Genomic DNA, 57,671 nt, shown 5'->3' with positions numbered 1-57,671 from the left:
TCATCAAGTCCAAAGCGATGATTTTGGCCGCCACCCATGACGACCGCTGCCTTATCAAATTGCCGGAGTCCAGGCAGCGTTTTCCGGGTATCCAGAATGGCGATCCGCGGATCATTCAGCGTCTCGATGGCCGCGTGCGTGGCGGTCGCAATCCCGCTCATCCGTTGCATCAGATTCAACATGACCCGTTCACCCGCCAGCAACGTAACAATGTTAGTCGTCATCCGACCAACCACCGTTCCCGCCGTGACCCACTCGCCGTCGGCCACACAGCGTTCATACGTTGCCTGGGCCTCTAACGTTTGGTAGATCACGGGTGGCAGATCCTGCCCCGCCAAGATACCGGCTTGCTTCGCCATAATTTCGGCCGTCACGACCCGGTCCGGCAACGTTAAGGTACTAAGATCTCCACGACCAATGTCTTCGGCGAGAAAGCGTTCGATATCGGCTTGCAGGAACCTAGGAGTGTGCTTCATGGGTGGCACCTTCCTGCGGCTGATCAGCAACGTCTTGTATCCCCCACAGCAGGATCCCAATCCCACACAACAAGAGCGCAACGAAGATGCCAAAGATACCGGTTAAGGGCACCTTCATTTGCAACAAGAGGCCAACCAAATACGGTCCGATGGTCGCACCAATCCGGCCAATGGATTGCGCGGTGCCCATCCCCGTTCCCCGAATGGCTTGTGGAAATTGGCTGGGCGTCAACGCGATTAACGTGCCCCACGCCCCCAAATCAAAGAACGACAGCCAAGCCCCACTCACGAGGATGGCCAGGTTACTGCCAGCCAGGCTGAAGGCTAACGCACTGACAATCGTCCCGCTCAGATAAATCGTCAGGACAGATTTACGACTGATTTTGCCCATCAAGTAGGCGGCCAGGTAGTAGCCGGGCAACTGTGCCAGGCTCATCATTAGCGTGTAGCTAAAGCTATGCACGATGGCGAACCCGCGCATCACCAATAAACTCGGCAACCACAGGAACATACCGTAGTACGTGAGCATGACAATGAACCACAAGACGCCTAACAGTAAGGTCTTTCGCCGTAAGACCGGTGACCGCCACAGCGTCTTATACGATGACCGTGGCTGTGGTTTGACCGGCGTGTCTGGTAAATGACGCCGCAACAGTAACGTGTACAAAATGGTTCCGGCCGTGATTAACACGGTCATCCGCCAACCAATTAAGGGCATCACCCAAAAGGCCAGGACGGAAGCAACAATCCAACCGATGGCCCAAAAACTATCAGCGAGGACCAACATCTTCGACCGTTCCGTGCCGGCGTAACTATCAGCAACCAACGTAGCCGCGACTGGAAGTTCGCCACCCAGGCCGATTCCCGTTAGAAAACGCACCGCAATAAACGCCGTGACGTTGGGCGTCATGATCAGTAACAGATTGCCCACGGAAAAAATGACGAGCGTCAAGATCAACACCTGTTTGCGCCCGATCCGATCGGCTAAAGCCCCGCAGACCAGTGCGCCCAAAACCATTCCTAGCGAGGTTGCGGCCCCGACCAGTCCCAATTGTGCCGGCGCAAGCTGCCATTCCGTCTTGATCAACGGCATGATAAAGGACAACATCGCCACGTCCATGGCATCAAATAACCAGGCTGTTCCCACGATGGCCAACAGCCAATACTTCTTCAATAAGTGCATCCAATTCCCCCAAATATAATAAAAGTAATATTTACTTTTATTGCAATAAAAATAAAAGTTGACTCAGCTTTTATTCTCTTGTCATTCAAGATACTGGACTTTCCCGGCAATGTCAATCACAAATAATTCAGTCGATAGACCTTCGCCGGTCGGCCTGGGTGTTGGGCACTACTGGTTCCCACTTCCATCAGTAAATGTTGATGGGTCTTTTGAAAGTTTGAATTATCTAAATCGGTCAGTCGTTGCTGTAAGAAAGTGGCAAAAACTAGTCGCGCTTCTTTTAGCGTGAAGGACTCCCCCAAAATCAGGAGAATATTTGGCTGATAATCTAGCTTGTTCCGGATACGTGTTACCGCCACTTGCACCAGCCAATCATGGTCAAAGGCCAGGGCCATTTCTGGCCGAGGCAGTTGGTAATAGGCTTGTGCTGTAGCAACGTTGGGTAACGTGAAATTCAGGTCACCATCCGTTAACGTTAATCCCACTGGGAGGTCGTTGAGCGCGAACCATTTGGCAGCGACCGCCCCATAGCTCGGCGTTAGCACCGGTCTGGTCGGCAAAAAGGTCAAATAGGCCAGGGAGACTTCACGTGCGGCTGGCGTACGCTGTGGCTGGGTGAACGTTGCCAGCTGCTCGGTATGAAACCGGGCCAGATCCAACCCAATCTTTTCGCGAACCAACCTGAGAGCGGCGTCATCGGCACTTTCAGTCGCCCGCATGACCGTCTCGGGTAACGCCCAGTCATTTTGAAAAGGCGCCTCAGCACGCTTGATCAGCAACAAATTAACCTGCTGGGTAGTCCGGTCAAAGCTCCAAATTAAATTGGTTATGGTAATTGCTGGGGTGTCCATCTTTGCGTCATCCTTTTCCGATTTTTACTTGTTGCCCTTAGTTTACGGCAAAGGCCCTCACTTTGCGACCGGAAAAATTCTGTGCCAATCGTCATAAATTAATTTCGGCCTGATTATTTAAGTCGGATGAGTGCCTGCTTCCTAAAAATAATCCGAGTCCACTCACGCCACAAGTTCCCGTCCAGCATCGTTTTCGGCCGACCATCACCCCACCATTTTCCCGAAATGATTGTGGCGGTACAATAACTAACCCGCTTAGATTAGGCAAAATATTTACCATTCTGCTGAAAAAGGACTACCATGAAAATTGAAGCCGGTGATACCCATGCCAATCACAGATACACTGACCCCAAATTTTTTTTGGAGGTAATGGTTATGGCTGTTGTAGAAAAGACTGCTTTATTGGATGAAAAAATGAGTGAAGTATTCGACTGGTCCGATCAAAAGTTACCTGTTCGTGACGCACTCTGGGATCACTTCATGGAATCCAATGGTCACAACACCGATGAATCTGAAGCTTCGATGAAGGAAATCGATGCTAAGAGCGACGCAGATGTTCGTTCTTACGTGGAAGATAACCTTAAGAAGTAACCGGCTGTTTCAACCTAAAAATAACCTCGCCTTAGTTGGCGGGGTTATTTTTCATTGTCAGTTATTAGACGTTATTGAGAATTGATTTATCTCTTAATTTTTAAACTGATTCCAAAACCGGTCATCAGCTTCGACTACCTCATCATCGGCAAGTACGCCGCACTTAATTAATTGGTCTCTAGCCACAGCATATTCCAAGGAATCTTTCTTAGCTTGAACAGCCGCTTCTAACCAACTCATCTTTTGCTGCGACACAATCACAACCGCTCGACGACCAGGCCTAGCAACATGAATCGTTTTATCATCATCAGTCACGCAGTCCAAATATTTTTGAACGTGCTCGCAAAAATCGCTCTGTTGAATCACCAATGTCATGGCTATCGCCTCCACTATGCCTGAACCGTCTTTCACCCATAAATCGGACTAGCTAAACTGCGCCGTCACGCCATACGACCGCAAATAACGCCGGCCAGTCTCTGGATCAATCACCATTCGGGTCACACTGGTGTTTCCGGGTTCTGGCAACGCCGTGGTTGGTGCCGCGTTCAACATCATTAACGCTGTGGCTTTGATCGTCAATCCGTGACTAACCACCAGAATATGGTCATCCGGGTGGTCGACGACTTCCTCAGCCAGCCATTGCCCGACGCGTCGCTGAATTGCGGTGTAGCTCTCGCCGCCCGCCGCTACCAAGACATCTGGCAAGGCCTCCCCCGTCACCGGATCAAAGTCGCCCGGTTGGTGTTCCTGGAGCACCCGAAAATCCTCGCCGGTCCAGCGACCATAGTCGGCCTCCATTAACCGGTCATCGAACTGCGGTAACACGTCTAGCTTCGTCGTTAAGGCCGCCGTCGTTTGTCGGGTCCGATGTAAGGGACTACTAACCAGCTGGTCGTAGTGGCCACCCTGAAGCCACTGAGCCAGTCGTTCGGCCTGCTGTAACCCATTGACGGTCAAATGCGTCGCCGCCGTATCCAATTGTCCTTGCATAATGTGGTCAACGTTTGCTTGCGTTTGACCATGACGCACCCAATCAAAGGTCGTCATTCTCTCACTCCCTAATTTTCACGTTCAAACTGTGTCTCAATCTTCCGCCGTCCCTGTTGCAGCAAGTAAATGGCCACAATCACTAACACGGAGCCAATCACTTCCGCAATCGTAATTTTTAAACTCAGGAAAATAATGGATAAAATAAATGTCACCACTGGCTGCGTGGCGTCAACGATGCTAATCACATCGGACGGCGCAAAGTGGGTGCTGTATAGAATCAGTGAGAACGGTAAAATGGTCCCCACGATAATCACCGTCGCCATGGACCCAATCAATGTCCCAGTCATCGGTGGCATGTTTAAGAAAACGGGATGGTACAGGTTGAAGACAATCCCTGCAATAAACGTTCCCCAGCCTAACACAGTAATCGGCGCATGACCATAGTCACGGACCAGTGGCCGCGGCAAAACGACATAACAGGCCGCCGTGATCCCGGAACCAATCCCCCACAAGAGGGAATCCACCGGGATGGCCAGTTGCGTGATATCGCCCCGCGTAATTGCGAGAAACACCCCGATTAAGGCAACACCAAACGCAATCAAGTCACTCCGGAGTGGCCGTTCATGCTTGAAGAGCAAGCTACCCAGCACGATAAATAAGGGGCTTAAGTATTGTAAGATAGTTGCCGCGGCAGCGTTTCCGGACTGCACCGCAATGTAAAAGGTTAAAAGATTTGCGCCCAATCCAATCAACGCGTAAGCCACAATCCAGGCAATCTCTCGCCAACTCTTAAAGATCGTAAACGTCTTCTTACCATATAAGATAACACTGATTAACAATAAAATAACCCCAGCGCCCATCGTTCTGGCGGACAGAAACCAGCTGGTCGGAATGGATTGGCCCTGCGAAATAAATTGTAAGACCGTTCCCGAGACCCCAAACATGGCCGAAGCCACGGTCGCCCAGAAGATCCCCTTCATGACGTTTTCAGTTGGTGCACCTACATTTTTCAAAACTAGCAAAAATCCTTTCTCTCTCACACCACAAAAGTATGCATCTTCGTTTGGATCAGCCTGGCGTAAACGCAGTCATGCGACTGACCGACATTTACCCCGCCACCCCAAATCGTTCCACCTTTTCGCTTGGTCGCTTTCCACTGAAGCGGCCACTTCGAAATCAGTTCTCGGCAGTTGTAATTTTTATATTTTACCGAAACTCTATTAGAATTTGGCGGCAAAAACGGGGTAAATTCCCTGTCGCTGAAAATTTATTTTGTTATATAAAATAGCTTATGAATCCCCGCCACCCGGGCTTGCGAGCGTCCCCGCTCTCACCACCCTTCCCGACCATTCTCGCGCACACGGCCGACTGCTAAGTGCCAAACCCATTCAACCAGCGAACAATCCGGACACACAAAATAGACAAAACCAATCCATTCAAAACAGGATTGATTTTGTCTATATTTAGTCATACGTTTAATCTGGTTGTGCTAGGCCGTGTGGTCCACTTTACGCGCCCAGAGGTCACCAATTAGTTGAATAGCAAACACAATCACCAGAATGATCAACATTGCCAGGAAGGTAACGTCGCTTTCAAAGCGGCTGTAACCCACGTTGATGGCCAGGTTCCCTAAGCCACCACCACCGATGGCACCGGCCATGGCAGTCAGGTCAATCAGACTGATCAGCGTGAGGACGGACGAACGGATAATGTCCGGCAAGCCTTCACGCAGGTAGACCCGAAAGATGATGGCAATTGGACCAGAACCCACGGATTCAGCGGCTTCAATCACCCCGCGGTCGACCTCTGACAAGGCATTTTGAATCTGCCGCGCGTAAAATGGCGCAGAGCCAATCACCAATGGCACGATGGCCGCGGTGGTCCCGATGGCCGTTCCGACAATCAGCCGCGTCAGTGGTGCGATTACGGCCAGTAAGATAACGAACGGAATCGACCGACACAGGTTAACCAGTTTATCGAGAATGTTATAAACAACCCGATTTTCGAGAATCCCACCCGGCTGGGTCACAATCAACCCAATCCCAATGGCCATCCCGATAATCCCAGCGACCACGGCGGTGAAGAACGTCATGTAGAGCGTTTCGCCAGTGGCCTGCAGAAAGTCGCTTTTCATGGTAACAGCGTTGGGGAAATATTTTGCAAATAAATTCATTTAGGCCACCTCCGGATCAGTTGGTTTTAAATGCGTAATGGTGATACCCGCGTCTTGACAGTATTGCCAAGCGGCCTGTAGCTTATCGGGATCCCCGGTCATGACGACAATCAGATTACCCAATGGCGTATCCTGCAAGATTTCCACGTTCCCATAAAGAATGTTGGAAACCACACCATAGCGCTTGTACAGGTCGGTAATCAGTGGTGCATCGGTGCTGGCACCGACATACTGCAGCTGAACCAACTGTTGGTGGTCGTCCAGGCCCAAAGTCCGCGCCTGTTTGTAAATCTTTTCCAGTGCTTGATTGATCTGCGTGGCAGTATTAATGAAGTCCTGCGTCAGTGGCTGTTCCGGACGGCTGAAGATGGTGACCAAGTCGCCGCGTTCAATGATTTCGCCATCGTCCATGACGGCAACCTTGTTACAGATTTCCTTCACGGCTTCCATTTCATGGGTAATCAGTACCACGGTCAGGCCCAGTTCGCGGTTCAACCGCTTCAACAATTCCAAAATGGATGAGGTCGTCTTGGGGTCCAAGGCACTCGTGGCTTCATCACTGATCAAGATTTCGGGATCATTCGCCAGGGCCCGCGCAATGGCAACCCGCTGCTTCTGACCACCGGAAAGTTGGGCGGGATAATCCGCAGCCTTTTCCGTCAACCCAACCAGGTCTAACAGGTGGGCAACCTTCTGTTGGCGTTCTTCGCGAGATAAGTCGCCGCCCTTTAAGGGGTAGCCCACGTTATCGGCAATCGTGCGGGAGGCCATCAAATTAAAGTGTTGGAAGATCATCCCAATTTTCGTCCGGGCGACCCGCAAGTCTTTTGCCTTCAGGTCCAAAATGTTCTGACCACTAACTTCGACAGTGCCGGCAGTTGGCCGTTGAAGACGGTTGATGACCCGCACCAACGTACTCTTCCCGGCGCCGGAATACCCCACGACCCCGTAGATGTCCCCGCGGTTGACCGTCAAGGAAACATTTTTGACGGCGGTCACGGTTTGACCCTTATTGTGGAAGGTCACGTCGATATCTTTTAATTCAATAATCGCTTCTTTAGTCACAGACTTCATTCTCCTTATCCGCCAATGCCGGCAGTTTCTTCATTAATTCTGTTTCAAATGGATGCGGTGCAACGCCTTCCGGGCGGTCAGAAATGGGACCGGGCCGCTGTAGGCGGACGTCTGAAGCCAAAGAGCGGTCTTCAGACTTAGCTTTGAGCCTCACAGACCGAGTCTCAAAGCTACCAATTTTCTAAGCGGAAAACCGCTAAGAAAATTCCTACGGCTAAGCCCATTTCTGACCGCCCTCCAGGCTCACATGGATTGAACCAACTACTGGGCTGGTCGCTTCCTTTGTGCGTGTGTTTCTATCATTAGTGTTACATCGTTACTTTCATTCATTGTTGCAGCGTTTCTATCATTAGACTGATTCATTTGAAAACGTCGCATGAACTTTAGTCTTCTCGTGGCCACCACAGTCATTTCCACTAGGCAGATACCCAACCGGTCAAACCATTTCAAGTCCAGTACGTCACAGTCAATGCTTCACACCCTCCCGGAGGCACTGATAACAACTAGTTTACCGCAATACTGTCAAACCAATCAAGAAACGGTGCGGTTGGTTTAACACCACGTGAGCCGCAAGGATGGTGAAATGGACTCAGCCGTGGGAATTCCCTTAGTAGCGTTCTGTGCTGCTTAGGGAATTGGTACCTTTGAGACTCGATCTTCGAGGCTCAAAGTAAACGTGGAGACCGCATTTTGGCTCCGCGTGGCCGCCCACAGCGTTCCGGTCCATTTTCACCATCCCGGAGGCGTCATTCGTAGCGCTAATCCTACCAAGCTGGGATGGTGAGACCGTGGTAGTACTTCTTCAACAACTTCTTCGTTTCGGCCGTCTGGTAAGCTTCAACGACCTTCTTGTAAGTCTTGTTGTTCTTATCAGCCTTGTTGGTTGCGATGATGTTGATGTAAGGAATGGAAGCCTTGTTGATCTTTTCCTTGTAAATGGTTTCGCTGTTTGGCAACTTGGCTTCGGAAGCGAATTCGTTGTTGATCACCGCAGCAGTCGCATCAGTCAGTGAACGTGGCGTTTGGGCGGCGTCGACTGGCGTAATCTTCAAGTTCAACTTGTTTTGCGTGATGTTCTTAGGCGTTGGCAAAGCAACCTTGTTGTTTACCTTGATTAGGCCTGCAGATTGCAGTAAGTGTAAGGCCCGGCCTTCGTTGGTGGAGTCATTTGGAATGGTGATTTGGTCACCCTTCTTGATGGCAGACACGCTCTTAACCTTCTTGGAGTACAACCGTAGTGGTGCGCGGACGGTCTTCCCGATGGAAACGATGTTGGTCTTGTGCGCCTTGTTCCATTGGTCCATGAAGTAAGTGTGTTGGAACGAGTTCAAATCAATTTCATGGTTGGTCAACGCAGCGTTAGGCTGGTTGTAGTCGGTAAAGGTCACTAATTTCAGCGTGATGCCTTCCTTTTTCAACTTCCTTTGGATGGGTTGCCAAATTTTTTCGTCGGAACCCATGATCCCAATTTTCACGGTTTTACTGCTACTACTGCTGCTAGACTTGCCACAGCCAGAAACAATCAATAATGGAATCAATAATAATAAGAGCCAACTAAAATGCTTAAATGATTTCTTCATACCCAATAATCCCCTTTATTTTCTAAAATATATCCTCAATAAGATAAACGCCACGATTGAAAAATGCGACCAAAAGAAAAAGTCCGCTCCTAAATTAATAGAAACGAACTTTGTCGTGGTACCATTCTAATTCAAGTTAGGTAAAAATTACCCAGCTCCTCATTAACACTCGCCAGCTTGCGCCTTAAAGTGCGTGCACGATAATGAGTGCCGGACATTACCACCTCATCGCAAGGACTCAGTGATACCAATTCATTTCAGGCCATCTTCACCCCGCCGTGGGTTACCCGCTTTCAGCAAATCGCGAGCTCTCTTGGAACCATTGACGGTGGTTACTCTCCTGATCACATTGTTTTTTTCAATCGCTTAATTTATCTGTAAGTCTAATGCAACTTTAATTCGGTGTCAAGACAAATCGAATATAAATTTATTCATAACGAACCGCATAATACCGGCATTCCCTCAAACATGTCCCTGGGAAACCGTTCGCGGCTCAAATAAATTTCTCACCCAAATTTCACTTAATCATCGATAACCTGTTCCCGTAACAGCCCCGCTGCCAGTAGAAACATATGCGTCACCACGGGACCCACAAAGCTGAAGCCCCGGCGTTTCAAATCCTTGGCAACCGCCGTGCCGATGGCTGATTGATTGGTCAACTCGTCGCGGGTGACGGCGGGCAACAGGAAGGGCGTGCCGTTCACGAATTCCCAGAGGTAATCATTGAAACTGCCAAATTCCTGTTGCACCGTCACAATCGCCCGCGCGTTATGAATAGTCGCCCGAATTTTCCGGCCATTGCTGATCATCGCCGAATCATTGGCAATCCGTTCACCATCGAGTTCATCTTCAAACCCTGCGACCAGCTGCGGATCCATCCCCGCAAAGAGTCGCCGATAAACGGGCAGCTTACTGGCGGCCGCTTGCCAACTCAAGCCAACTTGAAACACGCCCACCGTCAGCAGCTCATACAACACGTGGTCGTCATGCGTGGGTGTACCAAAATAGTTGTGATACTCCTGCGTCCCGTTGCTATCCCAGACGCGTCCGTCGTCGGGCCCAATCGCCATGTTCACCATCCCTCTCTATACTCTCCATCATACCAGACTAGCCATCGCCGACAAGTGACTGAAGTATGCCGGCTTGCCAGTCGCCTACGTGGATAGAATCACAACCACCTCAGTTACGTGCGATAAGTTGAATCAGCATGTTGATTAAGCTTATTTTCAATCCTGAGCCGACCAACAGAAAAAGTCCGCCAACGTTAGCGTTTGGTCTAACGAAGTCGGACTTCAAATCACAACCGTTCAAAGACAACAGTGTCAACCGCTCACTGGCATTAGCCCACCTAAGCCAGCATCGAGAGGAATAGCACGGGAGTCTCTTCCAAATATCAGTGGAATTAACAGTCGCTTATTACTAAATTAATGTTGGAGCGCACTAGTTTTTTCGCCCGATAAGGCGTACTCAAACCGGCTTCAGTCAAGAAAGTTTGAACTTTTCCAACTGACTAAATTCAACGCCGTTCAAAGAATCATCAACCCCGACAGAAGCCAATCAAACAACTGACTGCAGGTATTAAATCCACGTAAGCCGCAGGGGTGGTGAAAATAGGCTAAGCCGTGGGAATTCCCTTAGTAGCTGACTTTTAGCTGCTTAGGGAATTGATACCTTTGAGACGCGTCTTAGGCGGCTCAAAGTAAGCACGGAGACCGCCCTATGGCTCCGGGCGTTCGCCCACAGCGTTCCGGCCTATTTTCACAAGTAACCACCTCACCAATCGTCATCAAGTAACGGGTTAAACCGATCTCAGCCGTGAGGTCAGTCATCGTTATTAAACATTCAATAGCCACGCTGACCACAAAGCCAATCAAACAACTCACTGCAGGTATTAAATCCACGTAAGCCGCAGGGGTGGTGAAAATAGGCTAAGCCGTGGGAATTCCCTTAGTAGCTGACTTTTAGCTGCTTAGGGAATTGATACCTTTGAGACGCGTCTTAGGCGGCTCAAAGTAGGCACGGAGACCGCTCTTCGGCTCCGGGCGTTCGCCCACAGCGTTCCGGCCTATTTTCACAAGTAACCACCTCACCAATCGTCATCAAGTAACAGGTTGAACCGATCTCAGCCGTGAGGTCAGTCAAAATAGGTTCAGCCAGGGGATTTTCTAAGTGTTCTACTTAGAAAATGGTGACTTTGAGACGCGCCCTTGGCGGCTCAAAGCAAGTTCCGAGACCGCTCTTTGGCTCGGGACGTCCTCCCCCTAGCGTTCCAACCTATTTTGACTGACCGGTAAGGCGCAGTCAGGTACAACCGAAACGTTACTTGATGTAAGCGTATTTGTAGCTCCACTGGGTGCCCGCCGTGTTGTGAATAATCCCCTTAACATCAGTCCGTTGCAGGTAAGCGTAGTTTGCCTGGTACAGCGGCGTGAAGCTCTGGGTCTTGTTCAACAACTTTGCAGCCTGGACCATGTCCTGCCACCGCGCCTCATCGTTACCGGCATCCTTGTTCTCGGCCTTGTCGATCAGCGCGTCGTATTGCTTGTTGGACCACTTCCCGTAGTTCAGGGAGTTAGAGCTGACCGGAATCTGCAGGAAGGAAATTGGATCGTTGAAATCCGCACCCCAGTGAGACAGGTACATGTCGAAGTCGCCACTGGTTGACCGTGATTGGGCAACGGACGCTGGGACGTTTTGAATTTTCAAATTAAAGCCCTTCAAGTTGGCTTCGAGCGCGCCCTTCAGGTACTGGGTCACCGTGCTGGCAGCGACGTCATCGTTACCGGCCATGATGCTCAAATCAACCTTCTTGATACCCAGTTGCTTCAACCCGGCCGCCCACTTTTGCTTGGCAAGCTTGGGATTGTAGGTCGTAGTGTTCTTCACCGCTTGTTGCTTGGCAAAATCCTCACCCGTCTTGGGATCAGTTGCTAAACCGCTGGCCACGAAGCCGGTTGGCGTAACGGAACCATCTCCCAAAACCTTCTTGGTTAACTGGCTACGGTTGATGGACAATGCAATCGCTTGGCGAATATTTTGATTGCTCATGATCCGGCGCTTGGCCTTGTCAGCGTCTTGGAAGTTGTATTTCAAATGAATCACGATGGAGTAAGGATACTCCTGAAACTGTTTGTCGTTCTTGTAATTCTTGACCTGTTCATTTGATAATTGCGCGAAGTCCAGTTTCTTATTCTGGTATAGGCTCAAACCGGTCTGGGGATTGGTGATAACTTGATAATTAATTTTGTGGAGCTTGACGACCTTCTTGTCCCAGTACTGGTTGTTCTTGACGAAGGACCACGTGTTGCCAGTCCCGTTCCAACCGGTAATCTTAAACGGCCCACTGTAGACCATGTACTCGGACTTCGTGGCGTATTTCTTGCCATAATGGTCGATGACCTTTTTGTTTTGGGGGGCAAACAGCGGATAGGCCATTAAGATTTTAAAGTAAGCGATTGGCTTGTCCAACTTGATGACGACCGTCTGCTGGTTCTTGGCGTGAATCCCAATGGTGCTGGGCTTGGCCTTGCCCGCGATGATCTTGTCGCCGTTCTTAATGCCGGAGAACATGGTCATGTAGGACGACTTGGTCGAAGGGGTCAACGTCCGCCGCCAGGAATAAACGAAGTCCTGCGCGGTAATTTTATCCCCGTTGCTCCACTTGGCGTTGTCGCGGATGTGGAAAGTCCACGTCTTCTTGTCCTTAGAAACCTTGGCAGAGTCGGCCAGTCCTGGTGCGACCTTCCCGTTCTTGCCTAAGCGATAGAAACTTTCAAATACGTTCCCCGTCTGGCCATACCCCGTGGCCTTGGCGAGATCGATGGTGTCGAGCGCTGCCGTTGCTGGCAACCGTAAGACTTGTGCTGGTTTTGTCGATGCAGCCGTTTGGCCACAAGCAGCTAACCCCATGCCTAGTGCGATTACTGCGGCGACTAACCCAATCCCAGTCCATTTTTTCATAAGATAACTGCTCCTTTTTTCCTCAAATTTTGTGGTGTGCAATCCGCAAAATTAACCGTTTGACAGTGACAACCTGAGTTGTCGTTATGTACTGCTACGGTTTAGCCGGAAAATCACGAATGGAAGTAGCGCAAAAAGACACGTTACATTCGCAACATGCGGCAAGCAGTGTATTAACTTGAATGGCGTTCTTCATCATCGTGATTTTCCTCCTTTTTGCTTATTTTTAGTTATCGATTGGATTGCACAAGGTTAAAGTTAACCCATTCTTCCCAGTTTGTCAAAGAATAAATTTCAACTCGCACAAATTTCACAGACGGTGGGTAACATATCGTGGTTGAAAACGGTATACTGGAAATAAGTTTAACTAGTAGAAAGGATTTGAACGTATGGACATCGAACGCATGCTTGCTGAACTAACGTTGCCTGAAAAGGCTGCGCTGGTCTCAGGGAAAAATAGTTGGTACACGGCCGCCATCGACCGGCTGGGGATTCCAGCTCTGATGATGACGGATGGTCCCTCCGGTTTACGGAAACAGACTGCAGATTCAGGAACCACGAACATTAACGACTCAGTGCAGGCCATCACCTACCCGGCCGCCGCGCTGAGTGCTAGCTCCTGGAATACGAACCTGCTGCACCAATTAGGTGAACACCTGGGTGAAGAAGCCCGCGCAGAACAAGTTAGTCTCCTGCTAGGCCCCGGTGTCAATTTGAAGCGTTCACCCCTGGGCGGTCGGAACTTCGAATACCTGTCCGAAGATCCGTTAGTTGCCGGCGAGTTGGGCAGTGCCTACGTTCAGGGGGTCCAATCCAAACACGTCGGCGTGGCCGTCAAACATTTCGCCGCCAACAACCGGGAAAACCAACGTTTCACGGCTTCCAGTGACATGTCACAACGGACCTTGCGCGAACTCTATTTACGAACATTCGAACGAATTGTGAAAACGGCTTATCCGGCCACCATCATGACGTCCTATAACAAAACCAATGGGACGCTGAACTCACAGAACCGGCGCTTACTACGGAGTATTCTCCGCGACGAATGGGGCTTCCATGGTGCCGTCATGTCCGACTGGGGGGCCGTTGCCAACAACGTGCAAGCCCTGCGTGCCGGCCTCGATTTGGAAATGCCAGGTAAGGGGCAAGCCTCAATCGACAGCATTATCCGCGCAGTAGAAACTGGCGAGCTCGACGAAGGTACCCTGAATAAAGCGGTGCGGCACCTGTTGCACATCGTCGACAACTGGCTGCCCGCCGACAAACCGGGCACGTACGACCACGAAGCCCATCACCAATTTGCCCGCAAACTGGCCGATGACGGCATCGTGCTCTTAAAGAACCACCACGGTGAACTGCCACTCAACCCGCAGCAGGCTGGTAAAGTAGTCGTGGTCGGTGAGCTGGCTGATCAACCGCGCTACCAAGGTTCCGGCAGTTCTCACGTCAATCCGACCCACCTAACCACGCCACTGACCGCCTTGCAGGACAGTGCCCTAGAAGCGAACTATTACCCCGGCTACCGCTTGGATCAAAGCGAAACCGATGACAGTCTGATGGAGGCCGCACTGACCGCTGCCAAGGACGCGGATCACGTCATTATTTTCGCTGGCTACCCAGAAAATACCGAATCAGAAGGCTTTGACAAGACGTCCCTGATGCTCCCCGAAAACCAGAGTGAGTTGATTGGCCGCCTCTCCAAGATCAACGACCACGTAACCATCGTGCTCCAGAATGGGTCGGCCGTAGAAATGCCGTGGATTCACAGTGTTGACGCCGTCGTCGAGACCTACCTGGCCGGCGAAGCAGTCGGTGAAGCCACCTGGGATATCATCACCGGCGTTGTCAATCCATCCGGCCACTTGGCTGAAACCTTCCCCCGCCGCCTGACGGATACGCCAATGGCACCAACGTTTGGTCAAGACCCGAATCACGAATATTACTCAGAAGGTGTCTTCATGGGCTACCGGTATTACGATACGCATGAAATGCATGTGCTCTTCCCGTTTGGCCACGGCCTCAGCTACACCACTTTTGAATATACCAACATGGCCGTTGACGAAAACGCCCACGGGGCAACGGTGCGCTTCGACCTCACCAACACGGGCGACCGAGCGGGCCAAGCGGTTCCCCAACTCTACGTGGCGAACCACGCCTCGCACGTGCCAATGCCAACCAAGGAACTGCGCGCCTTCACCAAGGTTGCGGTTGAACCAGGTGAGACCAAGGCCGTCACGTTAAAATTAAACCGCCGCGATCTCAGCTGGTGGTGTGAAGGCAAGTCCCGCTGGCAAGCCGACTCTGGTGACTACGAAATCATGATTGGTGATTCCTCCCGTGATATTCGGTTACAAACGAAGCTGACGATGGACTTTAAGAACTCGCCCGCTCCGGTCACCATGGAAACCTACCTGTCCGCAATCGTCTGGGATCCCCGCCTTCAAGGTATTTTCAAGGATATCGTCTTGGCGCCAGAGCACGCGAACGCCGCGAACTTCCTGGCTAATACGGATGACGACGGTAACCTGACGTTATTGCAGGATCAAATGTTCCTGAACATGCCGTTGCGTGCCGTCATTGCGCTAGGCGGCCCGGCTGATTTAATTACCGATTTCATTGCAGCAGCGAACAAACGCTAAACAGTAAAAAACGGTCTGGACGATTAGTTGTCCAGGCCGTTTCTTTGGCTTATTTTTCAATTGCTAACGTCATGTCCAAGTGCGGAATGCCCGTTTCCAAGTAAACCTCACTGACGGGTTGAAACCCGAACGATGCATAAAATTTCTGCAGGTAGGCTTGCGCTTGAATGACAATTTGCTTGGCGTCAGGATTCACCTGCTGGGCACCCTTAATGGCAGCGGCCACCAGTTCACGACCAGCGCCGTGCTTCCGGGCCTCCGGTGCGACCACCACGCGGCCGATCCGAACTTGTTGCTCTTCTGGAATTAACCGGGCATAGGCCAAGACATGGCCCGCCGCGTCTTCACGAAACAGATGTTGGGCGATTAAATCATCGTCATCGACTTCTGGATAGACACAGTCCTGTTCAACGATGAAGACTGACACTCGTAACCGGTAAATCTGAAAGAGCTCCGTTGTCGTTAACTCGGCAAACGTTTTTTGACTAAACTCAGTCATTGACACCGCTCCTAATTCAACGCCTTAATATGTGGCGTGTGATCCAATGGATATTCCACTGGTGTATCCCATTCAGTCAACATTTTATCAGTCAACTTGACCCCTTGCAACTCCAAGTTGTCATAAGGTTCCATGTAGTAGGTCCGTTCACTGAGGTTGGCATAGCCGCGGTATTGCGTGTAATCGCTCTTGCCATCGGCCTTGAGCTTAACGCCCTTGGGAATCGTCACGCTGTCTAATAAGTGTTGTAATAAGTTCAACGTATCTGGCGTATTGTCAGTCTTGATGCTGTAATGCTTGTTGTAGACTGTCCGGACGAAACGGGATGGTGACGTGTAATCGCCAGGTAAGCCTAACGCCCCGGTACCGGGACCCTGGGTCTTCAATTCCAGACCTTCGTAGTCATGGAGTGGTCGCTCGGCAGCTTGCATGGTGCCGTACGTACTCAGATTTTGTAAATGCCAACTTAATTGTGGTGCATTGGCCATGACCCCCACTGGATCATCGATCAACTGCAGGTCGGCACTAGTAGCTTCCAGCACCGCGGTATCCCCAGTTGAATCACTGAAGATAAAGTGCAATGGCGTGGTAATTCCCAATAATGCGACCGGCACATCTAAAATTTGAATTGTCTTCACTAATTCACGTAAATCAGCGACACTTTTCGCATTGCCTAAAGCCCACGCAGTAACGTCGTGTGGGGCAAGACCCAGCTTATCGGTTGGTGCCACCTTTTGGTAGGCTACGTATTCTGGGAAGTAAAGTGCAGCGGCGCCCAACCCAAACTCATTGACACCATCAACAAACATGTAATGACTTAGATTCCGCCCAGCACCGATGAAGCCGTACTTGGTGCTAAACTCACCGGCGTCTCCTTTGATTGTTTGGTTCCGTGGCATAAAAATTGGCTGACCACCCAGCTCAAACGCAAAATCCATGGTCCGGGCTAAGAACTGATCCCCCCGACTATTCTCGTAGGTCAAACTCGTACACATTGAAAATCATCCCGTTTCTCATATAATTACTCATTATTCTAAACCTTCAAAATCAATTTTGCACGGATAATCGTTGAAACTATAACCAATTTGATTAATTTGGTCGTATTCCCACCAAACCGGGGTTTAACCGTTCAAGTCGCATACCGTCATTACCCATAATTTTCACTGGGCAATATTAGTTAAGTAACGGAAGGTCACCGGCCTAATCCGTGACTTTTTAACCATCTCGCGCTTATCGGGTATCCATTCATCCGGCAATCAGGTATTCTGGTTGCAGGCAGGCAGTCGGGAGTCTCCGGCACCACCGAAAAATGACTGGTAAGAGCTGATTGGTTGAAGTCCGTCGACTGTACCCTCAGAAGCCATCAAGCAAATAGGTTATTTCCCCTCGCTGATCCAGTCAATAGATGGAACAACCTCCGTTAGAAAAGGGCTGTGAACCCAATCACAGCCCTTTTCCTTGTTCACTTAGGTTTATTCAGCCGCGTGGTAACGGATCGTGCTTTCCCCGTTGCCGTTGGCGATGACTTGCAGTTGATTTTCCACCTGATCACGCAACTCGCTCACGTGACTGATTATCCCAATCATGCGGTGCTTGCCTTCAATCGTTTCCAAGGATTCCAGCGCAGTCATTAGGGCATCCTCATCTAAGGAACCAAAGCCTTCATCGATGAAGAGTGCATCCACGTCAACACTCCCCGTGGTCTGTTGAATAACCTCGCCCAACGCCAAGGCTAACGCTAATGAAGCAATGAAGCTTTCCCCGCCAGATAGGGTGTGGACGCTGCGTTGCTCACCGACGTGGTCGTCATACACGTTGATTTCCAATCCAGAACGTTTCTTGGAATTGGCTTGTGATTCGTCAATGACAAATTCATACCTTCCATTCGTCAATTGCTTCAACCGGTTATTTCCGACCGACAGGATTTGCCGCAGATACGTTTGCAGGACATAACGTTCCAAGCCAAGCTTACTATTGGGACCATCCCCATTGACCACGCCGCTCAGCTCCGTAATCTCTTGCGTGGTCTGGAGCGCTGCTGCCTGCTTATCGACTTGCATTTGGAGTTGCTTAACCTGATCAGCATTAAATTCAAAGAAGTTCCGCAATTGCCTTAGGGCTTCTTGCAACGCTGCCACCTGTTGTTTGGCAGTCGCCAACGCTACTTGGGTCTTCTCCCGGTCCGGCGCGTCCTTGCCTTTGGTTCGCTTGGTCAGTTCCTGAATCGCGACGTTAACACTCTCCCGTCGTTGCTGAAAATCGGTGAGCTGTTGGCGCTGCTGGGTCAAGGTTGGCAATTCGCTCAGTGCTGTCCCGACAGTGCTAAGCACCTGTTCATTCACCGTCTCAAAATGAGCAGTCAATAGTGCATCCAGTGCCGTTTGAGCTTCCTGCCGGTCGGCTTGACTGGTTGCTAACTCCTTATTGGCTTGCTTCAGCTGTGACTGTTGCACTGCCACCGTATTTTGGGCCCGTTGAACGGCTTGATTGGCGGCATCCAATGTCCCTTGGTCTTCAGTTAACTGCTGGGACAATTGGTCAAGTTGAGCGGTAAATGCGGCCAGAGTCGTGGCCCCCGTGGGCAAACGTTTGGACTCTGTCGCTAGCTCGGTGGTGATTTTGTCTAGAGCCGACTGGTGGGTTTTTAGGGTACTTTCGGCAGTCTTAGCCTGTTCTTGGAGTGGTGTGGCCGCTGCGGTCAAGGTAGCTAGTGCCTTTTGTGCGGCCGCTAGTGCATGTAACTGCTGCTCATTCTCCGTATGCGCCGTCTGGTAAGCCGCAACGGCCTGCGCCTGCACTTGGGCTAAGGCACTCAGTTCACAACTGGTTGGTTGCTGCAATGCCGTCCGCAACACCGTGAGCTGGTCATCTCGCGCCGTCTGCTGTCCCGTGATGTGTTCCTGTAAGCTCTTCAGGTTAGCGGCCAAATTGCTGGCTTTTTTCTCCAGCTTCGACGCTAGCGCCTGAACGTCTTTGACCTCATCTTCGGCAACGACGGTTGCTGTACTGGTCGCTGCTGGATGGGGATGGTCCTCGGACCCACAGACTGGACACGGCGATCCTGGTTTCAATTGGGCACTCAATGCCGCAATCTGACTCCGGAGAAAGGCTTGGTAGCGCTCGTCCGCCAGTGTCCGTTGTTGCGTGGCTGCCTGTTGCGCAATATTCACTTCGACCTCGGCTGCCTGCGCCGTGGTCACGTTACCAGCGAGTTGCTGATCCAGTTGTTGTAAGTCCGTTACCTGTTTGGCTGTCACCTGGAGGTCAGCGGCCCGCTGAGTCAGCTGATTTTGCGTCTCGAAAATCGCCGACTGTTGGTCGACTGTTTTTTGCTGGTCCTGCTGATTGGCCTGATTTTTGCTCACAGCTTGTTGCGTCGCCGTTAACGCCTGGGTTGCCCGCGCGACGTTTTTTTGCGAAGCCGTCACGCGTTGTTGCAGGTCAGCCACCTGCTGATAGACCGGCTTCAGAGCCTGTTGCTGGGCCAAATGATCCGTCTGCTGCTTGATTTTTGCCACAAGTGGTTGCTGGTCCTGCTGCTTTTTCACAGCCGCTTGCTGGTCGGCCAGCGCCGTTGTCAGTTGCTTTTGCGTATCTTCCTGTGCCCGTTGGCGATGGACAACCGTTTGGGCCGTTTGGCTTTGGGCTTGCCACTGGGGCCGGATTTGTTGTACCCATTCCAATTCTTTGATGTGGTCCTGTAACTGAGACATTGCTGGCGCCTTATCGTTAATCTCGGTTAACTCCGCCTGCCGCTGGCCTAATTGCTGGCGGTCCGCAACCAACATGCCTTCCTGCTCATCCTGCCGCACCAGGTTACTCTGGACGCCCTCGGCCTGCGCTAATTTTTTCGTAGCGGCCGTTTGTTGGGTCTTCGTATCCGCCTGTTGCGTCGCCATGAGCGTTAACAATTCTGCCGTCCGCTGATCGGCAATTAAAGCCTCGGCTGCGACCTGATTTTCTGGCGTCCACTTGAGGCCTGCGCGTAAACGGGCCAAGGTGGCGGCCGTCTCGCGATTGGCGGATTCATTTTGTTTCAATTGCTTTTTTAATAAGTCCGTCCAGCGTGCAAAAATGGTGGTGTTGAACAATTGTTCTAACACCGCGGCTTTGTCTTCACTGGGAGCCACTAAGAACCGTCGGAATTGTCCCTGTGGTAGCAGGACAATCTGGGCAAACTGCTTGCCATCCATCTGTAGTAAATTCTGCAGGTAGCGGCCGACATTACCTTCCTTAGTAATTTGATCTTGCTCCACATCGTTCTCAAAAATCGTCAGGGTCACGCTGGCGGCTGATTCCGTCATCCCCGTGCCCCGCTTCTTGGCCAGAATCTGGGTGGGCTCACGAACAATTTCATAGCTATGTTCCCGGTGCGTAAAGGCAAAGGTCACCCGCGTGGTATCCGTGGCCGTCGCAAAATCTGACCGCATAGCCTTGGCTTCCCGGTCCACACCTGAGGTTTGATTGAACAACGCGTAACACATGCCATCGAAAATGGTGGTCTTGCCACTCCCCGTCTTCCCACTGATGAGAAAGAGTGGTGTCGCGGAAAATTTAGTGAAGTCAATCGTCTCATCCCGATACGGGCCAAAGTATTCAAGGTGCAAGCTAACTGGGCTCATTCGTTTTCCTCCTTTTCCGCTGTCTGTAAGGCCTTGCGGGCCCATTCCTGTTGCTGCTCACTCAGTGGGTGTTGCGTGACCTGCTCAAAAAAGGTTGTCAACAGGGTCAAGGGATCCTGCTGAACCTGTTGCACATCTAGTTCGGTTGGCGTCACGTCCAGTTGGTTTACCCGGTTGAGTTCAATCACCCGCGGGAAGCGCGCCTTTAGCCGCTGCATCACGTTGGTAATCGGCGTGGTGTCCGTCAGATTAACGGCAACAAAGTCTTCCTTTGTGGCGGGATAGTCGTGCTCCCGGTCCATTAAGTTATCAAAGCTGTCTTCCAACACCACGAGGTCGTGCCAGGGCTTCAGTGGCTTGAAGGTGACCGTCACCGGCGTGGTATCGGTATCCACAATCCAAACGCCCTTGGTATCCGCCGCCTCACTAGTTGAAAATTTTAAAGGAGAGCCGCTGTATTTCACGGTGGGCTCATTTTGCAAGGCTTCCTTGCGGTGTAAATGGCCCAGCGCAACGTAGTCAAACGGTGCCAGCATGTCCACGGGGACGGCGTTTAAACCCCCCACCTGCACCTGCGTTTCCGAATCCGTGTGCTGGCTGCCCGCCGCAAAGAAATGGGCAATCAACACGTGTTTCTTCGTGGAATCAAACTGTTCCTGCATTGCCGCTACCAGCCGTTCCATGGCTTGGTTGACCGTTCGCAATTGGTCATCGTCAAATAGCTGGCGCGCCTGGACGGGTTCAAAGTAGGGCAACAGGAAAAATTGCGTGTCGCCCAACGTGATTGGTCGCAGCGCGTCCCCTAATTTCGTTCGCAAAAAGAAGTCGGTACTGGCAAACCACTCTTGACCGTACCCCAACCGCACAGCAGAATCGTGGTTCCCGCTGATGGCCAGCAAGGGGAATTTTTCTTGGCGATTCAAATCAACCAACATCTTGGTCAGGGCCGTCACTGCCTCTTCACTGGGGAGGGCCCGGTCATACAGGTCGCCCGCAATCACGACGGCATCCACCTTCTCGGCCAACGCAATCGCCTTAATCTGCTGATAGGCCTCTTCCTGTTCCGGAATCAGATCGTACCCGTGAAGCTTCTTGCCAATGTGCCAATCCGCTGTATGTAAAAAGCGCATAGTTTTCCCTCTTTCTATTGATTCTCCGGTGCCCAATCACAACTTAACAAGTGGTCGTTGACCAATCCCGCCGCCTGCAAAAAGGAATACATGGTGGTTGGTCCCACGAATTTAAAGCCTAATTTTTTCATTTCTCGTGAAATGTGTTGCGCCAGGTCAGTTGTGGCGGGAATCTGGTCTGTCGAAGCCAAGGCGTGCCGAATCGGTTGGCCGCCCACAAAGGCCCAGAGCCACGTACTGAAGTCACCTGTTGTCGGCCAGTTCAGTATGACTTGCGCATTGTTAATGGTCGCTTCTATTTTACGACGGTTACGAATAATTTCGGGATCCTGCAACAGCCGTCCCACATCAGCCGGCGTCATTGCGGCCACGCGTCTTACCTCGAAACCATAAAAATCTCGCTGAAAAGCTGCCCGCTTGTTGAGAACCGTTTGCCAGCTCAAACCAGCCTGGTACGTTTCCAAACATAACAACTCAAAAAGCCGCTGCTCATCGTGTTCCGGCCGACACCATTCTTCGTCATGGTACCGTTCCATCGCTGGCGATGACGTTGCCCAATCACAACGTTTAACCATTATCTTCCCTCCAATTTTTCTTCTAAAACCACTATACCAGATTCCTTTTTCAGAGCCAAACAAATGTTCTACTTTTCTTATTATGAAATCGGGTCCAACCCCGGTATTAACGGGTTGAATCGTCAATAATTTGTCAGTTTTTATTTCTTGACCGCTCGCTGCTAATGGCCTATGCTATGGTAAATCAAAACTGTTTTGGGGACTTTAGGGAGGTTAACATCATGCATAGATTCCACCACATTCAGGCGCGTTCACTGGCGATGGTTGCGACAGCGGCCTTGTTGGTTGCTCCCGCCGTTACCACCAGCACCGTCACGGCTCAGGCGGCCAGTGTCAATCCTTCGGCCGCAATGCTGAAGAAATCCACTAGCTATTACCAGAAGAATGCCAAGACGCTTGGTAAGAAATACAAGTTGGCTTATGACGCACAAACGGCGCTGAAGAAGAACGGCAAGGCCGTCGTCTACGTCAACACCAGCGACAAAACGCTGAAGAAGAGCTTGACGATTGCGATGGCTTACTGGAACAAGAAGCTCGGTAAGAAAGAATTTACCAGCGGTTCCAAGAAGAACCACACGTTGACGTTCTCCGTTTCTAAAGCCGCAGCCACTAAGAGTGATCAAAGTGATGCCTGGTGGACGCCTACCCAAAAGAGACTCCAAGTTCGCTGGTCCTTCTACACCGCGGCCAAGCAAGACATTGGTACGGCAATGACCAACCAGTTGAACGACTCTTTCTACAACCAATATTCCGACACCGTGAAGGCCAAAGCGAAGGCCAACCTGGAAGCCGAAGGGATTGCGACTTCCGATGCCAGCTACGACACCCTCTTCAATCAAGAAGCGGCTAAGGTCGAAACATCCCTGCCAGCTTACGCAACGCTGAAAAAGGACGTCACCCTGGTTCGCTCCTCACTTGCCAACGAGGGCCGGAAATACCAGTACGCCAGCACGATTGCTCACGAATTGGGCCACGTGATGGGGCTGAACCACTCACCTAACAAATCAGACCTGATGTACTTTGAGAGCGGTAGCAGCAACGTTTACAGCTACAACAAGGTTAAGGCCGGCTTGTCCAAATACAATCCAGTTACTAAGACTGATACCAACCGGGCGAAATTAGCCCTAAAGATTTACACGGCTGTACACTAGTTAACTCCGTAAAAACTTGCTGATTGTTTTTTTAATCAGCAAGTTTTTTTATTTTCCATCGGCCTAGCAGTGCCTCCGGGCTGGTGAAAATGAGACCGGACCGCTGTGGGCGCCCGTCTGGAGCCAAAAGGCGGTCTCCAGACTTACTTTGAGCCGCTGAGAAACGCGTCTCAAAGATAGCAATTGCCTAAGCGACCAAGACCGTCACTAAGGCAATTCCCACGGCTTGGCTCATTTTCACCAGCCCTGCGGCTAACATTGTGTTAGCCCAAAAACGCTTGCCGAGACACCGACATTCAGCGCTCATCACCATTAGCTAGTCTACGAGTCCACTGACAATGGCTTAAATAACCGTTCCAACCAAGATGCAGTTCACTATTGTACAAGATAGTGAGTTGCATCTTTTTTCGGATTGCTTTTGCACAGAGTTAATGCAATCAGCAATATTAACCGGAGGAAGCCAGGGACGGAGCCAGCTGTGTCGACGGTGTTGGTCGGGGTATTTGCCCGACCTACCCCGTGGGACGACCTTGAAGACACGGCTTTTTCGTGGCTTCAAGTCGAGGTGGAAGCCCGCCCCTTGGCTGGAACCGGCCCCATAGCAGGCGGAGCTCCCTGAAAGCCGCAGGTGACCAGTCCCGCCAACGTTGAGTCTGATCCGGTCTCATTTTCGCCAGCCCGGAGGCACTGCCTCAGCCCGTCCTGCGCTGGTAGCGTTTCCAGAAATCAAACGTTGACAACCTGTCGAAAAGACCTATACTTGATAAGTCGTTACGACCTATTACTTTGGGAGGCAAATCATGTACGAGTTATTAATTCTAGGGACGCTGAGTTCGCGGGACATGTCCGGCTATAAGCTGGGCCAGGTGCTGGAGAGTGCGTTGGTCCCCCGGCGGAAAATTTCTAATAGTGTGATGTATCCGCTGCTTAACCGGCTGGCAGACGCTGGCGATATTATTTTCATGCCCGCAGAGACAGATTCCCGTGGCAAGCGGCTGGCTCGGATCACCGATCAGGGACGCCAGCACCTTCACGAGATGCTGCTGGCTCCGGTGGCGATGGATGCCAAGCGTGAATCAATCTACCTGTTCAAATTCAAAGGCATGGCGGATGAGCAGCCGGCCGTTCAGCAACAGATTTTAAACGAGTACAAGGCGGCCGTTCTTTCCGATTTAGAAACCTATCAACAGGTTTACTTGCACCTGCAAAATAAGTTAAAAACGGCACCAACCGCCCGGGTTAATGCCTTGCAATGGGGCATCCGCAGACTCGAACTCCAGATTGCGGAGAGCGAAACGAAAATCACATGGACAAATCAGCAGTTGGCCCGCCTGGCGTCAACTGATATAGACGGAGGCAAACATCAACATGACTAAGTCAACACGAAATTGGATTGGGCTAACCGCCCTTTCCCTCGGGGTCTTCATGGCCCTACTAGACGTCACAATCGTTAACGTGGCGTTGCCCACCATGGTGCGGGATTTCAATGAATCATTTAACAACGTTCAGTGGGTCTTAAACGCCTACTCACTGGTTCTTGGCGTGACCCTACTGATTGTTTCTAAAATTGGGGACATGTACGGTTTAAAACGGGTATTTGTCATCTCGCTGGCCATCTTCGTCCTGGCTTCGGCCGTAAACGGCATGGCACCTAACCTGCTCATTTTGGATATTGGGCGAGGCGTCCAAGCCCTTGGTGGTGCCGGGATGAACGCGCTCGCCATGGCGCTGGTTGCCGTCAGCTTTAAGGGCAGCAAACGGGGCGTGGCACTCGGTATTTTGGGCTCCGTCATCGGGTTATCTTCAGCTTCTGGCCCCCTGGTCGGTGGTTACTTGGTTGCCCAATTCGGTTGGCGGTCAATCTTCTACGTGAACATCCCCATTGGGATTATCGCCATTGTTTTGACCATGATTTACGTCGATGAAGTCCCAGATCTCAGCAAGAATCACCACATTGATTTTGCCGGCATGATCCTATCTGCTGGAAGTTTATTTGCCCTCATTTACGGTTTAATTTTAAAGGAAAATCATCAACACTGGAGCTGGACGAGTCCGCAAATGTTGGGCTGGTTTGGCGCGGCTATCGTCTTCTTTGCCCTCTTCATCTGGGTGGAAGGCCGGATTAAACAGCCAATGGTCAACCTGGCCATGTTCAAGAATCCCCATTTCGTGGGGACGGTCATGGTCGCCTTGGCGCTGGGTGCCGGGATTTATTCCTACAACACTTACTTAACCGCTTTAATGCAAAATTACATGGGCTATTCGGCCCTGCAAGCTGGGGTGCGCCAATTGACCATCAGCATCTGGTCCTTAATTTTAGGGCCGCTGACCGGTTACTTGGGTAATCGCTACTCCAAGAAATGGATGATCAGTGGCAGTCTCTTCCTGGGTGGCATTGGCTTTCTGATGCTCGCCAACGTGATGACGGTCAACGTGTCCTTCGCCGAACTCTGGCCCGGCATGGTCCTGATGGGAATCACCAACGGCCTGGTCAACCCACTCCTGAACAGTACGGGGATGGAGGGTGTCCAAGTCCGTGAAATGGGGATGGCCTCAGGGCTGATCAACGTTTTCCGTCAAATTGGGGTCACGCTGGGGATTGTCAGCATGGGCTTGGTCCAAAGCAACGTTTACGAAAAATACCTCACCGCGCACATGGGTCAGGTCAACATGCCGCATGCGGCGGCCACGGCCATTCACAAGGCCCTGGTCAACGCTGGACCATTTTCCGGTCACGGCATTGCCTTCAGCGCACGCCTTTCTAAAATGCCGTTTGCGCACGACCTGCAGCAGATTGTTTGGCAAGGCTACGCTAACGGGACACGGGCTGTAACGCTGACTGCAGCCGGTATTGTGGTCGTCGGTGGTCTCTGCGCAGCCGTCTTAATGCGTAATCGCCGGATTACCTCGACGAAACAGAATTAGGCATTAACTTTTAAATATTGGGCTCTGCAGGATTGGATTGATTCTGTGGGGCCTTTTTCGTTGGTCGTATTTGGGAGTTGGGTTATTTTGAGGTTTATTTGTTTTTGACAACGATGGTTTTGGCATTTTGACTTAGCTTGGTTGGGCATGAAAGTTGACGTGACCTGCGACCTCGGTTGTGCTTAGTGGCGGCGTTGGTTGGGCTCTCATTTCATATTGATTAAACGTGAGACCAAACGCAGCCGGTTCCGCTTAACCCTGATAACCAGATAATCCAAGGGCGGGATTATCCGGTTATCAGCCTTAATGCTCGCCGGCTAAGCGCCTTTGGCCTCACTCTTTTTTCCTTGCAATAGAACTGTAATCAATTGTAAATTTCGCGTAACCTCCTCGCAAGGGAACCCGTGTACAATGAACACCAAAGACTGAGGAGGATATCATTTATGAAAATCTCGTTACATAAATTAGGCGCCGGCATTGCAACTTTCGCTGCTGTATTGGCTGTGGGTGTTGGTTTGAGTACCACCACTGCCAACGCAGCCGGCACTAAGGTTGCGGATATTTCCCAATACCAGGGGAATATCAACTGGAGCAAGGCGTCGAAAGACTTAAAGTACGCCATCATCCGGGTGCAACATGGGAGCAAGGGCGACGCTGGTTACATGGTTGACACCAAGCGGAACGTCAACGCCAACGCGGCTTACAAGTACGGCGTGCCATTTGGCCAATACATGTTCGCTGAATTCACCAGCGTGAAGGATGCCCAACAAGAAGCCAAGGATTTCTACAAGCGCAGTAACAGTCACACGAAGTTCTTTGTCTTGGACGAAGAAAAGCGGATGTCATCGGCTACGAGTTCAGAACAAACCTACGTGAACGCCTGGTTAAAGACGATGCGGAGCCTGACCGACAAGCCACTGGTGATGTACGCCGGCGAATACTACGCCAACGCACACAACTTGGACTTCTCTAAGTTTGACGGCTCTTGGATTGCCAAATACAGTTCAACCAAGCCATCCGTCTCTGGCACGTCAATCGACCTGTGGCAATACACCAGTTCAGGTAGCGTTTCCGGAATCAGCGGCAACGTTGACTTGAACAAGATCCAAAACAGTTCCGTGGTTAAGAGCTGGTTCGACGGTTCAGCTACGTCATCCTCTTCTTCAAGTTCATCAACTAGCGCTAGCTACTACACCAGTGTTAGCGGCGTGAGTGGCGTGAAGTTAAAGAAGACGGCCTACGAATACAAGACGACCCTCTTCAGTAACAGCCAACGCAGCACCAAGTTGACTGCCGGCAAGAAAGTCGCCGTTAAGGCCATCACCAAGAACAGCAAGGGTGCTTACCGTTTCCAATTAACGAACGGCAATTACCTGACTGCCAACAAGGCTTACGTTTCAACTTACTAAACTAACTAGCTAAATGGTGATTCCGACAGATGTTGGGATCACCTTTTTTGTGCCGGAAAATTTAAATTTTTTGTATCCGGACGCTGACGTGTAAGCGATTAACATGCTATGATTAACCTATTACAAAGCTGTGCACATACTCGCTTAATTTAAGGGCCATATGTTTCAGTCCGCCATTTTCAGCAAGTTACTGAAAAAACTGGCCCAATGTCAGCTGCAGTGATGGTGAAACGAACCGGCAACGGCTACCACCCGCTGGAGCCAGGAACATCCGTGTAAAGTGACCAGAGGCGAGTCAAGGTGCCCAGCTGTGTCGATGGCATTAGCTGAGTGATTTTGCTCAGCTTAGGCCATGGGACGACCTTGGAAACTCGCGGGTTTCAGTGAGGTTTCAAGTCGAGGCGGAAGACCGCTCCTCAGGCTGGAGCCGGACCCCACAGCAGGGCGCCTTGAACTCGCCGCCGGGAACGGACTTCACAGCTATATTACATACTTTTGGGGGTCTCATCTATGAACGGTTTATTACTCGTGAACCTCGGCTCGCCCGCCTCACCCACGACGGCGGACGTCCACACTTACTTACAACAATTTCTCAGTGACCGCAACGTCATCGAAATGTCGCCCGCCATTTGGCAACCGCTCCTCCGCGGCATCATTTTGCCCACCCGGTCCTGGCGTTCGGCCACTTTCTACCAGCACATCTGGACCAAGGAAGGCTCGCCGCTCGTGGTCTACACGCAACGAATTGCCCAGCAGGTTCAACAACGCTTGCCGGACTGGCAGGTCGCCTACGCCATGACGTACGGCCAACCCGCCATCGGTCCCGCTCTGGAAAAATTGGCGACGACCTGCGACCACATTGTTCTGTTGCCACTCTTTCCGCAGTACACGCAAAGCACCCACGGCGGCATTTTACAACAGGCCGCGGCGACCAACATCCCCGTGACGGCCGTTCACCACTTCTACGACGAGCCCGGCTACCTCGACATTCTGGCCGATCAGGTGGGGCAAGCCTATCAGCAGGCGGATTACGACACCGTGTTGTTTAGCTATCACAGCATTCCCAGTGCCATGGTCAAACACGGCGATCCGTACCCCACGGAGTGTCAGGCGACCACCCAAGGCGTCCTCGACCGGCTACCGGATTTACCGCGTGAGAAAGTTCAGACCGTTTATCAGTCTAAATTTGGCCCAATGCCCTGGCAGAAGCCCTACCTAAAGAACACGCTGATGCAGCTGGTTGAACTGGGCAAACGCAACGTCTTGCTGGTCACGCCGTCATTTGTGGCCGACTGTTTGGAAACTCTGGAGGAAGATTACGTCGATAATTACCAAACGTTTAAGGCCAGTGGCGGCGACCGGTACCAAATGGTGGCGCCCATGAACGACGATCCCCGCTTCGGCAGATTTCTGGCCGACCTCGCACAGCGCCAGTTGACCAAAGCTGGTGATGCGGATGCCTGAAGCACCTCAACGGCCTAGCCTAGACGAGGTCAATCGTAGTGTCCCGGTCCCCAGCGTTTACGAAACTTCCTTTGTGCAAAAATTTCTGGCCTACAGCGGTCCCGGCGCCCTGGTCGCGATTGGCTACATGGATCCCGGCAACTGGCTGACCTCGCTGGCCGGTGGCAGTCAGTACCGCTACCAACTGCTGGCCGTGCTGGTCATTGCCATTCTGGTGGCGATGTTCATGCAGAACTTAGCAATTAAATTGGGCGTGGTCGCGCGCCAAGACTTAGCGCAAGCGATTGCGGCCCGCGTGCCCCATCCCGTGCGGATCACCCTCTGGCTTCTAAACGAAGTCGCCATGATGGCCACCGACCTGACCGGCGTGGTGGGAACGGCGATTGCGTTGAAATTACTGTTTGGCCTGCCACTGGTCTACGGCATTCTCCTGACCGTGGCGGACGTCTTGATTGTCCTGCTCTTCTTGCACTTTGGCATTCGGCGAATTGAGTTCATCGTGTTGGTCGCCATTCTAACGGTGGGCATCATTTTCGCCGTCGAAGTTCTGCGGGCCCAACCCTCACCGGCGGCCATTTCCCGCGGTCTCATCCCGTCACTCAGTCTGCTGACCAATCATGAAAAATTAATTCTGAGCGTGGGGATCATCGGGGCAACCATTATGCCGCATAACCTTTATCTCCATTCATCATTGGCCCAGAGTCGGCGATACGACGAACACGACGCGGCCCAGGTAACCGAGGCATTGCGCTTTGCCCGCTGGGATTCAACCGTCCATTTAATTGCGGCTTTAATCATTAATGCCCTCCTATTAATCCTCGGCGGCACGCTGTTCTTTGGCAAAACGGGGCAGCTGACCAGTCTCCAAGCCGTGTACAATGGCTTCAAGGATAGCAGCATCGTCGGCGCCCTCGCCAGCCCCATCATGAGTTGGCTGTTCGCCTTGGCGTTGTTGATTACCGGCCTGATTTCATCGATCACCAGTACGCTCTCCGGGCAAATCGTCATGGAGGGCTACATCCATTTGCGCCTGCCGCTCTGGCAACGCCGCCTACTGACTCGGTTCGTCACGTTGGTGCCCATCATTATCATCGGCTGGCTAGTCGGCTTCAACGACCGCACGTTTGAAAGCCTGATTGTCTACGCGCAGGTCGTCTTGAGTATCGCCCTGCCCTTCACGCTGTTTCCATTAATCCACTTAACCAGCATCACCACGCTGCTGGGAACGCACGTCAATCGGCGGGTTACGGCGGTGGTGGGCTATTTCCTAACAGCCGTCATCACCGTCTTCAACCTGCAATTATTACTATCAATCTGGTGAAATTGGTATGGCGTTTCCGCCTCCGGGGATGGTGAAAATGAGACCGGACCGCTGTGGGCGGCCGCCCGGAGCCGAAACTTAGGTTGCGGTGAAGTCCGTTCCCGGCGGCGAGTTCAAGGTGCCCTGCTGTGGGGCCCGGCTCCAGCCTAAGAAACGGTCTTCCGCCTCGACTTGAAACTTCACTGAGAACCGTGAATCTCCAAGGTCGTCCCATGGCCTAAGCTGAGAAAACCGCTCAGCTAATGCCATCGACACAGCTGGGCACCTTGACTCGCCTCTGGTCACTCACAGGGATACACTAAGTTTCAACGTGTGTTATCCATTGGCTGGTTTTTCTCCAGTCTTGCAACTCACGTGTTTATCCAGCTGATTGCGTATCCATGCCTTGGCACTCAGCAAATGCATTTCGACGAGGTTATCTCACACAACGTTATCTGAAAAGTTTAAACAAGCCAAAGAAGGCGCAGACGCTATCCATATGCGATAGTTGTCTGCGCCTTCTTTGCATGCTGCGATCATTTTATACTTCATAATTGGGACTACCCTGTTACCCAACAAGACACAACGTGACAATCGTCACGCAATGACGCGGCCAATCTGAACGGGTTCACACAATGTCAGCCGCAGGGCTGGTGAAAATGAGCCAAGCCGTGGGAATTGCCTTAGCGGCGGGTTTCGTCGCTTAGGCAATTGGTATCTTTGAGACGCGCCTCTCAGCGGCTCAAAGTAAGTCCAGAGACCGCTTCCCAGGCTCTGGACGGCCGCCCACCGCGATCCGGTCTCATTTTCACCAGCCCGGAGGCGTCAAATTGTGCGCAAACCCCAGAGAAGATTAGCTCAGTGCCGTGACGACCTGGAGCGTGGCGGAGAAGTAGTTCTTCTTCTCGATAGTCGTCGGCAACTGCTTAGCCGTCTTCTTTTGTAACGCGGTCTTCTTCATCACCTTCGCCGCGAAGTTAATCGGTGCGGTGAAGGCCGTGTTGACGTAACTGTTGACGGCCTTGCCACCCAGCGTGTAGACGGCCGTGATTTGCTTCTTTTTGTTAAAGAATTTCAGTTGCTTGTTCAAGGCATTCTTCGTGACGCTGTCCTTTTGCAGCTTGTACGTCTGGGCCAGCCGCCATGGGACCCGGCAAGCGTTGTAGCCGACCTGGTTATCCGTCGCGGATTCAATCGTGTAAGGTGCCACCGCCTTCAGTTTAATGCTGGATCCCGTCGCCAAGATAAAGTCCGGGAACAACCCGGTTTTCTGCCGGGCACTCAGTTTCTTCACCGCGACCTGACTGCGTTTAGCAACCTTGGTCCAGGTGCTGTCCTTGGTGTAACGCGCAAACGTCTTGAAGTAGCCGGTCATCAAATCGGCCGTCCGTAACTTGCTGACGTCGTAACTGCTGGTGGCCCAATTGCCCATGGTTGGCAGGTACGTGGTCTGGTTGAGCTCCTTTTTCTTAATTGCCGTCAATAATTTCTTGGCAGCCGCCTTGTAATTGACCTGCTTGCTGCCCCACTTTTTGTCAGCCAAAATCAACGCGTAGGCGATGTCCAAATCCCCGTCGGTCGCGGAGTTGCGCTGCTGGCCGGTGCTGGTCATTTTGCCGTTACGCTTGGTCTGTTGCCACTGCATCAACGGCACTTTGCTGGAAACGCGGTGCGCGCGGTAGTAGGCGTAAAACTGATTGAACGTGGTCCGCGTGTTGACGCCCTTCTTGGCAGCCAACACTGTCGCCAACATCGCGTAGCCTTGCCCCTCGGACAGTGCCGTCGTGGCGCCCGAGCCGTTGTTAGATTTCACGTATTTCTGCGTCTTGCCACCCACGTACGCCTTCTGCCACTGGGTGTACAGCGTCGTCGCGGAGGCCGCCTGCGCAGTCGTCGTTGGCGCCACCATGGTCGTGATTCCCGCCAAGCCAGCAACGACCACCAATCCCAATAAAATTTTATGTAAATGCATTGTACGAAGCCCCTTTCATTCCGTTATTACCTTTATTATAAACGTAAACGAAAAAACCACCGCGGTCAAAACGACTACGGTGGTCATAAATTTTAAAATTAATCGGTAAAAATTTCCTTGGCGATGTTGAATGCGGACCACGCCTTGGGCCAACCCACGTAGAAGGACAGGTGGGTGATCACTTCAGCAATTTCGTCCTTGGTGATGCCGTTACCCTTACCAATTTTCAAATGCGCTGGTAATTGTTCAAAGTTACCGGCAGAAATCAGCGCGGAAATGGTGATAAGGCTACGTTGGTGCGCGGATAGTTGTTCCTCGCGTGACCAAACTTGGCCAAATAATACGTCATCGTTCAGTTCGGCAAACTTCGGGGCAAAGTCACCCAAATTGTCGCGTCCAGCTGTTTGTTTCTTAGCCATTAGATTGACCTCCTAGTCTAAAGCGTCGTAGTGTGCATCGTCAACGGGTTCCAGCCATTCAGGCGTCCCGGCCGTAATGGCCACGTGGCTGAACCAGCTGTCCTTGGTCGCGCCGTGCCAATGCTTGACGCCGTCCTTGGTCACAACCACGTCACCGGGATGTAACCGCCGAGCCGGTTGGCCAGCCTCTTGGTACCAGCCTTCGCCACCGGTAACCAACAGGATTTGGAAACCGTCGTGGTGAATGTGCCAGTTGTTCCGGCAGCCGGGTTCAAAGGTCACGTTGCCAACACCCACGCTCACGTCTGGATCACTCACCAAGCCAGCCAAGTAGCTTTGACCAGTGAAAAATTGTTGGTAGGCTTCATTCTTATCGCCTAGTGGAAAAATAACACCATTTTTAACGTCTTCATTTTTTGCCATTATCAATTACCCCTTTATTCATTGAATTGTTGTAAATAATCATGGAAGCTTTCGCTGTCGTCAATCTCATGGGCGGTCTTGCCGTCGTACCAGTCGATCTTGTGGCCCAAAACTTTCAAATGCATCTGTAACTCCGCAATATCCGCCTCGGCGTCGTCCTTGACCTTCTGCAGCATCGCCCGGCGTTCGGCAATCGTACTGTCGCCTTCCGCCCGCAACCGCACGTAGCGTTTGAGGTCGTTCAGCCGCATGCCGGTGCCCTTCAAATGCAGGATGAACCCGACCCAGCGAATGTCCTCTTCCGTGTAGTAACGCACGCCATTGTCATCCCGCTGGGAAAGAATCAACCCTTGGTCCTCGTAATACCGAAGCGTGTAGGCCGAAAGCCCCACCAACTTGGAAAATTCACCAATACGATACCGTTTCTCCGTCACGTTTGACGCCTCCTTCAATTGCTTACAAGACTAGTAAACACCTTCGAGTACACTCGAAGGCAAGGGGTAATTTGAAAAAAGTTAAATTTCTCCTATATTTAAAAATCAGCCCTACAGCCGCCATAAAATGACGAATAAACTGCGGCGCTGATTCAGATAATTCTGTGTAATTTTTGTGGGACTGCCGTTTGGAAATTGCCCCTGGGGACTCGGAGACATTGAGACCACCTGAGTGCGTGACCAGGAGCGAGTCAGACCGCTCTTCAACCTGGCACCAACCATCAACGCCAATCCAATCACTCAGAAAGTTGCTAAAAGCCGCCACCACAACCTTAATTGGACAAACATACACCAGCCAAAGTCAGAAAACCAACGTCAACTACCAATCAATCCGCTACGGGCTAACACAATGGCAGCCGCAGAGCTGGTGAAAATGAGCCAGCGCCGGTTACCACCCGTTGAAACTTAGTGCGTCCATATGAGTGACCAGAGGCGAGTCAAGGTGCCCAGCTGTGTCGATGGCACTAGCTGAGCGGTTTTCTCGGCTTAGGCCATGGGCCGACCTTGGAAACTCGCGAACTTTGCGAGGTTTCAAGGCGAGGCGGAAGACCGCCCCTCAGGCTGGAGCCGGGCCCCACAGCAGGGCACCTTGAACTCGCCGCCGGGAACGAATGCCACGACCGTCTAAGCTCTGGACGCCCGCCCACAGTGATCCGGCCTCATTTTCACCAGCCCGGAGGCGCCGTCAAAGAACCAAACACAAAGCCTATTGAATGGTAGTGAACTGGTCGATGGCGAGCTGCATGGTCTGCTCGAAGCGCTCGTCCACCTTGCGTGCTGGCAACCGAAGAAAGCCCCCGATTTCCTGCAAAATAAAGCCAAACAAAGCGGAGCGGTACAGCGTGGATTCCACCAACGCGGTGTTCCCGGCCTCGTCCAAATGAAGACTGGTGAACATTTGCTTATACAAATCAATAAGTGCCTGATGGGTTGCGGTCAAGTGTTGCAGGTCATTGGGGTTCAAGAGGATTGGAGCTAAATGCCGCTGCTGCAGGCATCCCGCCCGGAATTCCTGAGCAAACAGCATTAAGGCTTCCTTGCCAGCTACCCCCACCAACCGCCGCATCAGTCGATCGGCAATTTCCTTAACAAATTCCGTCCCCACCTGATCGAGCAAGTCGTTTAAGCTATCTACATAGTTATAAATAGACTGGGGTCGCACCTCGAGATGATTGGCTAAAGCCCTGATAGTTAGGTGATTCAAGCCCTCCCCCGCGATAATATCGCTGGCCTGATCGAGCACCTTTTCCCTGGATAATGTTCGTCGTTTTACCATATCGTTACCTCACTAACATCCTTCTAGTTTCCTTCAATCATTATACCTTGAAAGGAATTTTAAATAAACTGATTCAAGTAGTTTATTTATTTCAAATAACAGTTTATAATGTTCTTAACAACTTGGGGAAGCGTCTTCTCCATTTCAAAAGAGGCTAGTTAAAATGAATGATACTAACGGAAAACCCTTTAATCGGGTCTGGCTGATGGTCACCCTGATGTTCGGGACGTTCTGTACCGCACTGACCACGAATATGTTGGTCACCGCCTATCCCACATTAATGACGCGCTTCGCTATTTCTAGTGCCACCGTGCAATGGCTGACGACCGGCTTTCTCCTGGTGATGGGGATTATGATTCCCATCAGCGCCTGGCTGATCAACAACTTTAGCTTGCGCGTCATTTACCTGACCGCGTTAAGTTTTTTCCTGGTGGGACTGATTATCAGCTACACCGCGTCCAGTTTCAGCCTGATCTTCATTGGCCGGTTGGTCCAGGCCGTTGGGGTGGGAATTACCTTCCCAACGATTCAAACCGTCCTACTGGTCACCTTTCCCGTGGATAAGCGGGGGTCAATGCTGGGCCTGGGCGGCATCGTGATTGGCCTAGCACCAGCCTTAGGGCCGACCGTATCTGGCTGGATTTTGGATAACGCGACCTGGCGTGATCTCTTCGGCATCATGATTCCGCCGGTTATTCTGGTCTTGCTCCTCACGCTGTTCTTCGTCCGACCCGTCATTCCCGTGAAAAAATCACCGATCGACCTGGTGGCGATTTTCCTATCCACCATCGGCTTTGGGAGCCTGCTGTACGGCTTCTCCGAGGTCGGTGAAAATGGCTGGGGCGCCCCAACCGTCATTGGTGGGATCATCGTCGGTCTGGTTTTCATTGGCCTCTTCGCCCGCCACGAGTGGCCCCAAGCGAACCCATTTTTAAACGTCCGTCTGCTCAAGATCCCGTCATTCACCGTGGCTTCCTTCATCACGGCGCTCTCTAACACCGCCATGATTGGGATTCAAGTGGTCCTGCCCATGTATCTCCAACAAGTCCGCGGCCTCACACCCTTCCATTCCGGACTGATGATTCTGCCTGGCGCATTGGTTTACGGTCTGGTCAGCCTGATCAGCGGCCATCTGTACGATCAAATGGGTGGTCGGCGACTGGCGCTGGTTGGCACGTTCTTGTTGACGCTCGGCACCCTGCCATTTGCCCTGTTGACGCGGGCCACGCCTTACAGCTACATCATCTGTGAGTACACGATCCTGATGACCGGGGTCGCCATCGTCACCATGCCGCTGACCGCCGCCAGCTCGATTGATTTGAAAGGCCTCCAGTTGAGCCACGGTACCGCCGTCAACAGTACCATGCGACAAGTCATGACCTCGATGGGGACCGCCATTCTGGGTAGCGTCCTCGCTAACGTCACCACGCAAAATGCCCCGGCCCACGCGCTGTTAAGTCAGGCGCCACTGGCCTACCAAAACCAGAGTTATAACGCGGCGATGACCGGATTTCACGCCGCCTTCCTAGTTGCGACAGCATTTGGGATCATCGACTTCATCTTTGCTTGCTTCGTTAAACGCCAGGCTCAAGATCAAGAACAGGAGGTGGCCGCATGATTTTGATCTGTTTACTCCTGGGAATCGTCCTGTTCATCGTGGGCTTCCTTCTGTTGCCAACCAAGCGGCAACGGTTCATCGGTGGCGGTCTGGGCCTGCTCCTGCTGGTCGCGATGGCCACGCTGATGATTGGCAACGATAATTGGCACTGGGGAATGCACCAGGTCACGACGACCACGACCGTAAAGATTGCATCCATCTCTCCCAGCAATAAGGTCAATCTGCTGGTTTACCAGCCCATTCGCCAAGCCAATAAGGAACGCGTTTACGTGTACCAACTGGCTGGTCAAACGGCCCAACGGCACACGGCTGCGAGTGTAAAATTGCGTAACCGGGTACGCTACCAGGCTGTGCGCCAGGCGAAACTGACCACGGCCACCACGCGTTGGACTTACAACAATGACGCCTGGCGCTGGCTCTTCTCCTGGACTGGCCAACACCACAACCTGGTTCGCCGGCAGAATACGTTCACCCTGCCCACTTCCTGGTCGACGTTGAGTACCCGCCAGGCCAAATGGTTAGCCAAGGCCGTTGCTAGCAAGGAGGCAGCGGCTAAAAAGACGACAACCAAGGCAGTCACGGCAGCGGTCCTCGCTGCGAAACAGGCCCAACCAACGTTGACGACGACCCAACTCATGGCGGTCCAAACCAAGGCCGAACGTGCGGCCCAACAACAGGCGCAACAGCAAACGGCGACCGTCTTGGCCTCCCTGCTCAAACAAGCGAAGGCGCAACCCGTCAAATAGCAAATCCTTTGATAACTAACTAGAGGCCTCACCCATTATCGTAAAAGATAGTGCGTGAGGCCTCTAGTCGTTTTCCGACTGTTCCCGTACAAATTCCAATGCCTCTTAATCCCCCAAAAAGTACCCGCCAGCGTCTTCTGCCATCCCCCGGCGTAACTTGTCCGTCCGCCTAAATTACGAGTGCAAATACCCATTGATTACGTCAGACAGAGTCTAATCCAGTTGTGTACTACCGAAAGTCCAACTACATCCAATCAGTTTCTGCCTAAAACAGCTAATCCCATAACCGAATGACCAATAACAAGAAGACGTTCCCTGACGCATTTTCAGTGAACGTCTTCTTCAGTCACTTGCAGTTAAATTTCAATGTTGCCGCTGACGGTCGTAAATGCCTAAACCACTAACTAGCAACAGGAACAGCCCCAGCCAAACGCCGAACGTATTTGAACGTTCACCGGTTTGCGGTAACGTGTGGCCGTTGTACTGACTACCACTTGCCGCAGCTGGTGTGCCGTGATGGCTACCACTGGTCCCCTGCTGGCCAACAGCTGGCGATTGCCCAGCGACACTGCCATTTGCACCGCTACCACCCGTCACGGTCTGCTGACCAGCAACCGAACTTCCTGGCTGCTGGGTCGCGGGAACCGTGGCTTCGGGTTTCGTTGGCTTAACGGGTTTCACTGGCTTGACTGGCTTAACGGGCTTCACTGGTGTTGTCGGCTTCACGGGTTTCGTCGGTTCAGTTGGCTTTTGCGGACTCGTTGGTTCGGTTGGCTTAATCGGATCCGTCGGCGTGGTTGGTGTCGTTGGCGGCGTGATAGTACCACCATTGTCGCCACCACCGGGTATTCCCGGATTGATTGGGGTGCCACCACCGTCACCGCCACCAGGGTTCTCGCCGCCGGGCACGCCGGTACCGCCACTGTTTTCCCGTTCATCCTCAGCTGAAACTTGAACGGGCGCCGTTTGATTCGCTGTAATCGTAAAGGGAATCGGCGTGTCATTTAAGGCAAAACCTGCGGGTGGAATGACTTCAACGAATTCGTAATCGCCCGGTACCAAATCCCGGTACGTGAGTTGACCGTCGTCGTTGGTGACCAGCTCGTTGGCAATCACGGTACCATCGGTCTTCTGTAGCCGGTAAACGGCACCGCCCAAGGCCTCACCAGTCTTCTGCGCCCGCTTCTCTAAAATAACGTCGCCATTTTCCTTGTCTTCAGCACCATTCCCGGAGCCACTACCATTACCGCCCCAGGCAATTTGTGAGCCGACCGTTTTGCCGTCCCAGGTCGCTTGGTTCTTCCACGAGCCACTATTGTCGAGCTCGGTCGGCTTGGTCTGATAGGTCAAGTTGACTGCGGTCGTCACGTTGCTAAAGGAAAAGATCATCTGGTTGCCATCTTGGCTGACTTCCGGCGTAATCGTCCCGTTGGCAACGAACGTGGCCTTGGTCTGGTACACCCCGGTTTCCGCGTAAACGGAGCCTGGAATGTAGGTTTGGTGCGGCCCCAAGGTATCGGTAACGACCGTGTCACCCACGTTGCTACCACTAGGGTTAAACGCAATGTTCCAGGTTAATTTTGTTGGGACGCCGTTCTCGTCTTTTTCAGCGACCCAGCCGATCTTGTTCAGACCCCAATCAAAGTCGGAATTATTGTTATTCGAGGTCCCCTTCACAAAGAACTGGAGGGTGCCGCTGCGGTTGGTGCCGACGCCGGCTAAGGAATCGTTAAAGGTAATCGTCCCCGTCGTCTCGCCAGCCTTGATGGTAAACGTCCCCACCTCGTGGCCAGCATCATCGAGTAAGGCGACCGTGGTATCCTGTGCGGCAGTCGACCCATTTGGTAATTCTACCGTCGCGGTATCGCCGGCTGCAATGGGTACGCCGTCCCGGATCGACCACTTGTACTCAACGGAATAGTGCGTCCATTTATCCAGGCTGGATCCATTTTCAATTGGTTTGCCATTCGTATCGGTAATCGTTGCATCACTGCCATTAAGTCCGGCCGTGGTGATGGCCATCGCGTGGGCCGTGACCCCGCCAAAGGCTAGTCCCCCGGCAAGCAAGACGGTCACGGCAAACAGCAAGCCACCAATAACTCGTAAAATCTTTCTGCGCATGCTTATTCCTCCAATCCGTCCGCCGTCACACGCATCATTTATTTCGGACTATTTCACATCTCGCCTTCACTATAGGTCCGCGATTGACGCAGGGGTTAAGGAAAAAATTCAAATGCGCCGGTTAACCAGACCGGCCACCACAACGGGCATTTGAAATTGGGGTTTCATTGACGAACGGTACTCGCCAGTACTCACTACGACTGGTACCACGCAATTTGGCCGACAAAAAACGCGTAACCACAATGATTACGCGTTCCAGGTTTTCAGTTAGTCAACGGCTAAGTCACTTAGTCGAATTCTTCGTATTCGTTGGGATCTTGATTTTCCAGCCGACCATCCGGCTTGCTCAGACCGTTGATGGCCTGAATCTCATCCGGTGTCAGGTTGAAATCAAAAATGTCTAAGTTGGCGCGTTGATGGTTGAGGTTTCGTGCCTTCGGAATGGGCACGATTCCCCGTTGGACGTGCCAGCGGAGAATGATTTGGCCCACGTTTTTGTCGTACTTCTGCGCCAACTTTTGAATCAGCGGTTCCTGTAAGGCGGCGCTGCCACGGCCCAGTGGACTCCAGGCTTCGGTGACGATGCCGCGTTGCTGGTCAGCGGCGAGCATCCGTTCCTGAACCCAGTACGGGTGGATCTCCAACTGGTTGACGGCGGGCGTCACGCCGGTCTCGGTGATGAGTCGATCGAGATGCTCCGGCTCAAAGTTGGATACCCCAATGGAACGAATCAAGCCGCGGGCCTGGGCATCAATCATTGCCTGCCACGCCTCGACGTAGTGGTCGCGTTTGGGCAACGGCCAGTGAATCAAGAATAAATCGAAATAGTCGAGCCCCATGCGATACAAGGATTCCTGAATCGCCATCGTGGCGTCGGCGTACTGGTGATACTTGCCAGGGAGCTTGGAGCTCACGAAGAAAGCAGACCGGGGCAAGCCCGAACGCCGAATGGCTTCACCAACGGCTCCTTCATTGTCATAGTTGGTGGCGGTATCCAAACTGCGGTAGCCGTCCTTGATGGCGGTCAAAATTTGATTAACGCCTTGGCCACCACGAATCTGAAAGGTGCCCAGGCCAATGGCGGGCATCTGGTTGCCATCGTTTAACGTGAGTGCAGGTACATTTGTCATCAGAAAGCCTCCAAATTATTTTTTGTTCAGTGCGGTTACGTGCGGAAAGTTCGTTCCCGGCGGCGCGTTCAAGGTTCCCTGCTGTGGGGTCGGTTCCAGCCTGCGGACCGGGCTTCCACCTCGACTTTAAGCCTGGAAAATCACCAGTCTCAAAGGTCGACCCATGGCCTAAGCCGAGAAAATCACTCGGCTAATGCCATCGACACAGCTGGGCACCTTGACTCGCCTCTGGTCACTGACACGGGCGCACTAAGTCTATCTGCGTGGGAGCCTCACTGTTGGGTACTCTCCCGTTTGACACTTAGCGATTTCTTTCAACTCGCGCTAGTTAACTACCTATTAGATAGCCTCTTCAACCGATTGCTGTCGCTACTAATTCGTGTTTCTTCCAACAACGGACAACCACCGCGCCGAGCGTAAACAATACATTCAGCCTACGCCAAAGCCAACCTAATGTGAACTATTCCGTCTCAAACTTGGTTTCGCCGTGGTGCTTGATGACCGCATTCAGGATTACGGCCAGCACCAACGAAATGGCAGCGTAGACTGCGGCGCCCCAGCTGATGTGGGTCAAACCGACCGACCCGAGCATGCCGGACGCGGTGGCGGACCCCAGTGAAATGCCAAAGTTAAAGAAGATGGAATTCAGGGACGAAGCCAACACCGCTGATTGGGGATAATCCTGTTCCGCAATATTTAAGAAGTGAATTTGAATGGGTGAATTTAAAATGGTAACAATCAGGCTCAAGACTAGGAGAAAGGCCAAGCCGACAATCTTGTTATTCAAACCAAACGGCAAGAGCGCCAGTAAAATCACATCGGCGACGTAAAAGCGCGGCATGATGCGCAGCCCGTTGCGTTCGGCCAGCATCCCCGAGAACCGGTTACTGAGAATGCTCATAATCCCGATCAGGAACAGCAACCAGTTGAGGCTGGTGGTGCTAAAGCCTAGTGCGGTGGTCAACAGCGGCCGAATGTAGGTGTAGTAAGCATACATGGTCGCGGCCGTAAAGAGCACCAGCGCGATGCCGACGTAAATCCGGCGGTCCTTCAGTAAGACCAGCTGATTTTTGATACTCCCCTGGACCTGTTCAACCTGGCGCGGTAACAGCCAGCCCAGCAGCACACAGGTGATGGCACTGATGACGGTGATCAGGTAGAAGGCGTCATGCCAGCTGTAATTGGTGCTAATCGCCGTCCCAATCGGCACCCCGAAGACGGAGGCAATACTGAAACCAGCGAAGATCCACGAGACCAGGCTAGCCCGCTTTTCGCGCGGAGCAATGGCACTGGCAAACGTCATGATCAACGAGATAATAGCCCCGGCAACCATCGCGGTGACCACCCGGGACAATAGGAGCACGGGATAGTTCATGGCTAACCCGCTTAACGTATTTCCGATTAAAAAGATGACCATTAATGTCATCAGCGTTTTGTACCGGCTAAACCGGTTCGTCAAAATCGTGATGAAGGGCGTGCTCACCGCGTAAACCGTGGCAAAGATGGTGACTAAGTAGCCCACCGTTGCCACCGAAACTTGATATTCCTTGGCGATGTCGGAGAGCACCCCGACCACGATAAACTCGTTACACCCCAACATAAATGCGACTAGGACAAACACAATGGCCTGCCAACGATACTTGTTCATTTTGCAATTCCTCTGATTTCCCTTAGATTTCTACTTACCAGATTACACTATCTCCCGGAAAATTATTAGGGGAACGACTCAAGTAATCCCTTACATCTGAAAATTATTTTTCGAGAGCGGTTTCGCGGTGATGCGCGGCAACCACCCGGTTTAAAATGACGGCCACGATTAAGGATAAGCCGGCGAAGACTGCGGCGCCAAATCCTAATTTGAACAACCCACCGTGCGTCAGGACCTGGGCGGCCGTGGCTGACCCCAGGGAGATGCCGATGTTAAAGAAGATGGCGTTTAACGAGGACGCTAGGAGCGTTGCCTGCGGGTAGTCCGCTTCGGCCACGTCCAGGAAGTGCAGCTGAATCGGTGAGTTCACCACGGAAATGATTAACGTCAAGATGAGGAAGAGACCAAAGCCAGTCACCCGATTCGTCATCGCAACCGGCAATAATAAGAGCAAGATAATGTCCACGACGTAAAACCGCGGCATGGTGGTCAGTCCACTGCGTTCCGCGACGGTGCCCGAAAGTCGGTTGCCCAAAATGCTCATGAGGCCGAGCGCAAATAACAGCCAGTTTAAAGCGGTCGTACTGAAACCCAGGCCAGTTGTCAGCAGCGGCCGAATGTAAGTGTAATAGGCGTACAGCGCTGCGGCAGAGAAGAGAATCAGCACGGCTCCCAGGTAGATGCGTTTGTCCGTGAGTAAGACCAGTTGATCCTTGATGCCACCGGGTGTCTGGGGTAAATCACGCGGCAACAGAAACGCCATCACCACGCACGTTAACAGACTCAGCACCGAAATCAGGTGGAAGGCCACGTGCCAGCTAGTGGCGGTACTAATCGCTGTCCCAATGGGCACCCCGACGACGGAGGCAATGCTGAAACCAGCGGCGAGCCAAGAAATCAGTACTGCCCGCCTGTTGCGCGGCGCAATGTCGTTGGCGAAAAGAATAATCAACGATTCAATTGCCCCGGCGACAGCGGCGGTCAGCATCCGCGACACCAGGAACCACCCGTAGCTATTGGCAAAGCCACTCCAGGTGTTGCCCACCAAGAAAATCAGCATCAGTACCATCAGTGTGCGGTAGCGGTTGAAGCGGTTCGCTAACAGGGTAATTACCGGCGTGCTAACGGCGTAGACGATGGCGAAGATGGTCACCAGATACCCCGCCGTCGCCACGGTAACCCGCAACGAACGCGCGATGTCCGAGATTACCCCGACCACCATAAATTCATTGCACCCCAGCATAAACGCCACCAGAACCAGCGCACTGGCTTGCCAACGGTATTTATTCACGTGAATCAGCCCCCAGTCGAAAAAGATTTGTTAGTTACTAGATTACACTATTTTGGGGCCGAAGGTTAAGGGAAATTCACTTTGAAACGTCAAATAACTCTCGTTTTATTTATCCAGCAACACGCGAAGGTCTTCCGTGTGTTCACCGGTCAACGCTGACACCAGCAAGATTTGCTTAGCACCCGCGCGTTTTAACTGTTGCGTTGCCCAACTGATTTCGTCTGAACTAGCCACATCAATCTTGCTCACCACGCCCACGACTGGCCGGCCAAACATCGTACTGAAGGCCTCAGGGAAAATCAGCCGCCGATCCGTTGCGCTCTGAATCATGACAACCATATCAACATCCATAGCAGTTGTCGCTAAGTTGGTGTACATCCGCCGATGCTCGATGTATTCTCCTGGTGTATCCACAATATTTTGATAAAACTCAACAGACTGGGTTTTATCGTAATGAATCGTTTGATCTTTTAAGCGTTGTAATAGTGTCGTCTTACCACACGCAATCGCGCCAACAAACATTGCCCTTTGCATAATTTATCTCACCCTTTTTCGTTTATTTCAAACCGATAGAAAAATAGTGGCAATATAACCAATGGTTACCCTGCCACTACTTTTACGACGCGCTGGCTATTGTGGAATCTCTCATGGGCTTCCAGACAATGCTCTACGTCAAATATAGTTGTTGCAACCGATATTGATCATCCTCAGTTACGCCTAATACCTCACGCAAGTAAGCCATCATGCCGCCGTATTCGTAATTAATCAAGCACATGGCTTGCTGGTAATAATCCTCGTTGACCGTCGCCAAATCATGAACGGATTGCTGTAAATTCAAACGACCAGTTCCCGGTGGAATTGCCGCAATCCGCTCGGCAACGTGCTCAGTTGAAGCGGCATTTGTCATCAGGTAGTCAGCCAACACGGTATCTGGAGAAACGCCCAAAGCCCGAAGCAAGTACACCGCAGCCATCCCTGTCCGGTCCTTGCCAGCAGAGCAATGAAAAATCACACCGGATTTGCCATGCCACGCTAACAACAACTGGAAGAAGTCATGATAAGCCTTTTGGGCATGTGGATTACCAACCAGCCGGCGATAGACGCGCATCATCCGGTGATAGCCCCACCGACCATTGCGTTCGAACAGCCGTTGCAGCTCTTCATTTGAGGCTGCACTCTCCGTCTCGTCATAATCAAAGACAGGTAGGTGAACGACTTTCATTGCACCCATCCGGTCTGGGAATTGGCTAACCTCTGCCGTTGAGCGCAAATCAACAACCAAGCCAACGCCCAAATCCTCGAGTTGTTGATAATCTTCGTCTGTTAGATTGGCTAAGTGCGCGGTTCGTAACAGCGTATGCCACTTGGTGACCCGCCCATCGCTCGCTTGATAACCACCTAGGTCCCGAAAATTAAAACCACCAGTAAGATTTAAGACTCGTTCAGGCAAAATGCATCATTCCTATCATAGATACTTAAATAATTGTTGCGGTAATCCCGTATCCCAGGCGGTTAATTGCTTAGCCGAAGTCAACCGTGCCGGATTGCGATAACGGTTGGGCCACTTGGGGTCAACCATCAGCTGGCGACCAATCGCCAGAACGTCGGCAGTGGTCGCCAACCGTTCAACATCGGCTAGAGTCTTAATGCCCCCTGCCACCATCAACGGTAAGTCACCAAGCTCAGCTTTAATGACTTCGCTCACCGTCTGGCTCTTAGCCATCGTGACCGGTTGTTGCTGATAATCATGAAGTGACAAGCTCAGATAATCAATCTTGAAGCCGGCTAATAACCGCATCAAGACCAGGTTATCCAACAATGGCAGCCCACCAGTGGCAATCTCTTCTGGTGAGATTCGGTAACCCACGACGAATGGTCGCCGGGCTTGTTTGGCCACTTGTAAGACGCGTTGCGCTACCATTAGTGGAAAACGGACCCGGTTAGCCAATGAACCACCAAATTCATCCGTCCGCTGATTCGTCAACGGAGACATGAATTGCTGCAGTAAAAAGCTATTTGCCCCATGAATTTCAACACCGTCAAATCCCGCCAAAATTGCTCGCTGAGTCGCGGCACCAAAGCAATCCACGATTTCAGTAATCTGGCTGGTGGTTAAGGCCTCCGGAAGCTCGCCACTACCATGAGGCGCAGCCACGGCGCTGGGCGCCAGAATTGGCAAGCCGTTGGTGGCTATTTTATTAGTCATGCAGCCGGCATGAACCAGTTGCAAAATCGCTTTAGACCCCTGCTTTTGAATCGTCTGTGCCAGTTGCCGAAGACCCGGTAATTTACTATCGTCGGCAACGCTCAGTGATCCAGAAGTGGTCGACCCACTCTGCTGCACGTAGGCGGACCCGACAATGTCCAAGCCAACGTTTTGCGCATGCAGTTGATGAAAGTAACAATCATTGCGACTGACCTCCCCATCAAATAGGGCTGTCCGTGTCGACAACGGTGCCAGACAGTAGCCATTACGAAGTGTCAGCTGTGACAACTTGGTTGGCCGGTCAAATTTATTTCTTCCACTCATGTTAATCACCTTACCTAAGTCCGCGTAATTTCTGGTACGTCAAAGTCGAGTAAACTGCTTAACGTTGCAATGACTTGGCGAAGCGCTGCTTCAACTTCTGACACTTCACCAACGACGACAACGGAACCACTAAAACGATCAATGAATCCCAGTTCAACATTGCTAGACTTAGTGGCAACGTCACCAGCAATAATTGACGCTTCACTCGGGGTAATCGTGAGAATGCCCAAAGCATTTTTAGGTGTCTGAATCCCTAATTTCTCATAAATATCTGCCGTCGGGTTAGCCACAATGTGAGCCAGTGTGACTTGTTTACCCGGGACATACTCTTGAATTGTGCGATCAATTTGTCGCCCCATATTGGCGCCTCCTTAATTCAATCCCAATACGCTCATCACATCACGCGCAATGATAATCTCTTCGTCGGTTGGAATAACGGCAACCTTCACGCGACTATCTGCTGCTTCAATGCTCAGTTCATTTGCATCGTTCTTCGCTGCATCTAGCTTAACACCCAGATAGCCTAACCGGTCACAAACCATCTGCCGAATCAAAGCGGAATGCTCACCGATACCAGCGGTAAAGACTAACGTATCTAGCCCTTCCAAGTCCGTTGTGTACGCACCAATATATTGTTGAATCTGGTGAACGTACACATCGAGTGCTAGTTGTGCGCGCTTATTGCCAGCTTGAGCAGCCTTGTCCAGGTCCCGAATGTCATTAGAGAGACCAGAAATTCCTAGCAAGCCGGAGTCCTTATTCAGCATATTCCGTACTTCTTGAGAACTCATGTGGAATTCTTCTTCAATGAAAGGAATAATTTCCGGATCGATATCCCCTGAACGCGTCCCCATGACAATCCCAGCTAACGGCGTAAAGCCCATTGAACTGTTTACGGATTTACCGTCGAGCAGTGCTGTCAGGCTTCCCCCGTTACCCAAGTGACAGGAAATCATGCGGTGCGTCTTTTCCTTGCCAAATAATTCCGGTGCCCGCTGCGCAATGTATTCGTGCGAAGGCCCGTGGAACCCATACCGCCGAATGCCATGATCTTCATAATAACTGTATGGCAACGCGTACATGTAGGCCTTGGCTGGAATCGTGTGGTGGAACGAGGTATCAAAAACGGCCACTTCTTGTGCATGCGGCAGTAATTTCTCGAACGCCTCAATTCCCAAAAGGTTCACTGGATTGTGCAGTGGTGATAAGACGGCCAATTCATCAATCTTGGACTTCACATCTTCATCAACCAGGACGGGTGCAGAGTAGTAGCGGCCACCATGAGAAATCCGATGACCAACCCCGGTAATTTCATTCTTACTTTGAATGACGTGGCTGGTTAATAACGTGTCAATCACGTTTTGAATTGCAGTGTCGAAGCTTTCCATCGGCGCAACAATTTTACTCCGCTTGCCAGCAATCACGTAACTGAATTCACTGGTTTTAGTCCCGATGCGATCAATCTGACCGCTCATTAACACCTTTTCATCTGGCATCGTGTATAGCTTGAATTTCAGGGAAGAACTCCCGGCATTGATTGCTAAAATTTTCTGTGACATAAACTCATTTTCCTCTCTCTAAATGGGTAATCTTCCCAGGGCTGAAGTAGTAGGCTCGCGACAAGGAAACTAAAAATGGACCAAAACACTGTTCTGCTTGGCAGAGAATGACTCCCCGACCGAAGCAAAAGCGAAATTTGAAGCTCGACATCAGGAGCCAAAAATCGTATTCACAGCGTTTTAGCCCATTTCTATCACTCTATAAGGACTGCGACCGTTAAGTTACATAACAGGTGCATTACTTAATAACTTGTTGGTAAATCTTGGCAAGATCAGCGTCAGTTGGGACGACGGGGTTCCCAGGGAACGTCGCGTCCAAACGTGCGTTGGCAACAATCGTATCGGTCATGTCAACAGCATCTTTGAATTCAACCCCAAAGGCTTGTAACGTCCGTGGGCAATCCATCTTGAGCATCATCTGCCGAATGCAATTGATTAAGCGGTGAACAGCAACTGTGTCACCCATGCCGTTAGCAGCCAAACCAGCCTTACGAGCAGCTTGGGCATACTTAGCGCAAGCAACCTTGTCATGTTCAGCGTTGTAAGCAACAACGTATGGCAAGAGCATGGCGTTAGCTAAACCATGGGGAACATGGAAGTTAGCCCCTAATTGATGGGCTAATGAATGGCAAATCCCCAAACCGGCGTTACTGAAGGCAATTCCGGCGGCACAAGAAATTTCATGTACCCGCTTACGAGCTGCTTCATCCTCACCATGACGGTAACACGTTACCAAATCATGGGTGATGACGTCCACACCCTTTTCTGCTAAGCCATCGGTAATCATATTGGCATCAACAGCAACCAGGGACTCCAACGAGTGGGTCAGAACATCTAAGCCAGAATAAGCCGTGACACTCTTAGGCGCCGTCATGACTAATTGTGGGTCCAGCAAAGCTTCATCTGGCCGCAAGAAGTCTTCCATGATTGGGTACTTGCGATGGTTTTCTGGGTCTGAAAGCACACAGTGTTGCGTGATTTCTGAACCAGTTCCACTAGTCGTTGGAATGGCAATGAACTTCTTGATTCCGGTCTTACGCAATTTGTCGCCAAAGAATCGAATCCCTTTGGCCGTATCAATTGCAGAACCGCCACCAATCCCAATCATAACCGTTGGTGCAACTGGCGCAAACTGCTTCACACCAGCGATAATGTTGGCTAATGGTGGATCTGGTTTGACATCAGCAAAAATTGTGACTTGGTTGCTGCTGTCAATTTCTCCAAGAATCTTTTTCAACGTTGGCGTATCTGGTAAAAATGCATCGCAGACCAGGAAGATTGTTTCTCCCTTGAGTAAGCCCAAACGTTCTAGGCTGTCATTGCCAGAGTAAATGGCAGTCGCCAATGAAAATTTTTCCATGCTTTACGCCTCCCAAGTCCGTAGTGAGAACCCTTCTGGTGAGTTAAGACGGCGACGACGGGTGTAGGTCTTCGAGGTAGCAGTTCCTTCACCGGTTGGCGTAGCAATCGTTAAGGCAGAAGCGCCACTGTGGGCACCATTCGTTGCAACACCAGTTCCACAGTAAGTAGGACCATTTACAACGAAGATTGAGGTGTTTAAACGGTGAGCCGCCTTGTTGATGTGCGGCAAGTTTTCTGAGTGAATGGAAGCGGTATGGTGTAAGCCGCCTTCAACTTCAGTAGCCGTTGCCAGAACAGCATCAAAGGTTGGGCAAGTGACGATTGGTAAGATTGGCATTAACATTTCTGTCGTAACCAATGGGTGATCCTTAGCAGCTTCTAAGATGATCAGCGTTGGCTTGCCAGTGTAACGAATCCCAGCTTCATCCAAGATAAAGGTAGCATCCTTACCAACAAACTTCCGGTCAGGATCGCCCTTAGGCCCAATGGTCATCTTGGTTAACTTGTCAATGTCAGCTGAATCGGTAATTAAGATAGCACCTTCAGCCTGCATTAATTTGATCAGCTCATCCTTGACTGGGGCTTCAACGATAACTTCCTTTTCAGCGGTACACAGAATGTTATTGTCAAAGGCAGCGGAATCGACAATGTTCCGGGCTGCTAAAGCCACGTTAGCGGTGGCATCAACCATTGCAGGTGGGTTACCAGCACCAGCACCGACAGCCTTCTTACCACTGATCAAGGCTTGGTGAACAACTGCTGGGCCACCAGTGATGGAAAGCATGGCAACGTCAGGGTGTTTCATAACTTCTTGAACGGATTCAATTGAAGGCTTCTCTAACGAAACCACTAAGTTATGTAAGCCAGTTTCCTTAGCAACAAATTCGTTTAACTTTTCAATCGTCCAACGAGTAATGTCTTTGGCACCTGGATGGGCACCGAAGAATAACGTGTTCCCACCAGCTAACATCATGATGGCGTTGGCAATCACAGTTTCTGAAGGGTTCGTACTTGGACCCACGGCCCCAATAACACCAAATGGGGCGTATTCATACATGACAAGACCGCCGTCGCCAGTTTCAGCTTCTGGTTGAAGAATTTCAGTGCCTGGTGTGTTGTACAAGGCGTTGTTTAACTTCGCAACCTTGGCACTCACAGTCCCCATACCCGTTTCTTCATGAATCCGTTCTGCCATTTCTTGAATGTAAGGACGGAAGCCTTCACGGATAGCTTCGATCACTTTGTTCCGTACTGAAATTGGTTGATCAGCATAATCAATTTGTGCTGCTTTGGTTGCAGCAATGGCTTCGTTAACGGTGGAAAAAATACCGTTACTGCCAGCTGCTGCACTCCCCGTAGTCGAGGTTTGGTTACCTAATTCCTCGCTAAGGATTTTACGAATGGCTTGTTCAATGTTTTCAGTCTCCATACCTATTTACTCTCCTTTAGAAAGGCGGCCACGGCTGCCTCACAAATTGATTGGTCTTCTTCAATCAGACCGCCACTAACACCAATGGCACCAATAGCCGTTCCGTTCAGAACTAATGGAATACCGCCAGGGAAGGAAACCAATTTACCATCTAACATCGTTTCCATTTGGTAAAGTGGTGCACCGGGTTGGATATCCTTGCTGATGTCTTTGGTTGGTTCTTTCATGGCAATTGCTGACCAAGCCTTCTTAGGAGCCAACGTTGAACTTACCAAATTAGCATTTGGCATATGGTACATCATTTGTGGTGTGGTTGCTTGATCCATAATGCAAATCGTTACCCCAACCTTTAATTCATCGGCACGGTTAACTGCTGCATCAATTACCTTTTCCATCATGTGACGATCAAATAAGTTCATTGTACTTCCTCCTTGTTTGGCCAAAACCTCACGAATAATAGCTTGAATTTGTTCTTCGTTCATTCTTATCGCCCCACTGCTTGAGCGTACCGTTTAATCACACGATCTGTCAGCTCATTGATTTGAAATTCATAGTCCTCAGAACGGGCCATGATGTAGAAGAAATCGGATAGTCGATTGACATACCGCTCTAGCACGGGTCGAACGTCAACGTCGGTTGAGAAGCGAACGAATAACCGTTCAGCTCGACGACAGACAGTCCGGCAGACGTGCAATTGCGCACCGGCTAAACTCGCACCTGGTAAGATAAAACTGGTGACTGGTGGCAATTCTGTCGTATACCGGTCAATAATTTTCTCCAACTCATGGACGTCTTCATCCGTAATCACCCGGCTGTTGGCATTAAACTTCGGTGCCTCCTGGGTGGCAATTTCTCCTTGTAGAAAGAACATTTTGTATTCAATCTTTTTAAGAATTTCTTGATTCTCTGCTTTCACACAGAACTTATCGGCTAGGCTGACATTGGCATTCAGCTCGTCAAAGGTCCCATACGTTTCAACGCGTAAAGAACTCTTCTTTACCCGCGTACCATCGTACAGACTCGTTGAGCCCTTGTCGCCGCCCTTAGTATAAATCGCCATATAGCCATCTCCCTCCTACCGGTCGAAGCGGTCAATGATGCCCACGATGGAACAATCGTTCACATCACGTGCAACCTCATCCGCTCGGTTAGCCCGCCGTGCGCCGGCACCGCGAACCAGCAAGACATACTCACCAACCCCGGCACCAACCGAATCCGCAGCTACCTCTTGATGACGAACCGACTGACCATCAGAATTGACTGGCTGGACAATCATTAATTTACGACCAATCAGTGAAGGGTCCTTCTGTGTCGAGACAATACTCCCGACTACTTTTGCCATATACAATCTTCATCAGTCCTCATTTGTAGTTTCATCTGCTTCACGGCAAGCACATCAGTGGCTTCAGCCGTCAACCGTTGCTGCGGCGTCACAACCAAAATCGTTTGATCTGGCAAGGCTGCTAACGCAACTCGCGAAAGTTGATGACCATGAAGTGCGTTCAACGGTTGCTGGTGGGTGGTTACAATCTGTATCGGCCAGTCCAGTAACATTTTCCGGGGAACAAAGTTAATTGCCAATTCGTTGATGACCAGTTGTAAATGAACCTGATAATCAATTCCTTGGAGTAACCATGCCACCCAGGGATTACTGAAATCCAATCGATAGAGACTGGTGATAAGTTCAATTGAAACATTTTCAACAGTCACGTTAGCATTATCTAAGAAGAGTTGTGCTGACGGGACAGTGGCTGTTTGCTCATAGGTACAGTCATAGCTTTGCTGTTCACGTTGCCTGAGCTTATCCAGGACCTGAGCCACTAACTGTTCCAAATCGTTCACCACCTATTTTCTGCTCTTACTGTGTCTTAACGATTTTCCCAAAGGTCTGACCGTTAACGTTCGCAGCGTTGGCTTCATCCGTATCAATGTGCATTTCCAATACGAAGTCTTCCCGTGGCCGGCAAATCACATCGTTGTAGACCGTCCGCCGATCTTCTGACTGAATTTCAACGGCAACCGTGTCACCCAGCTTGACGCCAAAGCGCTTGGCATCTTGATTGCTCATGTGAATGTGCCGCTTGGCAATGATGACACCTTGGACAGTGACTTCACCATCTGGCGTGACCAGCTTAACTGAAGGGGCACCGTCTAAATGACCTGACAAACGGATAGGTGCGTCAACACCGATTCGTAAGGCTTCTGAACGGGCAATTTCAACTTGTGAATGACTCCGGCAAGGTCCGAGAACCCGAACGTGTTCAACCTTACCCTTAGGCCCAACAATGTCGACAACTTGCTTAGAAGCAAACTCTTTCGGCTGCTTCAAAGGTTTTAAAACTGTCATTTCTTGGTTGGGAAAGAGAACGTTGAAGTCTTCCTTTGTCAAATGAATATGGTGGTTTGACACACCAATAGGAATCCGGTTCGGATCCATTTCTTCTTTGATGATCCGGTGAATCATCTCACGTAATGCTGTTTCGTCCATCTAATTTACCTTCCTCACTGTGGCGGAATAACTGTCAACTGATGACAAATCATGGCGCAGATCCGACCTCTTCCGGCCAGAACGCGGTGAGCACGACTTTAAATCTTAACCCCCGGGTACAGGACCCGCTAAGGTTCAAAGTCGTACTCGCCGCGTGTTCAAACACTCGGCAAGACGATGATCATCATCACATTTGACTAGCTTATCCCGAAACCTTTACTTGGCTGCTGGCTTGTTGCTTTGTGGCAAAATGTTTTCCACTTCTGAGTGAGGACGAGGGATAACATATGAACTCATAACTTCGCCAATGTTTTCTGCGGCTGCAACACCAGCATCAACGGCAGCTTTAACGGCACCAACGTCACCACGAACCATAACAGTTACCAGGCCACTACCAATTTTTTCTTGACCCATCATTTCAACGTTAGCTGCTTTAACCATTGCATCTGCGGCTTCGATTGATGCTACAAGACCCTTGGTTTCAATCATTCCTAATGCGTTATTCATTATAAATTCCTCCTATGATGTTGTTCATTCACTTGAAGCGGTTTCATCACTTGTCAAATAATTCCGAGTAGTGAATACACTTCTTCCGCGGTTCACCTAATTTGCGTGGGCATTTCGGATCGCCACAGAGGTTACAAGTCGCCTTGTTCTGTTTCTTTTGTTTCTTATCCGGAGCTGGCTCCTTCGAAACGGGTTTAACCGGTGCCGTTGGTAAGATAACTTCCGTTGGCGCCGACTCAGTTTCAGTAGTAGCAGCTGGTTCGGTGACTGGTTCAGTTGTCATTTCAGTCTCTGCTTCAGGAACAACTTCAGCTTCCTCAGCGGGAACGACTTCCGGCCGTGATGTAAACACCGGCGTCTCACTGAGCTCCCGAACGCCCGGCGCCGGATTACCCAAGACAACTGAGCTAACGTAAGCATCGCCAACAATTTGTTGGCCCACTTCGATGGCAACTGAGACGGCTGCGACATCCCCATGGATACCCACGGTAACCCAGCCGCCGCCCTTGGTGTTTTCCAATCCGGTCAGCCCGATTGCCGCCGTCTTTAGCATCTTATCTGCCGCCACGATTGCGCTGGGCAGCCCGGTAGTTTCTAGATATCCAATTGCGTCCATCTTACTTAACCACCTATCACTCTAATTTCTTAAATGGCACACCCTTCACCAAACGGGCAGCGTTGGCACCTAAGCGCCGCATTTGCTCATCCGATGTCACGGTGATTGAAAATAACGGTCGGTCGGCCTTCAGGTTTCGATAATGAACCACGATATGCTGTCCATCAAAACCGATGCCAACAGACAAGCGTGAGGCTAAAGCCGCCTGGTAGGCACGAGCCGTGACGTCATTCTCAGTAATGACCTTGGTCGTCACCGGAATGGCTTCTTCCTCGATACCGTTGAACAGAGGCTGGAGCACCGCCGGCACGGTTGAATCAGCATTTGGGACGGCAATGAAGATTGCCGGCTTATCCATTGCGCTTGCCATAGGTGTCCCTTCTCTCTCTGGCATACGATAAGATTAGCCCGGTAGCCACCGCATTTCTTGGTCCCTCAACGGCCCGAATATTTCCTCGCCCAGCCACTAAGTTGTAGTGGGAAAGTTCATCCGTAACCAATTGTGGAATTTCAAAGTCCAGTGCCGAGCCACCAACGATGACAACGAACGGGATGTCCCGAATGTTTCCGGTGGGACTAACGTGTTGCAACGCCCGCCGAGCATTCTCAACGAATACCCGCTTCTTAGCCGTTTGCCGCACTTGTTTAACCTTTTCAATCGCCATGTTCCCCGGAATTGGCACGTAGCCAGTCGGTTTGATGACTACCGTTCTTGCGAAAATCTCTGAAGGCAAAGGCTCTTCAAAGAACTCAACGGCACCATCTTCGTGACGAATCTGGAAAAGGTTTTCCACGCGAGCAAGCGGATACTTCTTAATGTCTTCCGCCAAGTAAATGTCATCCAAGCCCAATTCGGAGTTGATGATCATGGTCACCATGTCTCCTGCACCGGCCAAATGAATGGCGACGATATCATCTTGCTTGTTAATGATTGAAGCGTCGGTCGAGCCGGCCCCCAAGTCCAAAATCGCAATGGGCTTGGTGGTTCCAGGGGTGGTTAACGCCCCGAGAATGGCTGCTTCAGCTTCTGCCCCACCAATTTCAACATGAATATTAAGTTCATCTTGAATGGCATCAGCAATTTGTTGCATTTGCAGGTGGTCCGATTTAACCATGGCAGCGATTCCAACGGCTTGTTCAGTCGAGAATTCACCAGCTAACCCACCTTGAACCTTGACTGGTACCGCCGTGTCAACAGCTAACAGATCTTGAATAGCGATTGCGCTGTTTTGCTTGCCAGTCAAGTCCGCCATCGTCTGACGAACTTTTTCTAGCATGCCACCCACGTTGGTTCCAGACTCACCCGTAATGTTTTGGATGCGGTCAAATTGGTTGATTTTAGCCATAATGTCATCGGCACCGGCAGCGACGTTGACCTTAGCTGAATCCTTGGGGCCTTCAATCTGAATGCTCCCTGCAGGAATAACCCGAGCCTTAACGTCCCCCTGGGGTGTCTTGATGACCACCGCCGAGCGGTTTCCAATCAATGCCCGTGAGACCGGAACAATGTTCTTAGTCTCTTCGGCAGTTAAGTGGAATAGTGTTGCAATACCATAAGGATTAGACAGCTGTGAAATCACTTGGCCTTTGCCAGCAACTTCGACCCCAGCCATCATGCCCAAAGGTACTTTGTCTAACAAGGCTACTTCGTCAACAATCGGTATCTTCTTTTCCAACCGGTTGTCTACCAGAACCCCGTCGTCATTTTGTAAAATGGCTGCGGTAATCTGATAGCCATGGCTTTGATACAGATTAATCAGGCTAGCAGCATCTTCAAAGTCAACTTGTTCGGGAATCAAGACAATGTAAGGACGATCCTTGTCCGTTTCCTGAAGCAGTGCCAGGAGATTCACGGTATACCCGGAACCCGTGCCGACACCACCTGGTGTACTAGGATTATGGCCAATCATCGTGGACTCCGTGATCACGGTTTCCGTAATGGTTTCCATGGCCACGTCCCCAATAACCGGCGTCGCCTCGTTGATCCGAATCAAATCAATATCCGTTAGCTCTAGGTGACTTTTGTTCAGCACCTGGGTAATGGCTTTCTTGATCCCAATCAGGTTTTGCTTAGTCCCCTTGATTCCAGTGGTTTCTGCAATGTCTGAATTGATAAAGTCAACCGCACCCTGATCAGAAATATCTGCCAAGGCTACTTCTGTTGATGAATTACCAATATCAACACCTATCACCTTTTGCATACGAAGACTCCTAACGTTATTGTGAAAAATTTGGTTGCCTACAGATTCCAGGCATGACAGTGCGAGTAAGTTAATTGACACATCTAACTCACTCACACTGCTCTCTGCCTGGCCTCCTCCGGCTGGAAATTAGTTCCAATAACCGGTTAGCGTGAACCGTGAAGGGCTTGCAGAATGCCAAATTCAATTAACACAATACTTAATTTTCAGTCGAACTGTTTACTTAAGGTTACGGATTAGTTATCGCCCTTAAGCTTCTTCCGAGATTCGTAGAAGTCAGCAGCTTGGGCAAACCACCCTGAGTTAACTGGAGCGTGGTACTTGTCCTTCAGTTCAGCAGAGATGGCTAACAATTCTTCCTTAGATGAACGGTATGGCCGTAAAGCATTGTACATTTCCAATAACCGATCATCAGGGATTGAGGTCAGTTCAGATGCCCGTTGGAAGTTCCGTTGAACGGCATCCCGGCCAGCATCATTAGCAACTTCACCTTGGTACCGCAGGGTATCTGGGGTGATACGTAAGTCGTTGGACTTAACCTTGTCGTTTAAAACATTGTCCAAGGTGATATCCTTCAGTTCCTTACCAGAAGGTGAATGAACCAATTCTGGATGCTTGCTGTATAAAGGATAATCTTCCTTAGTTAATTCTTTTTCGCTTGTCGTAGCTTTGGGAGCCGCAGTTGTGGCGGTTGTACCCGTGTCGCCCATTTGTTGGACGATTTTTGCTACTAAGTCATCAATTTCGCTCATAACCGGATCCTCCTAATTAAAGTTAACTTCGATTTCTTCTGCGGGCTTACCCATAACTACTTGCTTCGTTTCCTTGATGTGCATCAAGGCTGACAAAGCTTGGTATTGAACCCGAGCCATTTGGTCGTTAACCGTAGGAACGGGACTTGGGGACATGCCCTTAGCATATTCGGCAGCATTTTTCCCAATTGCCCGATAAGTATCGCCATCAATCACTGGTGCTTGTGGGAAGAGTTCCAAGTTGGACAGTGGTTCTTGGTCCTTCTGATGGATGATTGTCGTCCCTTTGGATTGAATAGCAATGGCAATGCCGGAACCAGATAAATCATCCGCTTCGGCGCCACAGAATGAAACATCGGAAGTCCGGTAAATCTTAATGACCCGAGCCTTCAGACCTTCTTCTTCAATACCAGCAACAACGGGTCTCTGTCAAATCGTATTGGTGGAGATTTTGAACGGCACATTCACTTCGGTGAATGTGCTTTTTGTTTACTCAT

52 protein-coding genes and 1 pseudogene (1 of these 53 running past the window's edge) are annotated in these 57,671 nt (G+C 51.1%); 10 read left to right on the top strand and 43 right to left on the bottom strand.

All coding sequences use genetic code 11. The annotated features are described in order from the left end of the window. From nadC to EKM99_RS03105, 3 genes are all read right to left on the bottom strand, one after another. Positions 1-476: the 5' portion of a carboxylating nicotinate-nucleotide diphosphorylase gene (gene nadC, locus EKM99_RS03115; RefSeq protein ID WP_125580853.1), read on the bottom strand. 361 nt of this gene lie to the left of the window's left edge; only the first 476 of its 837 coding nucleotides appear in the window; the start codon lies at positions 474-476; the stop codon falls past the left edge of the window. Next, positions 460-1,659 carry an MFS transporter gene (locus EKM99_RS03110; RefSeq protein WP_125580851.1) on the bottom strand — a complete coding sequence of 400 codons (1,200 nt, stop codon included), beginning with the start codon at positions 1,657-1,659 and terminating at the stop codon, positions 460-462. Before EKM99_RS03110 ends, nadC begins: the two co-directional genes overlap by 17 nt. Before the next feature lie 116 nt (positions 1,660-1,775). Next, on the bottom strand, positions 1,776-2,510 hold the full coding sequence (locus tag EKM99_RS03105) for an NUDIX hydrolase (RefSeq protein WP_125580849.1): 735 nt from the start codon (positions 2,508-2,510) through the stop codon (positions 1,776-1,778). A 375-nt stretch (positions 2,511-2,885) separates the two neighbouring features. On the opposite strand from EKM99_RS03105, the gene EKM99_RS03100 reads away from it, so the two are divergent. After that, entirely contained in the window at positions 2,886-3,101 is a 216-nt protein-coding gene (locus tag EKM99_RS03100) for a P8 family protein (protein WP_125580847.1), read from the top strand. 93 nt (positions 3,102-3,194) lie between these two features. Here EKM99_RS03100 and EKM99_RS03095 read toward each other — a convergent pair whose 3' ends face one another. The 8 genes from EKM99_RS03095 to EKM99_RS03060 all read right to left on the bottom strand — a co-directional run bounded on the left by EKM99_RS03095 (position 3,195) and on the right by EKM99_RS03060 (position 12,878). Continuing rightward, positions 3,195-3,476 carry a type II toxin-antitoxin system Phd/YefM family antitoxin gene (locus EKM99_RS03095; RefSeq protein WP_125580845.1) on the bottom strand — a complete coding sequence of 94 codons (282 nt, stop codon included), beginning with the start codon at positions 3,474-3,476 and terminating at the stop codon, positions 3,195-3,197. 48 nt (positions 3,477-3,524) lie between these two features. After that, complete coding sequence (locus tag EKM99_RS03090; protein ID WP_125580843.1) at positions 3,525-4,148, bottom strand: histidine phosphatase family protein; 624 nt, start codon at positions 4,146-4,148, stop codon at positions 3,525-3,527. An 11-nt stretch (positions 4,149-4,159) separates the two neighbouring features. Next, a complete protein-coding gene (locus tag EKM99_RS03085) occupies positions 4,160-5,071 on the bottom strand; it encodes a DMT family transporter (RefSeq protein WP_125580983.1) in 912 nt (303 codons plus the stop codon). A 509-nt stretch (positions 5,072-5,580) separates the two neighbouring features. Beyond that, positions 5,581-6,264: a methionine ABC transporter permease gene (locus EKM99_RS03080; RefSeq protein ID WP_125580841.1), complete on the bottom strand. Its 684-nt coding sequence runs from the start codon at positions 6,262-6,264 to the stop codon at positions 5,581-5,583. After that, positions 6,265-7,329 (bottom strand): methionine ABC transporter ATP-binding protein, encoded by a 1,065-nt coding sequence (locus EKM99_RS03075; protein WP_125580839.1) that lies wholly within the window; start codon positions 7,327-7,329, stop codon positions 6,265-6,267. It abuts the gene before it with no gap. Between the two features lie 773 nt (positions 7,330-8,102). Continuing rightward, entirely contained in the window at positions 8,103-8,918 is an 816-nt protein-coding gene (locus EKM99_RS03070) for a MetQ/NlpA family ABC transporter substrate-binding protein (RefSeq protein WP_125580837.1), read from the bottom strand. Positions 8,919-9,439: 521 nt separating this feature from the next. Beyond that, on the bottom strand, positions 9,440-9,988 hold the full coding sequence (locus EKM99_RS03065; RefSeq protein ID WP_125580835.1) for a DNA-3-methyladenine glycosylase I: 549 nt from the start codon (positions 9,986-9,988) through the stop codon (positions 9,440-9,442). A 1,249-nt stretch (positions 9,989-11,237) separates the two neighbouring features. Continuing rightward, positions 11,238-12,878, bottom strand: a complete 1,641-nt coding sequence (locus tag EKM99_RS03060; protein ID WP_125580833.1) for a peptide ABC transporter substrate-binding protein — start codon at positions 12,876-12,878, stop codon at positions 11,238-11,240. Positions 12,879-13,267: 389 nt separating this feature from the next. Between EKM99_RS03060 and EKM99_RS03055 the strand changes: the two genes are divergently transcribed. After that, entirely contained in the window at positions 13,268-15,517 is a 2,250-nt protein-coding gene (locus EKM99_RS03055) for a glycoside hydrolase family 3 C-terminal domain-containing protein (RefSeq protein WP_125580831.1), read from the top strand. A 49-nt stretch (positions 15,518-15,566) separates the two neighbouring features. Here EKM99_RS03055 and EKM99_RS03050 read toward each other — a convergent pair whose 3' ends face one another. The 5 genes from EKM99_RS03050 to EKM99_RS03030 form a co-directional block, all read right to left on the bottom strand. Then, entirely contained in the window at positions 15,567-16,016 is a 450-nt protein-coding gene (locus EKM99_RS03050; protein ID WP_125580829.1) for a GNAT family N-acetyltransferase, read from the bottom strand. A gap of 11 nt (positions 16,017-16,027) precedes the next feature. Further along, positions 16,028-17,011: a choloylglycine hydrolase family protein gene (locus EKM99_RS03045; RefSeq protein WP_125580827.1), complete on the bottom strand. Its 984-nt coding sequence runs from the start codon at positions 17,009-17,011 to the stop codon at positions 16,028-16,030. A 477-nt stretch (positions 17,012-17,488) separates the two neighbouring features. Continuing rightward, complete coding sequence (locus EKM99_RS03040) at positions 17,489-20,638, bottom strand: AAA family ATPase (RefSeq protein ID WP_125580825.1); 3,150 nt, start codon at positions 20,636-20,638, stop codon at positions 17,489-17,491. Continuing rightward, positions 20,635-21,768, bottom strand: a complete 1,134-nt coding sequence (locus EKM99_RS03035) for an exonuclease SbcCD subunit D (RefSeq protein WP_125580823.1) — start codon at positions 21,766-21,768, stop codon at positions 20,635-20,637. The genes EKM99_RS03040 and EKM99_RS03035 overlap by 4 nt, the downstream gene beginning before the upstream one ends. A gap of 14 nt (positions 21,769-21,782) precedes the next feature. After that, entirely contained in the window at positions 21,783-22,343 is a 561-nt protein-coding gene (locus EKM99_RS03030) for a DNA-3-methyladenine glycosylase I (protein WP_125580821.1), read from the bottom strand. A gap of 221 nt (positions 22,344-22,564) precedes the next feature. Between EKM99_RS03030 and EKM99_RS03025 the strand changes: the two genes are divergently transcribed. The 6 genes from EKM99_RS03025 to EKM99_RS03000 all read left to right on the top strand — a co-directional run bounded on the left by EKM99_RS03025 (position 22,565) and on the right by EKM99_RS03000 (position 30,613). Continuing rightward, positions 22,565-23,494, top strand: coding sequence for a matrixin family metalloprotease (locus EKM99_RS03025; protein ID WP_125580819.1), 930 nt, complete (start codon positions 22,565-22,567; stop codon positions 23,492-23,494). Positions 23,495-24,294: 800 nt separating this feature from the next. Further along, on the top strand, positions 24,295-24,870 hold the full coding sequence (locus EKM99_RS03020) for a helix-turn-helix transcriptional regulator (RefSeq protein WP_125580817.1): 576 nt from the start codon (positions 24,295-24,297) through the stop codon (positions 24,868-24,870). Beyond that, positions 24,863-26,419 (top strand): MFS transporter, encoded by a 1,557-nt coding sequence (locus EKM99_RS03015; RefSeq protein WP_125580815.1) that lies wholly within the window; start codon positions 24,863-24,865, stop codon positions 26,417-26,419. Before EKM99_RS03020 ends, EKM99_RS03015 begins: the two co-directional genes overlap by 8 nt. 443 nt (positions 26,420-26,862) lie before the next feature. Continuing rightward, entirely contained in the window at positions 26,863-27,828 is a 966-nt protein-coding gene (locus EKM99_RS03010; RefSeq protein WP_125580813.1) for a GH25 family lysozyme, read from the top strand. A gap of 510 nt (positions 27,829-28,338) precedes the next feature. After that, positions 28,339-29,292 carry a ferrochelatase gene (hemH, locus tag EKM99_RS03005; RefSeq protein WP_125580811.1) on the top strand — a complete coding sequence of 318 codons (954 nt, stop codon included), beginning with the start codon at positions 28,339-28,341 and terminating at the stop codon, positions 29,290-29,292. Further along, positions 29,285-30,613, top strand: a complete 1,329-nt coding sequence (locus tag EKM99_RS03000) for an Nramp family divalent metal transporter (protein WP_404819763.1) — start codon at positions 29,285-29,287, stop codon at positions 30,611-30,613. The genes hemH and EKM99_RS03000 overlap by 8 nt, the downstream gene beginning before the upstream one ends. Before the next feature lie 832 nt (positions 30,614-31,445). On the opposite strand, the gene EKM99_RS02995 is transcribed toward EKM99_RS03000, so the two are convergent. The 5 genes from EKM99_RS02995 to EKM99_RS02975 form a co-directional block, all read right to left on the bottom strand. Beyond that, on the bottom strand, positions 31,446-32,564 hold the full coding sequence (locus EKM99_RS02995; RefSeq protein WP_125580807.1) for a glycosyl hydrolase family 8: 1,119 nt from the start codon (positions 32,562-32,564) through the stop codon (positions 31,446-31,448). A 98-nt stretch (positions 32,565-32,662) separates the two neighbouring features. Further along, on the bottom strand, positions 32,663-32,983 hold the full coding sequence (locus EKM99_RS02990) for a carboxymuconolactone decarboxylase family protein (RefSeq protein ID WP_125580805.1): 321 nt from the start codon (positions 32,981-32,983) through the stop codon (positions 32,663-32,665). A gap of 12 nt (positions 32,984-32,995) precedes the next feature. Then, entirely contained in the window at positions 32,996-33,406 is a 411-nt protein-coding gene (locus tag EKM99_RS02985; protein ID WP_125580803.1) for a cupin domain-containing protein, read from the bottom strand. Positions 33,407-33,420: 14 nt separating this feature from the next. Beyond that, on the bottom strand, positions 33,421-33,840 hold the full coding sequence (locus EKM99_RS02980; RefSeq protein WP_125580801.1) for a MerR family transcriptional regulator: 420 nt from the start codon (positions 33,838-33,840) through the stop codon (positions 33,421-33,423). 766 nt (positions 33,841-34,606) lie between these two features. Next, the gene (locus EKM99_RS02975; RefSeq protein ID WP_125580799.1) at positions 34,607-35,176 is read right to left on the bottom strand and encodes a TetR/AcrR family transcriptional regulator; all 570 of its coding nucleotides are present in this window, start codon (positions 35,174-35,176) and stop codon (positions 34,607-34,609) included. A 163-nt stretch (positions 35,177-35,339) separates the two neighbouring features. Between EKM99_RS02975 and EKM99_RS02970 the strand changes: the two genes are divergently transcribed. Then, positions 35,340-36,794 carry an MDR family MFS transporter gene (locus EKM99_RS02970; protein ID WP_125580797.1) on the top strand — a complete coding sequence of 485 codons (1,455 nt, stop codon included), beginning with the start codon at positions 35,340-35,342 and terminating at the stop codon, positions 36,792-36,794. Beyond that, a complete protein-coding gene (locus EKM99_RS02965; protein ID WP_125580795.1) occupies positions 36,791-37,540 on the top strand; it encodes a DUF4811 domain-containing protein in 750 nt (249 codons plus the stop codon). Before EKM99_RS02970 ends, EKM99_RS02965 begins: the two co-directional genes overlap by 4 nt. Positions 37,541-37,903: 363 nt before the next feature. Here the strand turns inward: EKM99_RS02965 and EKM99_RS02960 are convergent, their stop codons facing one another. The 22 genes and pseudogenes from EKM99_RS02960 to EKM99_RS02855 all read right to left on the bottom strand — a co-directional run. Further along, entirely contained in the window at positions 37,904-39,661 is a 1,758-nt protein-coding gene (locus EKM99_RS02960; RefSeq protein ID WP_125580793.1) for an LPXTG cell wall anchor domain-containing protein, read from the bottom strand. A gap of 287 nt (positions 39,662-39,948) precedes the next feature. Further along, positions 39,949-40,791 carry an aldo/keto reductase gene (locus EKM99_RS02955; RefSeq protein WP_125580791.1) on the bottom strand — a complete coding sequence of 281 codons (843 nt, stop codon included), beginning with the start codon at positions 40,789-40,791 and terminating at the stop codon, positions 39,949-39,951. A 460-nt stretch (positions 40,792-41,251) separates the two neighbouring features. Beyond that, positions 41,252-42,439: an MFS transporter gene (locus EKM99_RS02950; protein WP_125580789.1), complete on the bottom strand. Its 1,188-nt coding sequence runs from the start codon at positions 42,437-42,439 to the stop codon at positions 41,252-41,254. Between the two features lie 103 nt (positions 42,440-42,542). Beyond that, positions 42,543-43,730 carry an MFS transporter gene (locus tag EKM99_RS02945; RefSeq protein WP_125580787.1) on the bottom strand — a complete coding sequence of 396 codons (1,188 nt, stop codon included), beginning with the start codon at positions 43,728-43,730 and terminating at the stop codon, positions 42,543-42,545. A 105-nt stretch (positions 43,731-43,835) separates the two neighbouring features. Then, positions 43,836-44,264, bottom strand: coding sequence for a EutP/PduV family microcompartment system protein (locus tag EKM99_RS02940; RefSeq protein ID WP_125580785.1), 429 nt, complete (start codon positions 44,262-44,264; stop codon positions 43,836-43,838). A 133-nt stretch (positions 44,265-44,397) separates the two neighbouring features. Continuing rightward, a complete protein-coding gene (locus EKM99_RS02935; protein ID WP_125580783.1) occupies positions 44,398-45,180 on the bottom strand; it encodes a tyrosine-protein phosphatase in 783 nt (260 codons plus the stop codon). A gap of 15 nt (positions 45,181-45,195) precedes the next feature. Beyond that, positions 45,196-46,260 (bottom strand): oxidoreductase, encoded by a 1,065-nt coding sequence (locus tag EKM99_RS02930; RefSeq protein WP_125580781.1) that lies wholly within the window; start codon positions 46,258-46,260, stop codon positions 45,196-45,198. Positions 46,261-46,274: 14 nt separating this feature from the next. Further along, positions 46,275-46,619 (bottom strand): BMC domain-containing protein, encoded by a 345-nt coding sequence (locus tag EKM99_RS02925; RefSeq protein ID WP_125580779.1) that lies wholly within the window; start codon positions 46,617-46,619, stop codon positions 46,275-46,277. A gap of 12 nt (positions 46,620-46,631) precedes the next feature. Next, complete coding sequence (locus EKM99_RS02920) at positions 46,632-47,819, bottom strand: acetate/propionate family kinase (protein ID WP_125580777.1); 1,188 nt, start codon at positions 47,817-47,819, stop codon at positions 46,632-46,634. Between the two features lie 238 nt (positions 47,820-48,057). Beyond that, positions 48,058-49,179, bottom strand: a complete 1,122-nt coding sequence (locus EKM99_RS02915; protein ID WP_125580775.1) for a 1-propanol dehydrogenase PduQ — start codon at positions 49,177-49,179, stop codon at positions 48,058-48,060. A gap of 3 nt (positions 49,180-49,182) precedes the next feature. Further along, on the bottom strand, positions 49,183-50,610 hold the full coding sequence (locus EKM99_RS02910; protein WP_125580773.1) for an aldehyde dehydrogenase family protein: 1,428 nt from the start codon (positions 50,608-50,610) through the stop codon (positions 49,183-49,185). A 2-nt stretch (positions 50,611-50,612) separates the two neighbouring features. Beyond that, a complete protein-coding gene (locus tag EKM99_RS02905; RefSeq protein ID WP_125580771.1) occupies positions 50,613-51,092 on the bottom strand; it encodes a GlcG/HbpS family heme-binding protein in 480 nt (159 codons plus the stop codon). A gap of 2 nt (positions 51,093-51,094) precedes the next feature. Further along, entirely contained in the window at positions 51,095-51,670 is a 576-nt protein-coding gene (locus EKM99_RS02900) for a cob(I)yrinic acid a,c-diamide adenosyltransferase (protein WP_125580769.1), read from the bottom strand. Between the two features lie 15 nt (positions 51,671-51,685). After that, the gene (locus EKM99_RS02895) at positions 51,686-51,952 is read right to left on the bottom strand and encodes a EutN/CcmL family microcompartment protein (protein ID WP_191983292.1); all 267 of its coding nucleotides are present in this window, start codon (positions 51,950-51,952) and stop codon (positions 51,686-51,688) included. Beyond that, entirely contained in the window at positions 51,940-52,452 is a 513-nt protein-coding gene (gene pduM, locus EKM99_RS02890) for a PduM family microcompartment protein (RefSeq protein WP_225419767.1), read from the bottom strand. The genes EKM99_RS02895 and pduM overlap by 13 nt, the downstream gene beginning before the upstream one ends. 16 nt (positions 52,453-52,468) lie before the next feature. Continuing rightward, positions 52,469-53,098, bottom strand: a complete 630-nt coding sequence (locus tag EKM99_RS02885; protein WP_125580762.1) for a phosphate propanoyltransferase — start codon at positions 53,096-53,098, stop codon at positions 52,469-52,471. 216 nt (positions 53,099-53,314) lie between these two features. Further along, complete coding sequence (locus tag EKM99_RS02880; protein WP_318531057.1) at positions 53,315-53,608, bottom strand: BMC domain-containing protein; 294 nt, start codon at positions 53,606-53,608, stop codon at positions 53,315-53,317. 43 nt (positions 53,609-53,651) lie between these two features. After that, positions 53,652-54,221 carry a BMC domain-containing protein gene (locus EKM99_RS02875; RefSeq protein ID WP_125580758.1) on the bottom strand — a complete coding sequence of 190 codons (570 nt, stop codon included), beginning with the start codon at positions 54,219-54,221 and terminating at the stop codon, positions 53,652-53,654. Positions 54,222-54,237: 16 nt separating this feature from the next. Beyond that, complete coding sequence (locus EKM99_RS02870) at positions 54,238-54,591, bottom strand: glycerol dehydratase reactivase beta/small subunit family protein (RefSeq protein WP_125580756.1); 354 nt, start codon at positions 54,589-54,591, stop codon at positions 54,238-54,240. Then, the gene (locus EKM99_RS02865) at positions 54,572-56,422 is read right to left on the bottom strand and encodes a diol dehydratase reactivase subunit alpha (protein WP_125580754.1); all 1,851 of its coding nucleotides are present in this window, start codon (positions 56,420-56,422) and stop codon (positions 54,572-54,574) included. The genes EKM99_RS02870 and EKM99_RS02865 overlap by 20 nt, the downstream gene beginning before the upstream one ends. 236 nt (positions 56,423-56,658) lie before the next feature. Next, entirely contained in the window at positions 56,659-57,174 is a 516-nt protein-coding gene (locus EKM99_RS02860; RefSeq protein WP_125580751.1) for a diol dehydratase small subunit, read from the bottom strand. A gap of 12 nt (positions 57,175-57,186) precedes the next feature. Next, positions 57,187-57,600: pseudogene (locus tag EKM99_RS02855) on the bottom strand (propanediol/glycerol family dehydratase medium subunit); the annotation flags it as partial. Positions 57,601-57,671: the final 71 nt, after the last annotated feature.

The organism is Levilactobacillus cerevisiae, assembly GCF_003946245.1.
GTDB classification, from domain to species: domain Bacteria; phylum Bacillota; class Bacilli; order Lactobacillales; family Lactobacillaceae; genus Levilactobacillus; species Levilactobacillus cerevisiae.
This window is presented reverse-complemented; position numbering and strand designations above follow the sequence as displayed.

Bases quoted from the DNA above. Each gene is read 5' to 3' on its own strand.
- EKM99_RS02985 (WP_125580803.1), bottom strand. From the start codon at position 33,406: ATGGCAAAAAATGAAGACGTTAAAAATGGTGTTATTTTTCCACTAGGC.
- EKM99_RS03085 (WP_125580983.1), bottom strand. From the start codon at position 5,071: ATGAAGGGGATCTTCTGGGCGACCGTGGCTTCGGCCATGTTTGGGGTC.
- EKM99_RS03095 (WP_125580845.1), bottom strand. From the start codon at position 3,476: ATGACATTGGTGATTCAACAGAGCGATTTTTGCGAGCACGTTCAAAAA.
- EKM99_RS02870 (WP_125580756.1), bottom strand. From the start codon at position 54,591: ATGGCAAGCGCAATGGATAAGCCGGCAATCTTCATTGCCGTCCCAAAT.
- EKM99_RS02965 (WP_125580795.1), top strand. From the start codon at position 36,791: ATGATTTTGATCTGTTTACTCCTGGGAATCGTCCTGTTCATCGTGGGC.
- EKM99_RS02895 (WP_191983292.1), bottom strand. From the start codon at position 51,952: ATGGCAAAAGTAGTCGGGAGTATTGTCTCGACACAGAAGGACCCTTCA.
- EKM99_RS03050 (WP_125580829.1), bottom strand. From the start codon at position 16,016: ATGACTGAGTTTAGTCAAAAAACGTTTGCCGAGTTAACGACAACGGAG.
- EKM99_RS02955 (WP_125580791.1), bottom strand. From the start codon at position 40,791: ATGACAAATGTACCTGCACTCACGTTAAACGATGGCAACCAGATGCCC.
- EKM99_RS02990 (WP_125580805.1), bottom strand. From the start codon at position 32,983: ATGGCTAAGAAACAAACAGCTGGACGCGACAATTTGGGTGACTTTGCC.
- EKM99_RS02875 (WP_125580758.1), bottom strand. From the start codon at position 54,221: ATGGACGCAATTGGATATCTAGAAACTACCGGGCTGCCCAGCGCAATC.
- EKM99_RS03080 (WP_125580841.1), bottom strand. From the start codon at position 6,264: ATGAATTTATTTGCAAAATATTTCCCCAACGCTGTTACCATGAAAAGC.
- EKM99_RS02950 (WP_125580789.1), bottom strand. From the start codon at position 42,439: ATGAACAAGTATCGTTGGCAGGCCATTGTGTTTGTCCTAGTCGCATTT.
- EKM99_RS02905 (WP_125580771.1), bottom strand. From the start codon at position 51,092: ATGAACGAAGAACAAATTCAAGCTATTATTCGTGAGGTTTTGGCCAAA.
- EKM99_RS03105 (WP_125580849.1), bottom strand. From the start codon at position 2,510: ATGGACACCCCAGCAATTACCATAACCAATTTAATTTGGAGCTTTGAC.
- EKM99_RS03110 (WP_125580851.1), bottom strand. From the start codon at position 1,659: ATGCACTTATTGAAGAAGTATTGGCTGTTGGCCATCGTGGGAACAGCC.
- EKM99_RS02970 (WP_125580797.1), top strand. From the start codon at position 35,340: ATGAATGATACTAACGGAAAACCCTTTAATCGGGTCTGGCTGATGGTC.
- EKM99_RS02865 (WP_125580754.1), bottom strand. From the start codon at position 56,422: ATGCAAAAGGTGATAGGTGTTGATATTGGTAATTCATCAACAGAAGTA.
- EKM99_RS02915 (WP_125580775.1), bottom strand. From the start codon at position 49,179: ATGGAAAAATTTTCATTGGCGACTGCCATTTACTCTGGCAATGACAGC.
- EKM99_RS03065 (WP_125580835.1), bottom strand. From the start codon at position 9,988: ATGGCGATTGGGCCCGACGACGGACGCGTCTGGGATAGCAACGGGACG.
- EKM99_RS02910 (WP_125580773.1), bottom strand. From the start codon at position 50,610: ATGGAGACTGAAAACATTGAACAAGCCATTCGTAAAATCCTTAGCGAG.
- EKM99_RS03010 (WP_125580813.1), top strand. From the start codon at position 26,863: ATGAAAATCTCGTTACATAAATTAGGCGCCGGCATTGCAACTTTCGCT.
- EKM99_RS03000 (WP_404819763.1), top strand. From the start codon at position 29,285: ATGCCTGAAGCACCTCAACGGCCTAGCCTAGACGAGGTCAATCGTAGT.
- EKM99_RS03060 (WP_125580833.1), bottom strand. From the start codon at position 12,878: ATGAAAAAATGGACTGGGATTGGGTTAGTCGCCGCAGTAATCGCACTA.
- EKM99_RS03070 (WP_125580837.1), bottom strand. From the start codon at position 8,918: ATGAAGAAATCATTTAAGCATTTTAGTTGGCTCTTATTATTATTGATT.
- EKM99_RS02900 (WP_125580769.1), bottom strand. From the start codon at position 51,670: ATGGCGATTTATACTAAGGGCGGCGACAAGGGCTCAACGAGTCTGTAC.
- EKM99_RS02940 (WP_125580785.1), bottom strand. From the start codon at position 44,264: ATGCAAAGGGCAATGTTTGTTGGCGCGATTGCGTGTGGTAAGACGACA.
- EKM99_RS02995 (WP_125580807.1), bottom strand. From the start codon at position 32,564: ATGCATTTACATAAAATTTTATTGGGATTGGTGGTCGTTGCTGGCTTG.
- EKM99_RS02930 (WP_125580781.1), bottom strand. From the start codon at position 46,260: ATGAGTGGAAGAAATAAATTTGACCGGCCAACCAAGTTGTCACAGCTG.
- EKM99_RS03090 (WP_125580843.1), bottom strand. From the start codon at position 4,148: ATGACGACCTTTGATTGGGTGCGTCATGGTCAAACGCAAGCAAACGTT.
- EKM99_RS03020 (WP_125580817.1), top strand. From the start codon at position 24,295: ATGTACGAGTTATTAATTCTAGGGACGCTGAGTTCGCGGGACATGTCC.
- EKM99_RS03040 (WP_125580825.1), bottom strand. From the start codon at position 20,638: ATGAGCCCAGTTAGCTTGCACCTTGAATACTTTGGCCCGTATCGGGAT.
- EKM99_RS02885 (WP_125580762.1), bottom strand. From the start codon at position 53,098: ATGGACGAAACAGCATTACGTGAGATGATTCACCGGATCATCAAAGAA.
- EKM99_RS03015 (WP_125580815.1), top strand. From the start codon at position 24,863: ATGACTAAGTCAACACGAAATTGGATTGGGCTAACCGCCCTTTCCCTC.
- EKM99_RS03030 (WP_125580821.1), bottom strand. From the start codon at position 22,343: ATGGTTAAACGTTGTGATTGGGCAACGTCATCGCCAGCGATGGAACGG.
- EKM99_RS03035 (WP_125580823.1), bottom strand. From the start codon at position 21,768: ATGCGCTTTTTACATACAGCGGATTGGCACATTGGCAAGAAGCTTCAC.
- EKM99_RS02925 (WP_125580779.1), bottom strand. From the start codon at position 46,619: ATGGGGCGACAAATTGATCGCACAATTCAAGAGTATGTCCCGGGTAAA.
- EKM99_RS02920 (WP_125580777.1), bottom strand. From the start codon at position 47,819: ATGTCACAGAAAATTTTAGCAATCAATGCCGGGAGTTCTTCCCTGAAA.
- EKM99_RS03055 (WP_125580831.1), top strand. From the start codon at position 13,268: ATGGACATCGAACGCATGCTTGCTGAACTAACGTTGCCTGAAAAGGCT.
- EKM99_RS03100 (WP_125580847.1), top strand. From the start codon at position 2,886: ATGGCTGTTGTAGAAAAGACTGCTTTATTGGATGAAAAAATGAGTGAA.
- EKM99_RS02860 (WP_125580751.1), bottom strand. From the start codon at position 57,174: ATGAGCGAAATTGATGACTTAGTAGCAAAAATCGTCCAACAAATGGGC.
- EKM99_RS02960 (WP_125580793.1), bottom strand. From the start codon at position 39,661: ATGCGCAGAAAGATTTTACGAGTTATTGGTGGCTTGCTGTTTGCCGTG.
- EKM99_RS03045 (WP_125580827.1), bottom strand. From the start codon at position 17,011: ATGTGTACGAGTTTGACCTACGAGAATAGTCGGGGGGATCAGTTCTTA.
- hemH (WP_125580811.1), top strand. From the start codon at position 28,339: ATGAACGGTTTATTACTCGTGAACCTCGGCTCGCCCGCCTCACCCACG.
- EKM99_RS03025 (WP_125580819.1), top strand. From the start codon at position 22,565: ATGCATAGATTCCACCACATTCAGGCGCGTTCACTGGCGATGGTTGCG.
- EKM99_RS02975 (WP_125580799.1), bottom strand. From the start codon at position 35,176: ATGGTAAAACGACGAACATTATCCAGGGAAAAGGTGCTCGATCAGGCC.